The organism is Zestomonas carbonaria (genome assembly GCF_904061905.1).
GTDB classification, from domain to species: domain Bacteria; phylum Pseudomonadota; class Gammaproteobacteria; order Pseudomonadales; family Pseudomonadaceae; genus Aquipseudomonas; species Aquipseudomonas carbonaria.
Genome location: NZ_CAJFCI010000084.1, coordinates 1 through 56063, shown reverse-complemented (window position 1 = coordinate 56063; position 56063 = coordinate 1). Strand labels below are relative to the sequence as shown.

Here is a 56063-nt window from a genome sequence, read left to right as displayed (position 1 = left end):
ATCTACTCGCAGGTGGGGATGGTCACCCTGATCGGCCTGATCACCAAGCACGGCATCCTCATCGTCGAGTTCGCCAACCGCCTGCTGCGCGAGGGCAGGGAGCTGCACGAAGCGGTGCTGGAAGCCTCGGTGCAGCGCCTGCGGCCGATCCTGATGACCACCGGGGCGATGGTCCTCGGCTCGCTGCCGCTGGCCCTGGCCAGCGGCGCCGGCGCGGAAAGCCGCCAGCAGATCGGCCTGGTGATCGTTGGCGGCCTGCTGGTCGGCACCTTCTTCACCCTGTTCGTGGTGCCGACGCTGTACCAGTTGCTACGCCGCTGGCAGCCGATCCGCGCGGAAGAGCCGGCGCTGGCCTGACGGCAACCCTCTCCCCCAGCCCCTCTCCCATGAATGGGAGAGGGGAGCCGAGCGTGCGTGCTTGGTAGCCCGGATGAGAACCAGGAAGCAGAGCTGCCGGAGCCCCGGATTGCATCCGGGCTACGTGCACGGACAACCCCCTCTCCCTCCGGGAGAGGGTTGGGGTGAGGGGCTGAGCCGTCCGGCAGACGATGACCCTCTCTCCCAGCCCCTCTCCCATGAATGGGAGAGGGGAGCCGAGCGTGCGTGCTTGGTAGCCCGGATGAGAACCGGGAGGCGGGGTTGCCGGAGCCTTGGACTGCATCCGGGCTACGAGCACGGACAACCCCCTCTCCCTCCGGGAGAGGGCTGGGGTGAGGGGCTGAGCCGTCCGGCAGACGATGACCCTCTTCCCAACTCTCTCAGGGGGCTTTGAAGTTGTTTCCCTGCACTCCGAACTGTCAGCCACAGTCACCCCTCTCCCATGAATGGGAGAGGGGAGTCGATCGTGCCCGCCCGGTAGCCCGGATTGCATCCGGGCTACCGGGGAAACTCCATCACGAACCGCGTCCAGCCCTCCGCCGACTCACAACGAATCTCCCCACCATGAGCCCGCACGATGGAGCGGGTGATAGCCAGCCCCAGCCCTGCATGTTCGCCACGACCTTCGCGGCGGGCCGGGTCGATGCGGAAGAAACGGTCGAACAGGCGCGGCAGCAGCTCGGCGGGGATCGCCGGGCCGCTGTTGGCCACTTCCAGGCGCACACCCTGTGCATCTTCGGCGACTGCCACGCGAACCTCGCCGCCCGGTGGGGAGAAGCGCAGGGCATTGTCCAGCAGGTTGCTCAGGGCGCGCCGCAGCATGCCGCGATCCGCCGCCAGATGGCCCTGGCCGGTGCGCACCAGGCGTACGTCCTGATCCTCGGCCAGCGGCTGGAAGAACTCCAGCAGCGCGTCCAGCTCGTCCTGCAATGCCAACCGCTCGCGGTTCGGGGCCAGCAGTCCGTGTTCGGACTTGGCCAGGAACAGCATGTCGTTGACCATCTGCGCCAGCCGCTGCAGCTCTTCCAGATTGGCGTGCAGCGTCTCGCGGTAGGCCTCGGCGTCGCGGGGCTGGGCGAGGGTCACCTGGGTCTGGGTCAGCAGGTTGGACAGCGGCGTACGCAGCTCGTGGGCGATGTCGGCGGAGAACGCGGAAAGCCGCGTGAAGCCGTCCTCCAGGCGTTCCAGCATGGCGTTGAAGGCGCGGATCGGTTCGGCCAGCTCGGCCGGCGCGCCGGTTTCGTCCAGGCGCCGGGTCAGCGACCGGGCGGAAATGCCGCTCGCCACCTCGGCCATGCGATGCAGCGGGCGCAGGCCGCTGCGTGCCGCCCAGGCGCCGAGCAGCGCGGTGGCCAGGGCGCTGAGGCCGACGGTCAGCCAGATCAGCCGCTGCATGCGTTGCAGGAAGTGCTGGTGGTGGGTGATGTCGAGCAGCAGGCGCAGGCGCGGCGAGTCGGTCTGGCCTTCGCGCAGCGGCGCTTCGAGCACCCGGTAGTCGGTATCGCCGGAATGCCAGGCATGCAGGTCGCCGTGGGCGCCGGGCGATTCGGCCGGTGCATCGTCGCTGGCGAACCACAGGTCTCCGTCGGCGCCGAGTATCTGCAAGGCCTGGTCGGGATGGCGGCGCAGTTCGGCTTCCAGCGCCGCGCGTCGTTCGGCCAGCCCGGCAGGGGTGTCGAGGCCGGCGAGCAGGTTGCGCAGCACGTCCAGCCGGCCGGCCAGCAATTGCTGGTCCAGCTCGACGAAATGCGCCTCGCTGGCGCGGTCGAACAGCACCCCGGCGAGCAGCGACACGGTGGCGGTACAGGCGGCGAACAGCAGGGCCAGGCGGCCGGCCAGCGACAGGCGTCGGCTCATCCGGCGCGTTCCTCCAGCACGTAGCCCATGCCGCGCACGGTATGGATCAGCGGGACGGCGAAGCCCTCGTCGACCTTGGCGCGCAGGCGGCGGATGGCGACCTCGATGACGTTGGTGTCGCTGTCGAAGTTCATGTCCCACACCTGCGAGGCGATCAGCGACTTGGGCAGCACCTCGCCCTGGCGCCGCAGCAGCAGCTCCAGCAGGGCGAATTCCTTGGCGGTCAGGTCGATGCGCCGGCCGCCGCGCTCGGCCCGCCGACGCAGCAGGTCGAGGCACAGGTCGGCCGCCTGCAACTGGGTGACCGGCGCGCCGCCGCTGCCACGCCGCAGCAGGGTGCGCACGCGGGCCAGCAGCTCGGAGAAGGCGAAGGGCTTGACCAGGTAGTCGTCGGCGCCCAGCTCCAGGCCGTGCACGCGGTCCTCCACGGCGTCGCGGGCGGTGAGGAACAGCACCGGCACGCCGAGGCCGGCCTCGCGCAGGCTGTGCAGGATCTGCCAGCCGTCGCGGCCGGGCAGCATCACGTCGAGGATGATCAGGTCGTGGTCGCCGCTCAGGACCAGGTGCTGGCCTTCGATGCCGTCACGGGCCAGCTCGACGGCGAAGCCGGCCTCGCTGAGGCCCTGTCGCAGGTACTGGCCGGTCTTGGGTTCGTCTTCGACGATCAGCAGTTTCATTGGATTCCGTTCGCATTCTGTAGGAGCCAGCTTGCTGGCGATCGGTGTTTCGGGAGAGCGATGGGTGTCTCCTGGCGCCCGAACATATACCGCGTTTGGCTTCCGGAGCGCACTTTCCTGACAGGTTTGTAATCTTCCGGTCAGCCTGACGCCAGCCGCACCCGGCCAGGATAGTCATATCGACCACCGACCGGAGTTCCTCTTATGTCGCTGCGCCTCCTGCCACTGCTGGCCGCCGTTTTCGCCGCTTCCGCGTTCGCCGATGCGGGTCACTACAACTTCGGCCATCCGGCCAAGCCCGCCGAGGCGACCCGCACCGTCGAGATCACCCTGGGCGAGATGTACTACGAGCCGGCCAGCGTGCAGGTCAAGGCCGGCGAAACCGTGCGCTTCGTGCTGAAGAACGAGGGCAGCCTGTTGCACGAATTCAGCCTCGGAGACGCCGCCGCGCATGCCGAGCACCAGAAGCAGATGCTGATGATGCAGCAGATGGGCATGCTCACCCCGACCGAAATGAAGCGCGACATGCCCATGGACCATGGCCATATGATGGATCACGGCCAGATGGGCCACGGCATGGACAGCGCCGAACACGCGGCGATGATGAAGCACGAGCACGCCAACAGCGTGCTGGTCGAGCCGGGCAAGAGCGCCGAGCTGACCTGGACCTTCACCCAGGCCACCGGCCTGGAGTTCGCCTGCAACATTCCCGGCCACTACCAGGCGGGCATGGTCGGTAACATCGAGATCGGCCAATGAGGCGTGTTTGTCTGGCTGCCGGACTGCTGGCCGGCAGCCTGGCCGTGCAGGCCGGTAGCTACGACCTGGTGATCGACGAAGGTGAGCTGCACCTGAGCGACGGCAGCCGCCCGGCGCTCACCGTCAACGGCCAGACGCCAGCGCCGGAGCTGCGCTTCAAGGAAGGCGAGGAGGTGGTGCTCAACGTCACCAACCGCCTGGATCGCGATACCTCCCTGCACTGGCACGGCATCATCCTGCCCTATACCCAGGATGGCGTGCCGGGGATCAGCTTCCCCGGCATCAAGCCGGGCGAGACCTTCACCTACCGCTTCCGCATCGAGCAGGCCGGCACCTACTGGTACCACGCCCACAGCGGCTTCCAGGAGCAGGAAGGGCTGTACGGCCCGCTGGTCATCGAACCCAGGGGCCGCGAGCCATACCGCTACGACCGCGAGTACACCCTGGTGCTGTTCGACTGGCAGGACGAAAAGCCCGAGCGCACCCTGGGCAACCTGAAAAAACAGGCCGACTACTACAACGACCAGCAGCAGACGCTCGGCGACTTCCTGCGCGATGCCGGGCGCGACGGCTTCTGGGCCACGGTCAAGGACCGCTGGGCCTGGGGCGGCATGCGCATGGCCAAGACCGATATCGCCGACGTCACGGGCTTCCGCTTCCTGGTCAACGGCAAGGACGTCGAGCAGAACTGGACGGCGCTGTTCGAGCCCGGCGAGCGCATCCGCCTGCGCATCATCAACGGCTCAGGAATGAGCTACTTCGACCTGCGCATCCCCGGCCTGCCGCTGACCGTGGTGCAGGCCGACGGCAACGACGTGCAGCCGGTGACCGTCGACCAGTTGCGCATCGCCGTGGCCGAGACCTATGACGTGATCGTCCAGCCCAGGGAGGACAAGGCCTACACCCTGTTCGCCGAGTCCATGGACCGGCGCGGCTATGCCCGCGCCACCCTGGCGCCGCGCGAGGGCATGGAGGCCGAGGTGCCGGCGCTGCGCGAGCCGCGCCTGCTGGCCATGGCCGACATGGGCATGGCCCATGAAGGGATGGGTCACGGCGACATGGACCACGCCGCGATGGACCACGACATGCCGGCTGGAAATCCCGACTACGCGCCCGGCAGCGGCATCGCTCCTGAACCGGTGGACGACGGCCGGGTGCTGGTCTACGGCGACCTCAAGGCGATGCGACCGTTCGCCGACTACCGCGCGCCGGACCGCACCATCGAGTTGAAGCTGACCGGCAACATGGAGCGCTACTACTGGTCGTTCGACGACGTGAAATATTCCGAGGCCGAGCCGATCCGCCTGAAATACGGCGAGCGGGTGCGCATCCGCTTCGTCAACCAGACCATGATGAACCACCCCATGCACCTCCACGGCATGTGGATGCAGCTCGACAAGGGCAATGGCCGCTTCAACCCGCTCAAGCACGTAGTCAACGTCGCGCCGGGGCAGACCCTCGACGTCGACGTGCCGGTAGATGCCATGGGCGAATGGGCCTTCCACTGCCACCTGATCTACCACATGGCCACCGGCATGTTCCGCAAGGTGGTCGTCGAGGCGCCGGACGGCGGCACCCAGCCGTTCTATCCAGGACAACGGGAGGAGGGCGGCCATGCGCATCACTGACCTGACCGCCGCCGCCATGCTGGTCAGCCTGCCGGCGCTGGCCATGGACATGGACGACATGCCGGTCGGCTATTTCGCCTTCGACCACCTCGAACAGCGCTTCGCCGGCGACGACCAGCGCCTGGCCTGGGAAGCCGAGGGCTGGTACGGCACCGACTTCCACAAACTGGTGCTGAACAGCACCGGCGAGCGCGATGCCGGCGGGCCGACCGAATCCAGCGAGACCCGGTTGCTCTACCGCCGCGAGCTCAGCGAGTTCTTCGACTGGCAGGCGGGCATCCGCTACGACGACCAGCCGGGGCCGTCGCGCAGCCATGCGGTGCTTGGCCTCAAGGGGCTGGCGCCGCAGTGGATCGAACTGGACGCCAACCTGTTCCTCAGCGAACGGGGCGACCCTTCGCTGCGCCTGGAGGTCGAATACGAGCTGCTGCTGACCCAGCGCTGGGTGCTGGAACCCAAGCTGGAATACGACCTGGCGCTGGGCGACGACCGCGACCTGGACATCGGCGCCGGCGGTAGCACCCTGGAGACCGGCCTGCGCCTGCACTATCGCGTCACCCCGGCCTTTTCGCCCTATGTCGGCTATACGTGGGAGAAGACCTACGGGCGCAGCGGCGGCCTGTTGCGCGCGGCCGGCGAGGACGATGAGGAGAGCGCCTGGGTGGTGGGGCTGCGCTTCTGGCTATAGAGACTTTGTAGGGGCGCCGCGCGCACCGATCCGCCGGGCGACACCTCTCGTTCCCGGCGGAACGCCGTACACGGCCCCGGGTAAACGGTGCGCGCGGCGCCCCCTACGGCTGGGGAACGACCATGGGGGCACACAATGCACGCGGCGCGGCGCATTTGGCGGCGAATCTGTATACACTTGCCGCGTTTTCGCCAGGTCTACCACCATGCAGCATCCCGCCGAACATTCGCCGCTGGGCAAGTCCAGCGAATACATCGCCACCTACAGCCCCGAATTGCTGTTCCCGATCTCGCGGACCAGCAAATGGGCGGAGCTGGGTCTCACCGCGCAGACCTTGCCGTACAAGGGCGTCGACTACTGGAACTGCTACGAGCTGTCCTGGCTGCTGCCGTCCGGAAAGCCGGTGGTGGCCATCGGTGAATTCGCGATTCCCGCCGATTCGCCGAACATCATCGAATCCAAGTCGTTCAAGCTCTACCTCAACTCGCTGAACCAGAGCGTCTTCGACAGCCATGCCGCGCTCGAAGAGGTGCTGGCCAGGGACCTGTCCACCGCCGCCGGGGCGCCGGTCGCGGTGCGGGTGCGCACTCTGGAGGAGGTGGAGGCCGAAGGTGTCGCGCCGTTGCCGGGCATCTGCATCGATGGCCTGGACATCCAGGTCTCCAGCTATGCCCATCCGCAGCCGGAGCTGCTGCGCTGTTCAGCCGGTGCGGCCGAGGAGGCGCTGTATAGCCATCTGCTGAAGTCCAACTGCCCGGTCACCGGCCAGCCGGACTGGGGCAGCGTGGTGGTCGAGTATCGCGGCGCGCGGACGCTGGATCACGCCAGCTTCCTGGCCTATCTGGTGAGCTTCCGCCAGCACGCGGATTTCCACGAACAGTGCGTCGAGCGCATCTTCCTCGACCTGCGGAAGCTGCTCGAACCCGAGCACCTGACGGTCTGCGCCCGCTACGTGCGGCGCGGCGGGCTGGACATCAATCCCTACCGCAGCACCGCACCGATAAGCCCGGACAACCGCCGGCTGGTACGCCAATAAAAAAGTAGCGGCAAGCTGCAAGCCATAAGCTTCAAGTAGAAGCTGAAAAGTGCCACGGAGTTTGCCGCCACACTGATTCGCTTGCAGCTCAGATTCCCATATTCGCCAGGCTCTGCACGATATTGCGCAGGGTGGCGGCAAGGGTCGGGTGATCGACCTCGAAGCGCTCCACCGCCAGGTTGACGCCATCCACCAGGCCGGTGTCGGGCGTGGCCGCTTCCAGATCGAGCTGCAGTTCGATCTGCTTGATCAGGTCCTGCAGATGCTCCTGTTCCTCGGCGGAAAGCGGGGTGCCCGCTTCGAGCTGTTCGCGCAGTTCGTTGAGTTGCTGTTGCAGTTCGCGGGCAGGCATGTGCTTCTCCCTCCATGTATAGGCAAGGCATTGACCCCGTCGCCTGGCGAAAGGTCCGTGCCTGCCTAAAGGTTACTGCATGCCAGGGGCCTTTGCCCGGTCCCGGCCGGTGGGATGGATTGATCTGTATCAGGGTTTTGCGCGTTTACCCTTCGGCGAACAGGGCGCGGACCGAATCCGGCACCGAAACGCTGCGATTGCTCGGGTAGTCGACCCAGACCAGTTTGCAGTGGCCCTCGCCGTACAGGGTGCCGGGGTCCTCGACGATGCTCATGCGGTGCTCGACCACCAGGCTGCTGCGGCCGATCGCGCCGGCGTACAGCTCCACGATCACCGTGGCGGGGTGCTCCACCGCCCGCAGGTAGGTGTGCTGGTTCTGCAGGACCAGCGGGCCGACGTCGCGGAACTCCAGGCCGAGGCTGTCGAACCAGCGTATCCGGGCTTCTTCCATGTACTGGAAATAGATGATGTTGTTGACGTGCTGGCGGCTATCCATGTCGCCCCAGCGCACCGGAATACGGGTAGTGAAGAGCAGATGTTTCTCCGGCATGAAAGGACTCCGCTAGGCTGCCTATTGATGGGGTCGAGGCTTTATACTGCGCGGCCTGATGGCGGCTCAGCGTTGTGGAGGCGTCACACTACTTATTCTCATGGAGAGACTGCAATGCGTTTGCTCGCTGCGAACTGGACTGACAGCCTGGGGCGGGTGCTCGCCTGTCTCGGCCTGGCGTTGTTGCCGATGGCTGCCGGAGCCGCCACCGAGGAAGACCCCTGGGAGGGCTTCAACCGGGCGATCTTCCGTTTCAACGACACCCTCGACACCTATGCCCTGAAGCCCCTGGCGCAGGGCTACCAGAAGGTGACCCCGCAGTTCCTCGAGGACGGCGTGCACAACATGTTCAACAACGTGGGCGACGTCGGCAACCTGGCCAACAACCTGCTGCAGGGCAAGTTCCACGACGCCGGGGTCGATACCGGCCGGCTGATCTTCAACACCACCTTCGGCCTGCTCGGCTTCTTCGACGTCGGCACCAGGATGGGGCTGGACCGCAACGACGAGGACTTCGGCCAGACCCTCGGCGCCTGGGGGGTCGGTAGCGGGCCTTATCTGGTGCTGCCGTTCTTCGGGCCGAGCACCCTGCGCGATGCGCCGGCGAAGATCCCGGACAGCTTCCTCGAGCCCTATCCGTATATCGACCACGTGCCGACCCGCAACGTGATCCGTGGCGTCGATGTGATCGACACCCGCGCCGACCTGCTGTCGGCCGAGAAGATGGTCACCGGCGACAAGTACGTGTTCATCCGCAACGTGTACCTGCAGAACCGCGAGTTCAAGGTCAAGGATGGCGAGGTCGAGGACGACTTCTAGCGCTGGTTCGTTTTCCGGGTCCCCGCGTTCGCGGGGATGACTATCGGATTCGTGTCGCTCCTGCGAACAGGGGGATGAAGATCGAGTCGTGTCATCCCCGCGAACGCGGGGACCCAGTAAACCCGGCAAATAACGCGGGAACCCACCCAATAGCGCAGGGGCGGCTCAGTCCATCGCCACGATGACCAGCCCCAGCGACTGCCGGCCGTCTTCCAGGGCGGCGAGGCGCACCACCTTGGCTTCGACGTCGAGACCCTTGAGCTCGTCGTGTGGGGAGGGGATCACCACTCGCACGTGGTCGCCGATGTTCAGCGCGCAGGATGCTTCCAGTTGCATGCCGCTGCTCGACAGGTCCAGGCAGACCGCCGGGATTTCCCTGCCGGCGTGCAGCAGGGTGACGGGGACTTCCAGGCGCATGCGGATGAAATCGCGCTTTTCGCTGTAGTCACGGTCCATGCGCCAGTCCTCTTTTATATAGGCTCGTGCGGCTCTTATAACCTTCGATTATTCCAAGTGTAAAGGCGCCTCCGCGGCAATCGGTCCGCGCTTGAATCGGGCTCCGGATGGGAGTACCGTCTGCGCCTTGATGTGAACCGAGTACACGCGTTCAGGGGCGCTTCCCCGACGCTTCCGCCAATTTTCCTGGCGCCGTTTGCCTGGTATCCCATGCACAATCCCAGTGCCACGCTGCTGATAATCGATGACGACGACGTAGTCCGCGCAAGTCTCGCGGCCTACCTGGAAGACAGCGGCTTCAGCGTCCTGCAGGCCGCCAATGGCCTCCAGGGACTGGAGGTCTTCGAACGGGAGAAGCCCGATCTGGTCGTGTGCGACCTGCGCATGCCGCAGGTGGATGGCCTGGAGCTGATCCGCCGGATCAATTCCCTGGAGGTCGAGGTCCCGGTGATCGTGGTGTCCGGGGCCGGGGTGATGGGCGACGTGGTCGAGGCCCTGCGCCTGGGCGCCGCCGACTACCTGATCAAGCCCCTGGAAGACCTGGCGGTCCTCGAGCACTCGGTGCGCCGCGCCCTGGACCGTTCCCACCTGCGCCTGGAAAACCGCCGCTACCGCGAGAAGCTGGAAACCGCCAACCGCGAACTGGAGGCCAGCCTGCACCTGTTGCAGGAGGACCAGAACGCCGGGCGCCAGGTGCAGATGAACATGCTGCCGGTCACCCCCTGGGAGGCCGACGACCTGCGCTTCGCCCACCAGATCATTCCTTCGCTGTACCTGTCCGGCGACTTCGTCGACTACTTCCGACTCGACGACCATCGCGTGGCCTTCTACCTGGCCGACGTGTCGGGGCATGGGGCTTCCTCGGCGTTCGTCACCGTGCTGCTCAAGTTCATGACCACCCGGCTGCTCTACGAGTCGCGGCGGGGCGGGCGGTTGCCGGAATTCAAGCCGTCGGACGTGCTCGCCCATATCAACCGCGGGCTGATCAACTGCAAGCTGGGCAAGCACGTGACCATGCTCGGCGGCGTGATCGACCAGGTCGCCGGCACGCTGACCTACAGCATCGGCGGGCACCTGCCGCTGCCGGTGCTGTACCGCGACGGCAAGGCAAGCTACCTGGAAGGCAAGGGCCTGCCGGTGGGGTTGTTCGATGAAGCGACCTATACCGACCTGGTCATGGATATGCCGGAGTCCTTCAGCATTACCCTCTTGTCTGATGGCATTCTGGACCTTTTGCCCGGCGATACACTCAAAGACAAAGAGACGGCTCTACCTGAGCTGGTGAGCAAGGCGGGGGGCACTCTTGATGGTCTACGCCAGGTGTTCGGACTGGGCAGTCTCGGCGAAATGCCGGACGACATTGCCCTGTTGGTGTTGAGCAGAAACCTTGCATGAGCGAGCGCATGAGAGGCGTGCATGAGTACCGGTAGAATTCAATTCGCCGAGCAGGACGGCACCTTCGTCCTCAAGTTTGTCGGTGAAGTGCGTCTGACTCTCTGTTCGGCGCTGGATGCCACCATCGAAAAGATCTTCACTTCGCTGAATTTCAACGCGATCATCATCGATCTCACTGAAACCCGCAGCATCGACAGCACCACCCTCGGCCTGCTGGCCAAGCTGTCCATTCTCTCGCGGCAGAAGATCGGCCTGCTGCCGACCCTGATGACCACCAACGAGGACATCACCCGGTTGCTGGAGTCGATGGGCTTCGATCAGGTGTTCAACATCGTCGACCGGCCGATTCCCTGCCCGGAATGCCTGGACGACCTGCCGTCCCAGGACCAGTCCGAGGATGTGGTGAGGGCCAAGGTGCTGGAGGCGCACAAGATCCTCATGGGCCTGAACGAGTCCAACCGCGAAGCCTTCCACGACCTGGTCAACGCCCTCGAACGGGGCTGATCCGTTCTTCCAAACGAAAACGCGCGCCCGATGGCGCGCGTTTTCGTTTGTCCGTGTGGCGTTTTCTGGGCTCCCGCGTGCGCGGGAGCGACGAGGTGGCCCGTAGGATGGGTTGAGCGAAGCGATACCCATCGGACTTCGCTCCCAGGCTGTGCGCTCCGCTCCCCAAGGGGGCAGCCAGACACTGTTCTTGCCCCCCGATAAAGGTGCGCACGGCGCACCCTACGCCTTGGCCAGCAGGGCCTCCAGCTTCTCCTGGTCGCGTGCGAACAGGCGGATGCCTTCGGCGAGCTTCTCGGTGGCCATGGCGTCTTCGTTCAGGCTCCAGCGGAAACCCGCTTCGTCGAGCGCCAGGCGTGCTTCGCCGGCCTTGCCGGGGGCCAGTTTGCGTTCCAGGGGACTCGCATCGTCGGCCAGTTGCTGCAGTAGCTCGGGGCTGATGGTCAGGCGGTCGCAGCCGGCCAGTTGCTCGATCTGGCCGAGGTTGCGGAAGCTCGCGCCCATCACCACGGTTGGGTAGCCATTGGCCTTGTAGTAGTCGTAGATGCGCGTCACCGACTTCACGCCGGGGTCTTCGGCGCCGGCGAAATCGCGGCCCTCGGCCTTCTTGTACCAGTCGTAGATGCGGCCGACGAAGGGCGAGATGAGGAACACCCCGGCGTCGGCGCAGGCGGCGGCCTGGGCGAAGGAGAACAGCAGGGTCAGGTTGGTCTGGATGCCGGCCTTTTCCAGTTGCTCGGCGGCGCGGATGCCTTCCCAGGTGGCGGCGATCTTGATCAGCACCCGTTCGCGGCCGATGCCGGCCTGTTCGTAGAGGCCGATCAGGCGTTCGGCGCGTTGCAGGGTGGCCTGGGTATCGAACGACAGGCGCGCATCGACTTCGGTGGAGATGCGTCCGGGAATGACCTTGAGGATTTCCTGGCCGACGGCCACGCCGAAGCGGTCGCAGGCCAGGCCGAGATCGCCATTGCTGCCGGCCACGGCATCCTGCAGGAGCTGCGCGTAGCGCGGCAGGGCGGCGGCCTTGAGCAGCAGCGAAGGGTTGGTGGTGGCGTCGACCGGCTTGAGGCGGGCGATGGCGTCGATGTCGCCGGTGTCGGCGACCACGGTGGTGATGGCTTTCAGTTGGTCCAGCTTGGAGGTCATGGCGGTGGCCTTGTCGTGGCGAATGGTTCGACCTTACCCGAGCCGCGTCGGCGTCTCAACGGGCGTCGGTGACCGCCATCTGACCGCACAGGTGCTGCAACTGTTCGCACAGGCTGCGTCCGGCGCTGCCGAGTTCGGCGCGGGCGTAGAGCGCCAGTTCCAGGCCGCCGATCGGCGGGAAACCATCATCGGCCGTCAACACCCGGTGCGTGGCCTGCCGGCAGCGTTCCGGCAGCAGGCTGACGCCCATGCCGGAGGCGACCGCCGCCGCGAGGCTGGCCAGGCTGGCGCTGCAATAGCTGATCCGCCAGCGCCGGCCGGTGCCTTCCAGAGCATGGATCATTTCCTGGCGGTACAGGGCGCCGAGCGGGAACACCACCAGCGGCAACGGCTCGCGTCCGGCACTGGGCTGCGTCGCGCTGTCCAGCCAGTGCAGCGGTTCCGGCCAGCGCGCCAGGCAGTCGCTGTCGGCGCCCCATTGCTTGACCAGCAACAGGTCCAGCTCGCCGTTGCGGTACTGGCGCAGCAGTTCGTGGCTGAGACCGCTGGACACCTCCAGGCGCAGGCGCGGGCGCTGCGCGCTGAAGGCGGCGAGCAGCGGCATCATGCGTTCGCCGGCGAAGTCCTCGGGCATGCCCAGGCGCAGGGCGCCCTCGCTGTGCTCCGTGTCCAGGGCCTGCCGGGCTTCCTCGCCCAGTTGCAGGATGCGCCGGGCATAGCCGAGCAGCCGTTCGCCTTCCTCGGTGGGCAGGACCTGGCGCTGGTTGCGATCGAGCAGGCGGCATCCCAGGGCCTGTTCCAGTCGCAGGACCTGCTGGCTGACGGTGGACTGGGTGAGGTGCAGGTGCTCGGCGGCGCGGGTGAAGTTGCCGACATCCACCACCATGACGAAGCTGCGCAACAGGACTGGATCGAGCATTCGGATTCCCACTGGTTTGCATTCCATCATTTAATTTCACCATACAAATCCGTCTCGACATACTTCCGGCAAGTCGGGACAAGAGCCGGAGGCCCCATGCAACACGAAGATTTCATGCGCGAAGCCGTCGCCCTGGCCCGCGCCAATGTCGAGGCGGGAGGCCGGCCGTTCGGCGCGGTGCTGGTCCGCGATGGGCAGGTCATCGCCCGCGCGGCGAACGAAATCCACCTCGACCAGGACCCCACCGGCCACGCCGAGCTTCTGGCCATCCGCCGGGCCAGCAGGGCGCTCGGCAGCCCGCGCCTGGACGGCTGCGTGATCTACGCCAGCGGCCATCCTTGCCCGATGTGCCTGGCGGCCATGCACCTGTGCGGGGTGAGTGCGGTCTATTTCGCCTATTCCAACGAGGACGGCGAGGCTTTCGGCCTGTCGACCGCGCCGGTCTACGCGCAGATGGCGCTCCCGCCCCGGGAGCAGGCGCTGCCGATGAGGCCGCTGCGGCCGCGGGGCGAAGAGGGCCTGTACGACCTCTGGCGGCAGCGCCGGGCATGAGTCTCGAACTGTCCCGCAACCACGCGGAGGAGCAAGCCCGGGCCGGTTGGCTGGGGCTGCTGGTGATCGTCGCGCTGGGTATCAACCTGCGGCCGATCCTGACGTCGATCGGCCCGCTGCTGGCGGAGATTCGCGAGGCCACCGGCCTGGGCTTCCAGGGCGCTTCGCTGCTCACCGTGTTGCCGGTGCTGTGCATGGGGCTGTTCGCCCTGGCGCTGCCCTGGATCGGCCCGAGGCTGGGCGAAGGGCGGGGGATGGCCTTCGGCTTGCTGGCCATCGCCGCCGCCTGCCTGTGGCGCCTGTTGCTGGACAGCGGCGTAGCGCTGGTGCTCAGCGCGGTGTTGGCCGGCAGCGGGGTGGCGATCATCCAGGCGCTGGTGCCGGGGGTGATCAAGCGCTGGTTCCCGCACAAGGTCCCGGCGGCGATGGGCTTGTACTCGGCGGCGCTGATGGCCGGTGGTGGCTGCGCGGCGGTGCTGGCGCCGATGGTCGCCGAGCATTCCGGGCACTGGCAGGATGGTCTCGGCATCTGGCTGCTGCCGGCGCTGCTCGGCTTGTCGCTGTGGGGCCTGGCCCGGCCTCGGGAGGCGGGTGCGCTGGCCCGCGCGCAGTCGGGCGGGCATTTCTTCGCCAGCCGGCGGGCCTGGCTGCTGGCGGTGTATTTCGGCCTGATCAACGGTGGCTACACGAGCATGGTCGCCTGGCTGCCGGTGTCCTACCGCCAGCTCGGCTGGAGCGCCCAGGCGAGCGGCGAGCTGATCGGCCTGATGACCATCTTCCAGGTGCTCGCCGCGCTGAGCATGCCGATGCTCATCCGACGCTCCGCGGACCGCCGGCCCTGGCTCTGCCTGGTCCTGCTGATCCAGCTCGCGGGTTTCGCCGGACTGCTGCTGGCACCGCTGCACCTGCCGGGGCTGTGGGTGGCGCTGATCGGCTATGGCCTGGGCGCCTGCTTCGCCCTGAGCCTGACGCTGACCCTCGACCACCTTTCCGACCCCGGCGCGGCGGGCCGCCTGGCGGCCTTCGTGCAGGGGATCGGCTTCATCATCACCGGGATCATCCCTTACCTGACCGGCTGGCTGCGCGATGTCACCGGCGATTTCCAGGTGTCCTGGGTGTTGCTGGCGGTGTTCGTGGTCGCGATGCTGGGCGTGACCCTGCGCTTCGCGCCAAGCGGCTACGCCAGGGCGATGGAAAGCTAGGGCGCACCGTTTGCCTGGCGATGTGTGCGGCGTTCCGCCGGGAATGATGGATGTCGCTCCAGGGGGGACTCATCGACTCCCGGGGCGATGGGTTTCACCCATCCTACGAAGCTTATCGGTGCGCGCGGAGCACGTAGGATGGGTGCAACCCATCGATTGCGTGTCGAATCGCGGGCATAAAAAAGCCCGTGGCGGGAGCACAATGACCACGGGCAAGGCGGAGCGGATAGGGTCAGGCCGAGGGCTGGGCGCTCCAGCCACCGCCGAGGGCCTTGTAGATGGCGACGATGCCGCGATACAGCTCGACTTCGGCCTGCGCCTGGGCGTCCTCGGCGGCCAGGCGTTCGCGTTCGGCGTCGAGCAGGACGAGGAAGTCCACCGTGCCTTCGCGGTAGCGGATCGCCGCCTGTTCGGCCGCGGCACGGCTGGCCTCGCTCTGGCGCAGCAGCGAGAGCAGCCGTTGCTGGCGCTTGCCGTAGTCGCTGAAGGCATTCTCCGATTCTTCCAGGGCCAGCAGCACCTGCTGTTCGTACTCGGCCAGCACGCCGTCGGCTTCTGCTTCGGCGCCGCGCAGGCGGGCGCGCACGCTGCCCAGGTCGAACGCCGCCCAGGTGATGCTCGGCGCCACGCCCCAGGCGCGCGCGGCGGAGGAGCCCAGTTGCGAGCCGCGCCCGGCGGTGAAGCCGAGGAAGCCGGAGAGGCTGACGCGCGGGAACAGGTCGGCGGTGGCTACTCCGACGTTGGCGGTTGCCGACGCCAGCCGGCGTTCGGCCGCGCGGATGTCCGGGCGACGGCGCAGCAGTTCGCCGGGATCGCCGATCGGCAGGGCCTTGGCGATGGCCGGCAGCGGGCGCGGGGCGAGATCGGCGTCGAGCTGTTCCGGACGCTGGCCGAGCAGGGTGGCGATGCGGTTGCGGGCGCGCACTTCCTCGGCCTGCAGTTGCGGCAGGCTGGCTTCGGTGGCCGCCAGGCGTGCCTCGGCGCGCAGCACGTCGAGTTCGCTGCCGACCCCGGCGTCGCGCAGGCGTTCGGTGAGGTCGCGGGACTCGCTCTGGTTCTCCAGGTTGCTGCGGGCGATGCCTTCGCGCAGTTGTGCGCCGCGCAGGCTGCCGTAGGCGTCCACCAGTTCGGCGATCAGGCTGACCTGCAACTGCTGCAACTCGGCCTCGGCGGCACCGATGTCGGCGTCGCTGGCTTCGATCTGCCGCTGGATGCGACCGAACAGGTCGAGCTCCCAGGCCATGTCGAGGCCGAGGTCGTAGCGCTCGCTGTTGACCCGGCTCTCGGTGAGGCCGGGCTGCTGGCCCTTGCCGATCTCGGCGCTGACCCCGCTGGTGACCACGGGCAACTGGTCGTTGGCCACGTCGTCGCGGATCGCCCTGGCGGCGCGCAGGCGGGCGAAGGCCACGCGCAGTTCGCGGTTGCCCTGCAGGGCCTGGTCGACCAGGCGGTTCAGGGTCGGATCGTCGAACTGCTGCCACCACAGGGCTTCGAAGCGCGCGCGGTCGTACTTGCCGTCGTCGGCGCTGGCCACGCGGGCCTGCCCGGTCTCGGGCGCCCGGTAGTCCGGGCCGACGGCGCAGGCGCTGATGGCCAGGGCCAGTGCGCCGATGGTGAGGGCGCGCAGCGCCCGGGTCGGCATTCCCACGCGGGAGCGCGGGAACGATCCAGTCATGGCACTCATGCGTGTACCTCGGTCGATTGGGCCTTGCGGGCTTCGCGGTTCGCCACGAAGCCACGGAGCAGTACGTAGAACACTGGGGTCAGCAGCAGGCCGAAGAAGGTCACCCCGATCATCCCGCTGAACACCGCGACGCCCATGGCATGGCGCATTTCCGCACCGGCGCCGGAAGAGAGGACCAGCGGCACCACGCCCATGATGAAGGCGATGGATGTCATCAGGATCGGCCGCAAGCGCAGGCGGCAGGCTTCCAGCACGGCGTCCCAGGCGTTCAGGCCTTCCTCTTCCTTGTCCTTGGCGAACTCGACGATGAGGATGGCGTTCTTGCACGCCAGGCCCACCAGTACGATCAGGCCGATCTGGGTGAAGATGTTGTTGTCGCTGCCGGCGAGGATCACCCCGGCGATGGCCGACAGCAGGGTCATCGGCACGATCAGGATCACCGCCAGCGGCAGGCTCCAGCTCTCGTACAGCGCGGACAGCACCAGGAAGGCGAGCAGCACGCAGAGCGGGAAGATGTAGATCGCGGAGTTGCCGGCGAGGATCTGCTGGTAGGTCAGCTCGGTCCATTCGTAGCTCATGCCGTTGGGCAGTTCTTCCTTCAGCAGCCGCTCCATCGCCGCCTCGGCCTGGCCGGAGCTGTAGCCCGGCGCCGCGGCGCCGTTGATCTCGGCGGTGATGAAGCCGTTGTAGTGCATCACCCGGTCGGGGCCGGCGCTGTCGCTGACCTTGATGAAGGTCGACAGCGGGACCATCTCGCCACGGTTGTTGCGCACCTTGAGCTGGCCGATCTGCTCCGGGTCGAGACGAAACTGCTGCTCGGCCTGGACGTTGACCTGGTAGGTGCGGCCGAAGCGGTTGAAGTCGTTCGCGTACAGCGAGCCGAGGTAGACCTGCAGGGTGTCGAAGATGTCGCTGATCGCCACGCCGTGGGTCTTGGCCTTCTCGCGGTCGATGTCGGCGTCGATCTGCGGCACGTTGACCTGGTAGCTGGTGAACAGCCCGGCCAGCTCGGGCACGTCCTGGCTCTTGGCGATGATGTTCTGCACTTCCTCGTACAGCGCCTCGTAACCCAGCCCGCCACGGTCCTGGACCTGCACGCGGAAGCCGCCGATGGTACCCAGGCCCATGACCGGGGGCGGCGGGAAGATCGCAATGTAGGCGTCCTGGATGTCGGCGAACTGCGCGTTGAGGTCGGCGGCGATGGCGTTGGCGCTCATCGACGCGTCCTTGCGCTGGTCGAAGGGCTTCAGCGGGGTGAACACGATGCCGCTGTTCGGGCTGTTGGTGAAGCCGTTGATCGACAGGCCGGGGAAGGCCACGGTGTTCTCCACGCCCGGGTGCTTGGCGGCGATTTCCGACATGCGCTTGATGACGTCCTCGGTACGGTCGAGGGTTGCGGCATCGGGCAACTGGGCGAAGGCCACCAGGTACTGCTTGTCCTGCTGCGGCACGAAGCCGGTCGGCGTGGTCGACAGGCCCATCCAGGTCAGGCCGAGCAGGCCGCCGTAGATGACCAGGGCGATGCCGCTCTTGCGCAGCACCTGGCGCACGGTGCCGACGTAGCGGTTGCCGGCGCGCTCGAACATGCGGTTGAAGGGGCCGAACAGCCAGCCGCCGAACAGTTTGTCGAGCAGCAGCGAGAAGCGGTCCTTGGGCGCGTCATGGCTCTTGAGCAGCAGCGCGGCGAGAGCCGGCGACAGGGTCAGCGAGTTGAACGCGGAGATCACCGTGGAAATGGCGACGGTCAACGCGAACTGCTGGTAGAACTGCCCGCTGAGACCGGAGATGAAGGCGGTCGGCACGAACACCGCGCAGAGCACCAGGGCGATGGCGATGATCGGCCCGGTGACTTCCCTCATCGCCTGGCGGGCGGCCTCCACCGGTGGCTGGCCGAGGGCGATGTGGCGCTCGACGTTCTCCACCACGACGATGGCGTCGTCCACCACGATGCCGATGGCCAGCACTAGGCCGAACAGCGACAGCGCGTTGAGCGAGAAGCCGAACAGGTGCATGACCGCGAAGGTGCCGATCAGCGACACCGGCACGGCGGCCAGCGGGATGATCGAGGCGCGCCAGGTCTGCAGGAACAGGATCACCACCAGCACCACCAGCACGATGGCTTCGAGCAGGGTGTGCACCACCGCCTCGATGGAGCCGCGCACGAAGATGGTCGGGTCGTAGACGATCTCGTAGTCCACGCCCTGCGGGAACTCCTGCTTCAGCTCGGCCATCTTCTCCCGCACCAGGTTGGAGATTTCGATGGCGTTGGAGCCGGGGCGCTGGAAGATCGGGATGGCCACCGCCGGCTGGTTGTTGAGCAGCGAGCGCAGCGCGTACTGGTTGGAGCCCAGTTCGATGCGGGCGATGTCCTTCAGACGGGTGATCTCGCCGTCTTCGCCGGCGCGGATGATGATGTTCTCGAACTCTTCCTCGTTGACCAGGCGGCCCTGGGTGTTGATCGACAACTGGAAGCTGGTGTCGCCCGGCGCCGGTGGCGCGCCCAGGGCACCAGCGGCGACCTGGCGGTTCTGTTCGCGAATGGCGTTGACCACGTCGGTGGCGGTGAGGTTGCGCGAGGCCACCTTGTTCGGGTCGAGCCACACGCGCAGCGAGTAGTCGCCCATGCCGAACAGTTGCACGTCGCCGACGCCGTCCAGCCGCGCCAGCTCGTCCTTGACGTTGAGCACGGCGTAGTTGGACAGGTAGAGCATGTCGTAACGGTTATCCGGCGAGGTCAGGTGCACGACCATGGTCAGGTCGGGCGAAGCCTTGTCGACGGTGATGCCCAGGCGCGTCACTTCCTCCGGCAGCTTGGGCTCGGTGCGGGTGACGCGGTTCTGCACCTGCACCTGGGCGTTGTCCAGGTCGGTGCCGAGGGCGAAGGTGATGGTCAGGGTCATCTTGCCGTCGGCGGTGGACTGCGACGACATGTAGAGCATGCCCTCCACGCCGACGATGGCCTGCTCCAGCGGCGAGGCGACGGTTTCGCCGATCACCTTGGGGTTGGCGCCGGGGAAGTTGGCGCGCACCACCACGGTTGGCGGCACCACTTCCGGGTATTCGCTGATCGGCAACTGGAACAGCGAGATGGCTCCGCCGATCAGGACCAGCAGCGACAACACCGCAGCGAAGATCGGCCGCTGGATGAAGTATTGGGAGAAGTTCATCGTCTGAATCCTTTTTCAAGGCGTAAAAGCTGCTTGTTCATTGGGTTCCCGCGTTCGCGGGAATGACAATGTTCGTGGGTGTCATCCCCGCGAACGCGGGGACCCAGAAAACGCTTCACTGGACTCCCGCGTTCGCGGGAGCGACGGCCAGGCTATCCGCGCGGGCCCTTGTCGGCGGCCTGCTGGGCCACCCGTGGCGGCGGGTTGCTGGCGCTCACCGCTTCGCGTTTCTGCGCCAGGCTGGCAAGGGTCTTGGCGTCGGCCATCGGCACGTCCTCGGGGGTCACCTGCATGCCGGGGCGGGCGCGTTGCAGACCGTTGACCACGATCTTCTCGCCCTCGGCCAGGCCGCTGCGGACGATGCGCAGGCCTTCCAGCCTCGGGCCCAGCTCGATGGCGCGGTAGGCCACGGTGCCGTCGTCGGCGAGGGTCAGCACGAACTTCTTGCCGAGGTCGGTGCCGACCGCCGAGTCCTTGATCAGCGCGGCGTTGTAGGTGGCGCTGCCGACCAGCCGCAGACGGGCGTAGAGGCCAGGAGTGAAGCGGCCGTCGCTGTTGTCGAACACGGCGCGGCCGCGGATGGTGCCGGTGCGCGGATCGACCTGGTTGTCGACGAAGTCCATGCGGCCCTGGTGCGGGAAGCCTTCTTCGTTGGACAGGCCGAGGTAGACCGGGGTGGCGTCGCCACGGCTGCCGTTGCGCGACAGTTCCGAGTACTTGAGGAACACGCGCTCGTCGGCGTCGAAGTAGGCGTACACCTTGTCGGTGGAGACCAGGCTGGTCAGGCGGGTTTCGCCGGCGTTGACCAGGTTGCCGGTGGTCACGTCGGCGCGGCTGACGCGGCCGTCGATCGGCGCGGTGACGCGGGTGAAGCTGAGGTTCAGGCGGGCGTTGTCCAGTTCCGCCTGGGTCGCCGCGACTTCCGCGCGGGCTTGCAGGGCGGCGCTGGTGCGGGCGTCGGCGAGCTCGGCGGAGATCGCGTTGCTGGCCCGCAGGCGATCGCCACGGCGGGCTTCGCTTTCGGTGCGGGTGAGGTTGGCGCGGGCCTGTTGCAGTTGGGCTTCCAGACGCTTGACCTCGGCCTCGAACGGGCGCGGGTCGATCTGGAACAGCAGGTCGCCTTTCTTCACCAGCGCGCCTTCGGTGAAGGCGACCTGGTCGATGTAGCCGGAAACCCGTGGGCGGACCACCACCGACTCCGGAGCCTCCAGGCGCCCGGTGAGTTCGTCCCATTCGTTGATCGGTTGCTGGATCACCTCGGCGACGCTGACTTTCGGCGCCGGGGCCGCCGCGCTGTCCGCGTCCGGTGCGCGGCCGCAAGCGGCGAGCACCAGTAGCGAAAGCGCGGCGAGGGGGAAGCGCAAGGCCTTGATTGACTGTTCCATGTGGGACTCCGCCAGACGGTTTTTCGAATGGGCGAAGTCTGCGGTGCGGGTTTGCCGAGAACGAATCGAACAGGGCGAAGTTGATTATCGATATGAATGATGGAAGGAGGGGTTTTATCGATAGAGGCGAATGGAAGAGCCGATAAAAGCGCTGGAGGCTGGACGAAAAAGCCAGAGACGTAGGATGGGTGACAACCCATCACAACCGGCGTGGGGCGATGGGTTGTCACCCATCCTACAGGCTGTCCGGGTCGGAGAAGAACATCTGGATCCGCGAGCGCAGCCAGCGTTCGGCGGGGTCGTTGTCGTGGGCGCCGCGCCAGGCCATGTGCAGCTCGAAGGACGGCGTATCCAGCGGCAGCTCCTCGGCGCGCAGGCCGCCGGCGGCGGTGAGGGCGGCGGCGGTGTAGTCCGGCACGGTGGCGACGATGTCGGTGCCGGACAGCAGGCTGCCCAGGCCGTTGAACTGCGGCACGGCGAGCACCACCTTGCGTTCGCGGCCGTGCTTGGCCAGTTCCTCGTCGATGAAGCCGCCGAGGTCGCCGGCGAAGGACACCAGCGCATGGGGCCGCGCGCAGTAGTCGTCGAGGCTCAGCGCGCCGGGGATCGAATCGGCGCGCAGCAGCCTGGGCTTGCTGCGGCGCAGCACCTTGCGCTTGGCGTTGGCCGGCAATTCCTCGGTATAGGTGACGCCCACGGAGATCTCCCCGGAGGCCAGCAGCGCCGGGGTCAGCAGGTAGTTGATCCGGCGCACCACCAGCACCACGCCCGGCGCTTCGGCGCGGATGCGCTTGAGCAGGGCCGGCAGCAGGGCGAACTCGACGTCGTCGGACAGGCCGATGCGGAATACCGCGTTGCTGGTCGCCGGGTCGAAGTCGGCGGCGCGGCTGATGGCGGTGGAGATCGAGTCCAGCGCCGGCGAAAGCAGGGCGAAGATTTCCTGGGCGCGCGCCGAGGGCTCCATGCTGCGTCCGGTGCGCACGAACAGCGGGTCGTCGAACAGGGTGCGCAGGCGGGCGAGGGCGGCGCTGATCGCCGGCTGGCCGAGGAACAGCTTTTCCGCCGCGCGGGTGACGCTGCGCTCGTGCATCAGCGTTTCGAAGACGATCAGCAGGTTGAGATCGACGCGGCGCAGATCGTTACGGTTCATGGACATTCCCTGGCTATCAGGCGAATTAAACTGACGGCGACCACCGTCGCCGTCAAGTCGGTGGAGGTTCCGGACACGACAAAAATGGAGGTTCGTCCGGCTTTCCAGCCTCCAGCGCTTTCGATCGAGCTTCTACGGCATCATCCCCGTTCATGTGTACTATCGATGACAACGGGTAGTCTAAAGACCAAAGCCCCGATAAAGTCCGTGGCCATTAGAGATCACAGGCGAGGTTCGTGATGTCCCGCATGATTCGCTTTCACCAATTTGGTCCTGCCGAAGTCCTCAAGGTCGAACAGGTCGATGTCCCTCAGCCCGGCCCGGGCGAGGTACTGGTGCGCGCCGAAGCCATTGGCGTGAGCTGGATAGACGTGCTCTGGCGGCAGAATCTTTCCACCTGCCAGACCCACCTGCCCGCCGGTCTCGGCTATGAAGTGGCCGGCGAAGTGCTGGCGGTCGGCTCCGATGTGACCGGCCTGGCGGTCGGCGACAAGGTCGCCAGCTTCATCGCCCACAGCATCAACGACTACCCCGCCTATGGTGAGCAGGTGCTGCTGCCGCAGGGTTCGCTGACCCGTTACCCCGAGCAGCTCGATGCCCGGCAGGCCGCGGTGCACTACACGGCCCTGCTGACCGCCTGGTTCGCCTACGTCGACCTGGCCCGTGCGCAACCCGGCGAGAGCGTGCTGCTCACCGACGCCGCGCACTGCAACGGCCCGGCCATGCTGCAGCTCGGCAAGGCGCTCGGCCTGAAGGTGATCGCCGCCACCAAGGACGCCGAAGACCGCGACGACCTGGTCGCCCTCGGCGCCGACAAGGTGATCGTCACCGAGGAGGAAGACCTGGTCGGGCGTATCGCCAAGATCACCGACGGACGGGGCGTGGACATCATCCTCGACGGCCTCGGTGGCCCGCAGATGTGCCTGCTCGGCGACGTGCTCGCCCCGCGCGGCCGGCTGGTGCTCTATGCGCTGCAGGGCGGCAACAACACGCCGTTCCCGGCCTGCGCGGCGTTCCAGAAGAACATCCAGTTCTTCGTCCACTGCCTGGGCAACTTCACCGGCAAGCCGGACCTGGGCATTCCCCAGGACCGCGAGGCCCTGGAGCGCGCGCTGAACGCGATCAACCAACTGACCCGCGACGGCCTGCTGAAGACCGAGATCGGCAAGGTCTTCCCGCTGGACAAGGTGGTCGAGGCGCACCGCTACATGGAAGGCTGCCCGAAGGACGGGCGAGTGGTGCTGGTACCGTGATGGATCGGTCGGCCCGATGATGGGTCGGACCGACCGGCACCCTACGAGAGCTGCCGTAGGATGGGTGCAACCCATCGATTCCGGCGGTGATGGGTTACACCCATCCTACGAAAACGGCGCGGTGTCACCGACGGTGGAAAGGTAGGGTGCGCCGGCGCACCCTACGAGAGCTGCCGTAGGATGGGTGCAACCCATCGATTCCAGTGGTGATGGGTTACCCCCATCCTACCGGCCCTGCAACAGCTCGATCGCCTGGTCGAGCAGCGCCAGCGGTTCCTTGGTCTTGTGGATGTCCACCGACAGCAACTGGCGGAAGCGCCGCGCGCCGGGGAAGCCCTGGGCCAGGCCGAGCACGTGGCGGGTGACGTGGTGCATGGCGCCACCTTCGGCCAGGTGCCTTTCTATATAAGGACGCAACGCCAGCAGCGCCTCGCTGCGGCCGACCTGCGGCGTGTCGCGGTCGAACAGCTCGCGATCCACCTGCGCCAGCAGGTAGGGGTTGTGGTAGGCCTCGCGGCCGAGCATCACACCGTCGAAGGTGCGCAGGTGCTCCCGGCATTCCTCGATAGTCTTGATCCCGCCGTTCAGCACGATCTCCAGATCGGGGAAATCGTGCTTGAGCTGCGCCGCCACGTCGTAGCGCAGCGGCGGAATCTCGCGGTTCTCCTTCGGCGACAGGCCCTCTAGGATGGCGATCCGCGCATGCACGGTGAAACTCCGGCAACCCGCTTCGCGCACCTGGCCGACGAAGTCGCACAGCTCGGCATAGCTGTCGCGGCCGTTGATGCCGATGCGGTGCTTGACCGTCACCGGGATCGCCACCGCGTCCAGCATTGCCTTCACGCACTCGGCCACCAGCGCCGGATGGCCCATCAGGCAGGCGCCGATCATGTTGTTCTGCACCCGGTCGCTGGGGCAGCCGACGTTCAGGTTCACCTCGTCGTACCCGGCCTGTTCGGCCAGCCTCGCACAGGCCGCCAGCTCCTCGGGACTGCTGCCGCCCAGTTGCAGGGCCAGCGGATGCTCGCTGTCGTCGTGGCGCAGGAAGCGCGCGGCGTCGCCGTGCAGCAGGGCGCCGGTGGTGACCATCTCGGTGTAGAGCAGCGTTTCCCTGGACAGCAGGCGCAGGAAGAAACGGCAATGCCGGTCTGTCCAGTCCATCATCGGTGCCACGGAAAAGCGGCGGGACAGGGCGGGGCGGGCGGTGGTGTGTTCTGGGGGCATCGGCGTGGTTCTATGGACAGCGGTGCAACGGCGCGCTGGCGGCGCAAAGGGCGCCTAGTCTAGCAAGAAAGGCCGTGCGGAGTGCTCCCGGCCGGCTGGTCGAGGCCGTTCGCGTCCATGGAGGGCGGTTTTGATGCTTTTTGAGATTGAATGATGTGCGCCACGCGTACCATTGGCCGCTCGTGTCCACTGGTCTTCGGTGGGCGAAAACAGGATTCTTTTCCGCGAAAAGCCAAAGCCGCCATGCGACAGCACAACCGCATCGTTTTCCGCTCGATCTTCCGTATCCGCGTGAGGGATCGCCGCAACGACCAGTTGGTCGGTTACGTGGGCGATCTGTCCGAGCATGGCCTGAAGCTGCTCGGCGATACGCTGGTCGAGGTCGGCAGCCAGTTGCAGTTGAGCCTGCGCATGCGCGACAGGGAAGGACAGATGCGCCAGGCGGACGTCGACGTGGTTTGCCTGTGGTCACGGGAAAATACCCAGACCGGTCATTTCGAAGCGGGGCTGAGGCTGGAGCGGCCGTCGGTGCCGTTCAGCGACCTGGTGCGCGACCTGCGCGCCAAGCGCGAGGCGCGGGAAGAAAGCTCTTCTTGAGGGGACGCGCCGGGGAGTGGGGCACCCGTCCTGGGCGGGTTCGATCCCTTCAGTTAATTTCCGACTTCAGTAATCGGAAAAGCTGCCGACTATAGCCAGCGAGTAACGTCTGGCTTCAAGAAAAACAAACTCCCAGCGTCCCGAAAATCAAATAGCGATAGTTTGCTGGAGAATTTTTATGCGCGAATGGTTTGGCAACCTGAAGATGTCGAAGAAGCTGAGCCTGGGATTCGGACTGATTCTGGTACTGACCTGCCTCCTTGCGATCCTCAGTTGGAAAAGCATCGGCCTGCTGGTACAGCGCAGCAACTGGATGACCGGGATCACCCAGCTCAACGACTCCCTGACCAAGCTGCGCATCGTCAGGTTGCAGTACATGGTGGCGCAGGGTGACGAGCGCATCGCGGAAAACACCCAGGTAGCCCTGGATGCCTACCGGAAGCTGCACCAGGAGGCCCTGGCCAGCTACAAGAACCCGATCAACGTGCGGATGCTGGAGCAGCAGGCCGAGCAGATCGCGTTGTACCAGACCTCCCTGAACAACATGCGCGCCGGCTACAAGGCCGCGCTCGCGGCCCGCGAGCGGATGACGGCGGAGGCCGACCGCACGGTGGCGATCCTCATCGAGCTGGAGGACGCGGTGAAGGCCCTGCCGGACTACGACGAGCGTCGTTTCGACCAGTACCAGGCCGTCGCCCGGACCCTGGATGGCGTGCGTGAAACGCGCCATGCGACCCTCGCCTACGTGTCCACCGATGTCACCGACGGCCGTGGCGCCGAAGTCGCCAAGCCGGCGCTCGAGCGCTTCGCGGTGAGCGACCGCGAGGTGGCGGAGCTGGCCAGCTTCCTGTCGCCGGGGTACGGGGACCGCCTGGCCGCCCTGGGCGAGGCGCTGAAGGCCTACGAGGCGGCCTTCGGCGAGCGCCGCAAGGCCGACGACGCCATCGCTCTCGCCCGCAAGGAAATGACCGAGCAGGGCCAGAAGATCGTCAAGCTCAGCGAGGACCTGTACAACTTCCAGTTGGAACGCCGCGACATCGAGAGCGCCGAGGCCAGGACCTGGCAACTGGTCGGTACGCTGCTGGCCCTGCTGCTGGGCGTCATCGCCGCCTGGCTGATCACCCGGCAGATCACCCGTCCGTTGCAGGACACCCTGGCGATCGTCGAGCGGGTGGCTGCCGGCGACCTCACCCATGTCGGGGTGGTCGACCGTAGCGACGAGATCGGCGCCTTGCAGAAGGGCGTGCAACGCATGACCGCGACCTTGCAGGAGCTGATCGGCGGCATTCGCGACAGCGTCGCGCAGATCGCCAGCGCCGCCGAGGAGCTGTCCGCGGTCACCGAGCAGACCAGTGCCGGCGTCAACAGCCAGAAGGACGAGACCGACCAGGTCGCCACGGCCATGCACGAGATGTCCGCTACCGTCCATGAAGTCGCCCGCAATGCGGAACAGGCCGCGCAGGCGGCCTCGCGGGCGGACGACGAAGCCTCCCAGGGCGACAAGGTGGTCGGCGAGGCCATCGCGCACATCGAGCACGTGGCCGCGGAAGTACAGCGTTCGGCCGAGGCCATGACCCTGCTGCAACAGGAAAGCGACAGGATCGGCAGCGTCATGGACGTGATCAAGTCCGTGGCCGACCAGACCAACCTGCTGGCCCTCAACGCGGCCATCGAGGCGGCCCGCGCCGGCGAGGCGGGACGCGGCTTCGCGGTGGTCGCCGACGAAGTGCGCAGCCTGGCGCAGCGCACGCAGCAGTCGACGGAAGAGATCGAGGCGCTGATCGTCGGCCTGCAACAGGGCACGCAGCAGGTCGCGGAGATCATGAACAACAGCCGCAGCCTGACCGAGAACAGCGTGACCCTGAGCCGCAGGGCAGGGGAGGCGCTGGGCAACATCACCCAGACCGTCGGCAACATCCAGTCGATGAACCACCAGATCGCCGCGGCGGCCGAGCAGCAGAGCTCCGTTGCCGAGGAGATCAGCCGCAGCGTCCAGAACGTCCGCGACGTCGCCGAGCAGACCGCCGCGGCCAGCGAAGAGACTGCCGCCTCCAGCATCGAGCTGGCGCGCCTGGGGCAGCATCTGCAGACGCTGGTGAGTCATTTCAGGGTTTGATGGTTGTAGGGGGCGTTGTGTCTTGCAACCCTCTCCCCCGGCCCCTCTCCCATGAATGGGAGAGGGGTGACTGTGGATGAAAGCCTGGAGTATCGGCAAACGCAGGAGTGCTCTCTCCTATCTATGGGGGCACGCCTAGTGGAGAGGGCTGGGGAGAGGGTGCCTGCGGTACAATCCCGCTTTTCCCCCGGAGAACCCCCATGACATTCGGCGTCGGCGACGCTTCCTACCAGGCCGTAGGCGGAATCGAAGGCATCCGCCGCCTGGTCGACGACTTCTACCGGATCATGGACGAATCCCCCGAGGCGGCCGACCTGCGTCGCCTGCACCCGGAAAGCCTCGACCAGTCCCGCGACAAGCTGGCCTGCTTCCTCAGCGGTTGGCTGGGTGGCCCGCGCCTGTTCAGCGAGAAATACGGCCCCATCGCGATCCCCAGTTTCCATGCCCAATGGCCGGTCGACGAATCCCTCAGCGCGGCCTGGCTCGGTTGCATGGAGCAGGCTATCGCCCGGCAGGACTATTCGCCGGAGTTCGCCGAATACCTGCTGGCGCAACTGCGGGTGCCGGCGCAGCGGATCGTGCAGGCGAGTCGCAACCGCCACGGTGGCGCCTGAATTCCCCGTGTACTGAATGTGAGTCGCCCGCTTCAAAGCTTTAAAAGTGTTGCTTTATAGGCTACAAATGTTGCTTTTAAAGCAACGATTGGAAGGTCGCCATGTCATTGGCCTCTCTACTGTTCACGGATTACCGCCGCAAGGTACTGGGCCTGCTGCTTCTGCATCCGGAGTCCCGTTATCACCTGCGTGAGATCGCGCGGCTCACCGGCACCCAGCCGGGTACGCTGACCCGGGAGCTGAGCAGGCTGGCCGAGGCCGGGTTGCTGGTAAAGGAACGAGTCGGCAACCAGTTGTTGTACGCGGCCAACCGAAACTGTCCGATCTTCCCGGAACTGGCCAGCATCCTGCGCAAGACCAGCGGTCTGGCCGAGGTCCTGGCCGAGGCGCTGTTGCCGATGGCGGAGCGCATCGACGCGGCATTCGTGTTCGGCTCCATGGCCAGCGGTACGGCCCGGGCCGAAAGCGATATCGACCTGATGGTGATAGGTGATGCCGGCTTTGCCGAAGTGGTTGGCGCCTTGTATCCATTGCAGGAGAGGCTGGGACGGGAGATCAACCCAAAGGTCTATGGGCGTGGCGAGTGGCGGAAGCTGTTGGAGGAAAAAGGCGCGTTCGCCCGGGATATCCTGGGTAAGCCGCGCCTGTTCGTGGTGGGCAATGAGGACGATCTGCAACTGTCAGGAGGACAGGGATGACATTGGAAAATCTGTTGGGCAAGACCTTGGAGGCCGTGGCAACGGACGCGGCCAATATCCAGCGGTTGCTGGATGCGGCACGGCGAAGCCTGGCCGATGCCCGTCTGCCGGGAATCAGCAGCGAAGGGCGTTTCGACATGGCTTACAAAGCCATCATGCAGGTGGCCAATGCGGCGTTGCAGGCCAATGGCTACCGCACACTGACCAGCAAGCCTGGCCACCACCAGACCATGATCCAGTCGCTGCCGCGCACCATCGGCCTGGACATGCCGACGATGGTGCTGCTCGACTCACTGCGTAAGCAGCGCAATGTCATCGACTATTCCGGTGACCAGGTCAGCGACTCCATGGCCGCCGAGGCGGTTGGGCAGGCGCAGAGGTTGCTGGAGCAGGTCACGGACTGGTTGCGGGAAAACAGAGCGGATCTGCTGCCGTGATTTTATCTGGAGCCGGGGGCCGAGAGGCCCCCATCGGGACTAGAAAAACGTCCCCACCAACAATTGCAGGTAGGTATTGGTGCTGTCCCCACCCAACTGCAAGCCACTCCGTTCGGCGCTGCGGTCGGGCTGGTAGAAGCCGATCAGCGGGCTGATCAGCAGGTGGTCGTTGACCATCCATTCCACGTAGAAGTCCAGTTCGCGGCCGCCGAGGTTGCCGCGGTCGGTGTCCAGGGTGTCGAAGTCGAAGTACAGCGCGCCCAGGGCCAGGTTTTCCCGTGGCGTGGCCTTGAGGCCGATGTGGTGGACCTTGCTGTTGCTGTTGAAGGGGCCGGAGTAGTTGGCCGCCACCTCGCCCTGGAACCAGGTGCCGTAGCCGCGGCTGAAGCCGTAGAACAGCGGGTCGAAGGCTTCCGAGAAGCGGCTGTAGCGGTAGGTGGCGGTCGGTGCCCAGGCCACGTCGGCGAAGGTCCAGGAGCCTTCCAGGTACCAGGCGTTCTCGCGGCCGCTGTCCTTGTCCTGGGTGACGTATTCGCCGGCCAGGTTGAGGTTTTCCACGCCGAGGCTGCCGCTGCCGCGCAGGCTGACGGTGTCCATGCCGTCGCGCTCCTCCAGGCCCATGATCTCGGCGAAGCGCTGGTTGACGTCCAGGCCGCGAATCCAGGTGAGGCCCAGGGTGCCGGGCTCGGCCACGTGTTCGAGGGTGGCGATGGCCAGTTCGGTCTCGGCTTGCGCGCGGTTGTCCGATTTCAGCCAGATGAGGTCGCCGCGCCAGCCTTCGCTGCCGCCCAGGCGCAGCGCGGCGGTCTGGTCGAAGGCCTTGCGCGCGGCCAGGTAGTAGGCGCCGCCACGGTCGAAGTCGGCGCCGAGGTCGACGTCGCCGAAGTTCACCGGGTCGCCCTGGACCAGGAAGCCGTCGCCCACGACGATCATCTGCCGGCCGCCGGAGATGTCCACGCCGTCCTCGCCCAGCCAGGGGAACAGGCCGCCCGAACGCCAGCCGAGGTAGGCGTCTTCCACGTCGGTGCGGCGTTCGCTGCCTTCGGTGATCCCGGCGGCGTCGCCGTCGCCCCAGGTGCCCGAGCTGACCAGGTTGAAGGCGCCGTAGAGGGTGCCGTTGCCGCCCAGGCCCTGGCTGCCGCTCAGGCCGTACTTGATGTAGCCCTCGCGCCAACTGGAGCTGCCCTTGTCGCGGTTGCCCATCAGGGCGTAGTTCTCGCCGCTGCGGATTGCCGCGAAGAGGGCTTCGAGGTCGGCGTTGAGGATGGTCTCGCCTTCGTTGTACAGCTCATGGGCCTGGGCCGGCGCGCCTTCCAGGGCGCAGCCGATGGCCAGGGCGAGGAGGAGGGGGGGACAGAATCGATCACGGACACTGTGTTTCATGGGCTTGCTCCTGGTTGTTTTTCTTATTGATGGGCGGACAGCCGACCGCTGCCGTCCGCCCGGACCTGCAGCCTCAGAGGCTGATCAGCACCGACTTCAGCTCGGTGTAGTGCTCGATGGCCGCCGCGCCCATCTCGCGGCCGACGCCGGACAGCTTGTAGCCGCCGAATGGCAGGCACGGGTCCAGGGCGCTGTGGCAGTTGACCCAGACCGAACCGGACTTGATGCGCGGGATCAGCCGGTGCACCGCCGAGAGGTCGTTGGACCAGATGCTGGCGCCCAGGCCGTAGGGGTTGTCGTTGGCCAGGCGCACGGCTTCGTCGAGGTCGTCGAAGGGCATGGCCACCAGCACCGGGCCGAAGATTTCCTCCTGCACCAGGCGGTGCTTCTGGTCGACGTCGACGATCACCGTCGGCTTGACGAAGTAGCCGGGGCCGAAGCTTTCGCCGCCGCAGGCGACGGTGGCGCCGAGCTGGCGGCCGAGGTCGATGTAGCCGGTGACCCGCTCCTGCTGCCTGGCGGAGATCAGCGGGCCCATGTCCACGCTCGGGTCGAGGCCGTTGCCCAGTTTCATGCCGTTGGCGATGCCGGCGATGTCGGCGACCACGTTGTCGAAGTGCTTGCGGTGCACGTAGAGGCGCGAGCCGGCGCAGCAGACCTGGCCCTGGTTGAAGAAGATCGCCTGGGCGGCGCCGGCGGCGGCCTGTTGCAGGTCGGCGTCGGCCAGCACGATGGTCGGCGACTTGCCGCCCAGCTCCAGGGTGACGCGGGTCATGTTGTCCATGGCCGCCCTGCCGATCTGCTTGCCCACCTCGGTGGAGCCGGTGAAGGTCAGCTTGTCCACGCCGGGGTGGGCGGTCAGGGCGGTGCCGGCTTGCAGGCCGGTGCCGGTGACCACGTTGAACACGCCGGCCGGGTAGCCGGCTTCGAGTACCAGCTCGGCCAGCTTGAGGGCGCTCAGCGGGGTTTCGTCGGCGGGCTTGAGCACCACGCTGCAACCGGTGGCCAGGGCCGGGCCGAGCTTCCAGCAGGCCAGCAGCAGGGGGAAGTTCCAGGCGACGATGGCGCCGACCACGCCGACCGCCTCGCGGCGCACGTAGGCGTGGAACTGGCCGTCCGGCATCAGCGGCAGCGAGGGCTCCACCGTCAGCCCTTCGACCTTGGTGGCCCAGCCGGCCATGTAGCGCAGGAAGTCGATGGCCAGTTGCACGTCCATCGCCTGCGCCACGGCCGCGCTCTTGCCGTTGTTCAGGCATTCCAGTTCGGCCAGTTGCCGGGCGTCGCGCTCCATCAGGTCGGCCAGGCGCCACAGCAGGTTCTGCCGCTCGCGCGGGCGCATGCGGCTCCAGGGTGAGTCGTCGAAGGCCTGGCGGGCCGCCTGCACGGCGAGCTCGACATCCTCCTTGGCCGCCGCCGGCACTTCGCCGAGGACTTCGCCGGTGGCTGGGTTGCGGATGCTCATGGTGTTGCCGCTGGCGGCATCCAGCCACTGATCGCCGATCAGCATGCGATGCCGGCGGGCGATGAAGTCGCGGGTCTGGGTCAGGATGGGCAGTGCAGCGAGCATGGTTTCAGCCTCTTGTATGGGTGGCGGGAAGCTCTGGGGCAACCGCCATGCCAAACGCCAAGGTGTCCATAACGCCATGAAAGAAAAGGGTTTTTGTCGATCCTGTGAATTTCCCGCAGGCATCCGCTGTTGCACTTTGAGACGGGCTGAGACAGCGGCTGGACAGTGGTTTACGGGCTGTCTCAGGATGGGACGGTCGTCGCGAAATGGGACGCCGGGAGGGCTTCCCGGCATGCCGGGGAAAGCGGCCAAGGGGTTGTCGGCAAAGGCCTTTCGGGGCACTGGCACATAATCTGTAGCGCTCCGTCCAAAAACGTTGCGGAGATCCGACCTTGATAAGGACATGGCTGTTCGATGGCGAGTCGACCCGGGGGCAGGCGATTGCCGGCCTCGTGCTGTCCTGTGGGCTGCTGTGGTTCCTGCCGCAGGCGGGCAATGCGCTGTTGTGGCTTTTCTGCGTCCTGATCCTGCTGGGCGCGCTGCGACCCGCCGCCAGGCTGTCGCTCTGGCGCCTTGCGCTGGGCGGCCTGTATGGCGCGTGCTTGGCGCTCGTGCTGCACCTGGTGGCGGATCATTTCCAGTTGCGCTACGTCTGGCTCTACAGCAGTTCCGCGCTGCCTCTTTATCTCAAGGTGTCCAACCTGTGGGGCGGGGACGAGGGGACGGTGCTGCTGCTGGCCACCTTCTGCCTGGCGACCGCCATGGGCGGGGCTTCGTTGCCGGGCTGGGCGGGACGTGGCGGCGCCCTGGTCGCCGCCTGGTACGTGGCCACCGCCGCCTGGCTCGGCCCCTTCGCGGCGACGCCGGCCGACTGGCTGCAGGCCCAGGACAGCCAGGGCATGAACGCTCACCTGCAGACCTTCTGGATGGCCCTGCACGCGCCGCTGATCCTCGCCGCCTATGCCTGGACCCTGGCGCCCGCCGGCGCGGCGATCGGCGCGCTGGGCAAGGCCTCTCCGAACTACGGCGCCATCGCCCTGGTCCAGTCCCGGCGTTCCTGGCTGGTGCTCACCGCCGGCATCGGCGCCGGCATGGCCTGGGCCCTGGAGGATTTCACCTTCGGCCAGCTCTGGCACTGGGATCCGGTGCAGACCTCCGCCTTCGCCGTCTGGGCGCTGCTCGGCGCGGTGCTGCACGGGGCGCGGCGCTGGCGGGAAGGCCAGCGGCTGTTGCCCGCGCTCAGCCTGATGGCTGCCGCGCTGGTCTGCGTGGCCATGTCGGTGACCCGCAGTGAGGTGCTGGCCAGCTCCCATCGCTACATCGGCACCACGTCCTGGATGAGCCACCTGGCGCTGGCCGCCGTGCTGCTCGGGCTGGGCCTGTGGCAGGCCGGCAAGGCGCTGGGCCGGCGGACCGGCAACATCCTTCGCGGCGGCACCGAGCGCACGCTCGACCTGGCGGTCTACCTGTTCGCCGGCGCCGCGCTGCTGGCCATGGGCGCGCTGCTCAGGGCCCATCTCCACGAGTGGCTGAATGTCGAGAAGACGCCCGAGCTGAAGCCGTTCTTCGAGCTGGCGATGGCCTGGTCCGGGCCTGGCGAACTCGGCGGGTTGTACGAGGCGTTCGCGCAGTGGGATGTGGATGGCTACGTGCTGGGCAAGTGGCTGCTGCCGATCCTCGCGGCGTTCGGGCTGGTGGGCGGCTACACCTTCCTGCGCAGGCTGCTCAGGCAGCGGGTGGTGGTGGCCGTCACGCTCGCGGTGTCGATCCTGGCCGGGCTGGTGGCCTGGCGCGGCGGCTGGCTGACCCGCCAGTACAGCGGCGATGGCGTGCTGTCGCAGAACATCGTCGCCGTCCTGCCCTGGCTGGATGCCGCGCTGCTCGGCGCGGCCTTCCTGCTGGTCGCGTGCCTGGCCTGGGGCGCGGTGAGCGTCTGGCGCACGCGGCGGTTGGGCACCCTGCGGCACACGGGCAGCCTGGCGCTCATCCATGGCGGCGCGGTCGTCGCGCTGGTGGGCGGGCTGGCCGCCACGGCCCTGAACGCCTATCTGCCGATCACGCTGCCGCCTTCCACGGACGATGAGGCGTGGCATTCGGTTTCCGAGCAGTTGCAACTGCGCATCCGGCCCCTGGACAGCGAAGCGGATTTCTCCGGCTACCGGGCCATCGCCCAGGTGGAGCTGCGGGTCGATGGGGAGCTGCTGGCCGGGCAGGCGCTCTTCCAGGACGACCGCCGGTTGCCGCCGGCGTACCAGGGGCCGATGCGCCAGCTCTGCGAGATCCTCGACTACCGCTACGCCCGCCATGTGGGCGATCCCGGCTACATGCTGCATCCGTTCATCGTCCGTGGCTGGTCCCAGGACCTGCAGGTCTGGGTGCCGGCCTCGCCGCGATTGATGGTCGCCGCGGAGGAGGGCGGCGAAGCGGCCGGCGACGAGCAGAGCCTGGTGGTCATCCGCCGCTATCCGTTCGTGTCCCTGCTGTGGATCGGCCTGCTGGCGATGCTGGCCGGCTCGTTGGCGCTACCTGGCCGGGGGAGATAGGGCTATACCCATCGTTACCGGAAGGCCTTTGTCTCAGAGTTAAACAGCTATCGCGAAATTAGACGCGTGGAGGCTCCTCCGAGACTGGTCGAAGTACCGTGAAATTCGTCCAAGTGTTTGTAGGAAAAGGATTTTCATGTTTGTGGCACACAATGTGCCCCGCCTTGAGACGAGATCCTTGCCTGCGACAAGGATGCGGATACCAATAAAAAATACCGTGGAGGCCTGACCTTGAAAGCGACACGATTCTGGCGTTACCTGAGTGCCGGAGCCTTGGCCATGACGACCTTTAGCGTGCTGCAGCCGGCCCTGGCGGAGGATGGCGAGGCGATCCTCAACGCGAAGTGCAAGGTGTGTCATTTGCCGGATGCCGGCGGCGCCCTGAGCCGCATCAGCCAGCAGCGCAAGACTCCGGAAGGCTGGCTGATGAGTATCGCGCGGATGCAGATCATGCATGGCCTGCAGATCGACGACGACGACCGCCGCACGCTGGTCAAGTACCTCTCCGACAAGCAGGGGCTGGCGCCGGCCGAGACGGACGGCATGCGCTACGCGATGGAGCGCCGCCTGAACACCGTCGAGCAGTTCGACGACCAGCTCGCGCAGATGTGCGCGCGCTGCCACTCCGGCGCCCGTGTCGCCTTGCAGCGGCGGTCCGCCAAGGAGTGGGAACACCTGGTCCACTTCCACCTCGGCCAGTGGCCGTCCCTCGAATACCAGTCCATGGCGCGCGACCGCGACTGGCTGGAGATCGCCCTGAAGGATGTGGTGCCGGACCTGGCCAGCCGCTATCCGCTGGACGACCCGGCCTGGGCCGAGTGGCAGAAGGCGTGGCCCGAGGTCTCCGCGCTGGCGGGGCAGTGGAGCTTCAGCGGCCACATGCCGGCCCGTGGCGACGTGAACGGCGTGATGAGCGTCAAGGGCAGCTCCGGCGACACCTTCCAGATCGCCCTCGAAGGCCGCTATGCCGACGGCAAGCCGCTCACGGGCAAGGGCACGGCGATCCTCTACAGCGGCCACGAATGGCGCGCCACCCTGGATATCGATGGCGTCTCCATGCGCCAGGTGTTCAGCGTGGTGAACAACGAAATGAGCGGGCGCATGTTCGAGACCGAGCATGACGAGCGCGGCCTCGACTTCGTCGCCGCCAAGGCGGGCGAGGCCCGGCTGCTGGCGGTGCAGCCCGGCTACCTGAGGGCCGGCGGCGAGGCCGAGCTGAGCCTGGTGGGCAACGGTCTTGCCGGCAAGCCGGACTTCGGCGCGGGCGTGCAGGTACTGGAGGTTCTGGAACAGACCCCCGAGCGAGTGCGGGTCAAGGTCAGGGCCGCCGCCGATGCCGCCCCGGGCAACCGCGCGGTCGCCTTCGGCCAGCTCGAGGGCGCCAACCTGGCGGTCTACAAGGAAATCGGCGAGATCAAGGTGGTGCCCGAGTTCTCCATCGCCCGGGTCGGCGAGAACGGCGGGGCGACGCCCAAGGTGCAGGGCCGTTTCGAGGCCGAGGCCTGGGGCACCGACGCCGCCGGCAAGTCCTACCGGATCGGCTTCCTGCCGGCGACCTGGTCGGTCGAGCCCTTCGACGAGCGCGCCGCCGAGGACGAGGACGTGAAGTTCGCCGGGACCATGCGCAAGGACGGCGTGTTCGTGCCGGGCGACGCCGGGCCGAACCCCGCGCGGCGGATGTCCACCAACAACGCCGGCAACCTCAAGGTGATCGCCGCCGTCGAGGACGGCGGGCAGTCCCTCAAGGGCGAAGGTCAACTGATCGTCACCGTACAACGCTGGAACAACCCGCCGCTGCCATAGGGCGCCGCGGCCCGCGCGGACAGGTTCCGCGCGGATTCGAACGATTGGGATGAATTCCGGGAGGTCGCCATGGGCGCAATCTTGAATGTGGTCGAACGCAACCTGCATGAAGTGCGGGTGGATGCCGACCGTCTGCTGTTCCATATTCCGAGCAGCTCGCTGTTCGCCGCCGACGAACTGACCGGCGGCATCATCGATGCCCTGCGCGAGCAGGGCTGTTCCTCGGAAGAACTGTCGCAACGCCTGGCCGGCCGCTTCGCCGGCCCGGCGGTCAACGAAACCCTGCGCGAGCTGATCGCCCTGGAGGTGGTCAGCGACGGCTCGCCGCTGACGCCGGAAATCGGCCTCAAGCGGGTCGAGCACACGGCGCTGAACACCGTGGTGCTGAACGTCAACACCGGCTGCAACCTGAGCTGCACCTACTGCTACAAGGAAGACCTCGACAAGCCTTCCGCCGGCAAGAAGATGGGTGCGGACACCGCCGAGGCGTCGGTGGAGATGCTGCTCAAGGAATCGCCGGACGAGACCCGCTACACCGTGGTGTTCTTCGGCGGCGAGCCGCTGTCCAACCGGCCGCTGATCGAGCACATGGTCGACTACTGCGAGCGGCGTTTCGCCGAGGCCGGCAAGCAGGTGGAGTTCGTCATGACCACCAACGCCACGCTGCTCACCGAAGAGATCATCGACTACCTCAACGCCCATCGCTTCGGCCTGTCGGTGAGCATCGACGGCCCCAAGACCGTGCACGATCGCAACCGCATCACCGTGGGCGGGCAGGGCACCTACGACGTGGTGCGGCGCAAGGTCGACATGCTGCTGTCGCGCTACGACAGCCGCCCGGTCGGCGCGCGGGTGACCCTGACTCGTGGCATCACCGATGTCGAGACCATCTGGAACCACCTGTTCAACGAGCTGGGCTTCGCCGAAGTCGGCTTCGCGCCGGTCACCTCCGGCGACATCAGCGACTTCAACCTCAGCGGCGAGGAACTGATCGAGGTGTTCGCCAACATGAAGGCGCTCGGCCGCCGCTACCTGGAGGCGGCGCTGGCGCATCGCAACATCGGCTTCTCCAACCTGCACCAGTTGATCACCGACATCCACGAAGGCCACAAGAAGGCCCTGCCGTGCGGCGCCGGGCTGAAGATGCTGGCGGTCGACCACAAGGGCGAGCTGAACCTCTGCCACCGCTTCACCGGCTCCAGCCTGCCGACCTTCGGCAACGTGCACAGCGGCGTGAAGCAGGCGGAGCTGAACGACTTCCTCTCGCAGCGCCTGGACCGCGAAGGCACCGGCTGCGATAGCTGCCGCATCCGCAACCTCTGCTCGGGCGGCTGCTACCACGAGAGCTACGCGCGGTACGGCGACCCGACTCACCCGACCTATCACTACTGCGAGCTGATGCGCGACTGGGTGGACTTCGGCATCGAGGTCTACAGCCGCATCATGGCCGCCAACCCGGCCTTCATCAGCAGCTACATCTCTCCGCGGAAGGCGCACTGACATGAAGCATCTCAAGCCGATCAATAACAAAGCCCAGAAATTGCAGCAGGCCGCCGACGAAGACCGTATCGAGGAGGTGCTGGCCATGAGCACCGTGGCCGGCTGTACCGCCACCACCGACCCGGGCTGGGAAGTGGACGCCTTCGGCGGCGTCACCTCGCTGTGCCAGCCGATGGAAGCCGACCTCTACGGCTGCGCCGACCCCTGCTGGTGGCCGGCCCAGGTGCCCGACCTGATGAGCACCTACCCGGACTGGAACAAGGACGCGCTCAGCTCGAACGATAGCTGGCGCAACCTCAACAGCGTTTTCCCGAAAGACAAGTAAGGGTCAGACAGGAGAGGAATTCCCATGGCATCGAAGAACTCCATCGCGCTGGCCTCGGGCCTGGCGCTGCTGGCCGGCGGCTGGGCATTGCCGACGCTGGCCGACACCGCCGGCAAGGCGTTGCAGAAAGACCATGAGTACATGGCGATCACCAACTATCCGAACAACCTGCATGTCATCGACCTGAAGGACGACAGCGTCTACAAGACCTGCCAGATGCCCGACCGCTTCGGCCCCGGCACCCTGTTCATCAGCCCCGACAAGACCCGCGCCTACGTGCTCAACAACGGCTACCGGGACATCTACGGCGTCGAGCTGGACACCTGCAAGACGGTGTTCCGCGCTCGCCTGGCGCAGAAGGCGGGGGAGGACGCGCGCTCGATGTTCGCCTTCACCGTCAGCGCCGACGGCAAGGAGATCTACGCGGTGGCCAACCCGATGCAGCGCGGCATCGACCACTACGTGGTCGGCGAGCCGCGTTTGCAGGTCTACAGCACCGACGCCGGCCTGGACGCCAAGCCGATCCGCAGCTTCCCGGCGCCGCGCCAGAGCTACGTGATGCAGGCGGCGGACGACGGCTCGCTGTACATGGCCGGGCCGGACATCTACAAGATCGACGTGCAGACCGGCGAGCGCAGCGTGGCGATTCCCAGCCGCAACTGGAACCGTCCGCTCTACAGCCCGCCGGACGTGCTGTACTTCTGGCCGCACCAGCAGTCCACCCGTGACTTCACCCTGCTCTACACCGCCGCGCGCTTCGCCGACGAGAAGCAGGACATGGACAGCGCCGAATACCTCTTCGGCTACTTCAACATCAACCTGGCCACCGGCAAGACCGAGACCCGCGACTTCGGCCCGCTGACCGAGCTGTACTTCACCGGCATGCGCTCGCCGAAGGACCCCAACCTGATGTACGGCGTGCTCAACCGGCTGGCCAAGTACGACGTGGCGCAGCAGAAGCTGATCAAGGCCCAGGAGCTGGAGCACACCTACTACTGCATCGCCTTCAACCACGCCGGGGACAAGCTCTACCTGGCCGGCACCTTCAACGACATCAGCATCCATGACGTCGATTCGCTGGAGAAGATCGGCAGCATCAAGCTGCCGGGCGGCGACATGGCCGCGGCCACCACCCAGGTGTTCGTGCGCTAGGGGCGAAGGGCCCATGGCCGTGAACCGCCAGGTCGCGGCCATGGGTGTTATTACGGTGTTTACTGGATCCCCGCGTTCGCGGGGATCCAGAAAAGGGACCAGACACCGGCTCGAATAAGACGGAAGGCCGTATTAGACCAACGGGTCACTGGACAAGCGATACGTGCTTGTTTAGCTTTCCGTTAACGTAAACGGCATGTTGGCCGTAAAAGACACAACCTCCGCGCGACACGGCCGGAGGCGAACATTCAGAGCCATCCCATTACAAGCACAAGAAGGGAAAGCCAATGAACAACCGCAGCTACACCCGCGGCCCGCAGGACAAGCAACTGCTGGCCATGACCATAGGCGATGCCTTCGACGCCACCGTGGCGCGCTTCGCCGAACGAGAGGCGCTGGTGGTGCGGCACCAGCAACTGCGCTATAGCTGGCAGCAGTTGGCCGAGCAGGTGGACAACTGTGCGCGGGCCTTGCTGGCCCTCGGCATCGAGCCCGGCGACCGGCTGGGCATCTGGGCGCCGAACTGCGCCGAATGGTGCATCGCCCAGTTCGCCAGCGCCAAGATCGGCGCCATCCTGGTCAACATCAACCCGGCCTACCGCCTCAGCGAGCTGGAATACGCGCTCAAGCAGTCCGGTTGCGGTTGGGTGATCTGCGCGGGCGCCTTCAAGACCTCCGACTACCACGCCATGCTGCTGGAACTGCTGCCCGAACTGGCGAGCAGCCAGCCCGGCGCCCTGGCCAGCGAGCTCCTGCCGCAGTTGCGCGGGGTGGTCAGCCTGTGTTCCGCGCCGCCCAAGGGCTTCCTGGCCTGGCAGGACTTGCAGGGCAGGGCCGCCGGGACGAGCCCCGAGGCACTGGCCGAGCGCCAGGCCGGCCTGCAGTTCGACGACCCGATCAATATCCAGTACACCTCCGGCACCACCGGTTTCCCCAAGGGCGCGACCCTCAGCCACTACAACATCCTCAACAACGGCTACATGGTCGGCGAGAGCCTGGGCCTCACCGAGCACGACCGGCTGGTGATCCCGGTGCCGCTGTACCACTGCTTCGGCATGGTGATGGGCAACCTCGGCTGCCTGACCCACGGCTCGACCATGATCTACCCGGGCGACGCCTTCGACCCGCTGACGACCTTGCAGGCCGTGGCTGAAGAGAAAGCCACCGCGCTCTACGGCGTGCCGACCATGTTCATCGCCGAGCTGGATCACCCGCAGCGGGCGGAGTTCGACCTGTCCAGCCTGCGCACCGGGATCATGGCCGGCGCCACCTGCCCGATCGAAGTGATGAAGCGGGTGATCGGCGAGATGCACATGAGCGAGGTGCAGATCGCCTACGGCATGACCGAGACCAGCCCGGTATCGATGCAGACCGGCCCGGACGACGACCTGGAGCTGCGCGTGACCAGCGTCGGGCGCACCCAGCCGCAACTGGAAACCAAGATCGTCGACGAGCAGGGCAGGGTCGTGCCGCGCGGCCAGATCGGCGAACTCTGCACCCGTGGCTACAGCGTCATGCTGGGCTACTGGAACAACCCCGCGGCCACGGCGGAAGCCATCGACCCGGCGCGCTGGATGCACACCGGCGACCTGGCACAGATGGATGAAAACGGCTACGTGCGCATCGTCGGGCGCAGCAAGGACATGATCATCCGGGGCGGCGAGAACATCTATCCGCGCGAGCTGGAAGAGTTCTTCTTCACCCACCCGGCCATCGCCGACGTCCAGGTGATCGGCATCCCGGACAGCAGGTACGGCGAGGAGATCGTCGCCTGGATCAAGTTCCACCCCGGCCACCATGCCAGCGAGGAGGAACTGCGCGCCTGGTGCAAGGCCCGCATCGCCCACTTCAAGGTGCCGCGCCACTACCGCTTCGTCGACAGCTTCCCGATGACGGTGACCGGCAAGATCCAGAAGTTCCGCATGCGCGAGATCAGTATCGAGGAGCTGGCGGCGGGGCAGGGCAATGCCGCAGCCAACGGTTGATCCCGTAGGGGCGGCCCATGGCCGCGATCTGCGCTGTTCTCTGGGGCCCCGCGAAGGCGGGGACCCAAAAACACCATGACCACCTCACACCCCGAAAAAGGCACCATCTCCATCCGCCTGGTCAACGAAGCCCTGCTGGAACTCCGCCAGCGCGGCGGCGACCCCGGCGAGCTGCTGGAACAGGCCGGCATCGACGCGAAGCTGCTGGGCGCGCCACGCGCGCGGGTTTCCTCGCAGGCCTACGCACGGCTGTGGCTGCGGCTCGCCGCGCACATGGACGACGAATTCTTCGGCATGAACGGCCGGCGCCTGAAGTCGGGCAGCTTCGCCTTCATGGCCCGCGCGGCGCTCAAGGAGCCCAGCCTGGGCGCGGCGCTGGAAGGCGTGCTGCGCTTCCTCAACCTGGTGTTCGACGACCTGCGGCTGAGCCTGGAGCGCAGCGGCGGGATGGCGGCCATCGTCCTCGACGAGCCGGCCGGGCCGAAGCTGCGCGCGTTCGGCCATTTCACCCTGTGGATGATCGTCCACGGCCTGTGCTGCTGGCTGGCCGGGCGGCGCCTCCCGATCCTGGCGGTCGAGCTGCGCTGCGGCAAGCCCGACTACATCGAGGACTACCGGGTGATGTTCAGCGACAACCTGCATTTCGCCCGGCCATGCAGCCGCCTGCTGCTCAACGCCGACTGCCTCGACCTGCCGGTGCTGCGCAGCGGGCGGGACCTCAAGCGCTTCCTCGCCGGCGCCCCGGCCAACATCCTGGTGCGCTACCGCGACCCGCAGAGCCTGGCGGCGCGCATCAAGGCCTACCTGCGCAGCCTCAAGGCCGAGCGCTGGCCGGACCTGGAGGCGCTGTCCGGGCACTTCTACATGGCGCCCTCGACCCTGCGCCGCAAACTGGCGCTGGAAGGGCAGTCCTACCAGGGCCTCAAGGGCCAGGTGCGCCGCGACCTCTGCCTGGCCCGCCTGGACGCCGGCGAGGTCAACTTCGCCGAACTGGCCTTCGAGCTCGGCTTCGCCGACAGCAGCTCGTTCTACAAGGCTTTCCGGAAATGGACCGGCTCCACGCCGGGACAGTACCGCGCGCTGCTCCATCCGGAGACCCCTTGAGCGGTGGGCGGATGGCCACTGTCCAAAACGCTCGCCCAGCTTGACGCCTTTCGCCATTGCCGCTCCCCGGGCGTGGCGCGAACATCCCGCTCACTCCGTACAAAAACAAACCGGGAGCCAACGTCATGCGCGATTACCCAACCGCTGCCCGCGAGTTCGACCACGGCCGTGCGATCCAGGCCAGCCTGGCCGGTTCGCTGGAGGCCCTCAATGCCTGCGTCGAATGCTGTGACCGCCATGCCCAGGCGGAGCGCGTCGCCCTGTATTGGGAGGGTAGCGACGGCCGCAGCGCGACCTGGACCTTCAGCCAGCTCAAGGACGAGGCCGCGCGTTTCGCCAACTTCCTGCACAGTCGTGGCGTGCGCCCCGGCGACTGCGTATCCGGCCTGCTGCCGCGCACCCCGGAACTGCTGATCACCATTCTCGGCACCTGGCGCCTCGGCGCGGTGTACCAGCCGCTGTTCACCGCCTTCGGTCCCAAGGCCATCGAACACCGGGTGAAGATCGCCGGCTCCCGGCTGCTCGTCACCGACGCGGCCAACCGCGCCAAGCTCGATGAGGTGGAGCAGGCACCGCCGGTGCTGTGCATCGGCGCGGCGGGCGGCGACCTGGATTTCTGGACCGAGCTGGAGCGCCAGCCGGCCGCGTTCGAGCCGGTCATGCGCAGCGGCGAGGATCCCTTCCTGCTGATGTTCACCTCCGGCACCACCGGCCTGCCCAAGCCGCTGGAAGTGCCGCTCAAGGCCATTCCTGCGTTCGTCGGCTACCTGCGCGACGCCGTCGGCCTGCGCCCCGAGGACTCTTTCTGGAACCTGGCCGATCCCGGCTGGGCCTACGGCCTCTACTACGCGGTGACCGGTCCCCTGGCCATGGGCCACGCGACCACCTTCTACGAAGGCGCGTTCAGCGTGGAGAGCACCTGCCGGATCATCCGCAAATACGCCATCACCAACCTGGCTGGCTCGCCCACCGCCTACCGGCTGTTGCTGGCCGCCAAGGACGAGGCGACGCCCTTGCTCAAGGGCCGCCTGCGCGCGGTGAGCAGCGCTGGCGAACCACTCACCCCGGAGGTGATCCGCTGGTTCGCCGAGGGCCTGGGCACGACCATCCACGATCACTACGGGCAGACCGAGCTGGGCATGGTGCTGTGCAACCACCACGACCTGGCGCATCCGGTGCGCCTGGGCGCGGCCGGCTTTGCGGTGCCCGGTCACCGCGTGGTGGTGCTGGACGAGGCCCAGCGCGAACTGCCACCCGGCCAGCCGGGCATCCTCGCGGTGGACATGGCGCGCTCGCCGCTGTTCTGGTTCCCCGGCTACCGGGGCATGGCGACGAAATCCTTCGTCGGCGGCTACTACCTGAGCGGGGATACCGTGGAGCTGAACGAGGACGGCAGCATCAGCTTCGTCGGCCGTTCCGACGACGTGATCACCACCTCCGGCTACCGGGTCGGCCCCTTCGACGTGGAGAGCGCGCTGATCGAGCACCCGGCGGTGATCGAAGCGGCGGTGATCGGCAAGCCCGACCCGGACCGCACCGAGCTGGTCAAGGCCTTCGTGGTGCTGCATGCACGCTACCAGCCCGGCGCCGAACTGGCCGACGAGTTGCAGCAGTACGTGCGCAAGCGCCTGTCCGCCCATGCCTATCCGCGCGAGATCGAGTTCGTCGCGGAGCTACCGAAAACCCCCAGCGGCAAGATCCAGCGTTTCCTCCTGCGCAACCAGGAGATCGCCAAGGCACAGGCCGCAACTGCCGCTCACTGAGCCAAGGAGTACAGCGTGCGAATCGAAGATCGAGTGTTTCTGGTAACCGGCGGCGGCTCCGGCCTGGGCCTGGCCGCCGCCCGCGAACTGGTCGGGCAGGGCGGCAAGGTGCTGATCGCCGACGTCAACGCCGAGGCCGGCGCGGCGCGGGCCGCCGAACTGGGCGACCGCGCGCGTTTCGTGACCACCGACATCACCCGCGAGGACGATGGCCGGCGGGCGGTCGAGACCGCCGTCGAAGCCTTCGGCGGCCTGCACGGGCTGGTCAACTGCGCCGGCGTGGCGCCGGCGGAGAAGGTCCTCGGCCGCAACGGCCCGCACGCGCTGGACAGCTTCCGGCGGGCAATCGACATCAACCTGGTCGGCAGCTTCAACATGCTGCGCCTGGCGGTCGAGGCCATGGCCCGGGGCGAACCGAACGAGGAGGGCGAGCGCGGGGTGATCGTCAACACCGCGTCGGTGGCGGCCTTCGACGGGCAGATCGGCCAGGCCGCCTACTCGGCCTCCAAGGCCGGCGTGGTCGGCATGACCCTGCCGATCGCCCGCGAACTGGCACGCAGCGGCATCCGCGTGATGTGCATCGCCCCCGGCATCTTCGAGACGCCGATGATGGCCGGCATGCCCCAGGAAGTACGCGATTCGCTCGGCGCCAGCGTGCCGTTCCCCCCGCGCCTCGGTCGCCCGGCCGAGTTCGCGGCGCTGGTCCGGCATATCGTCGAGAATCCTATGCTCAATGGAGAGGTCATCCGCCTCGACGGCGCCATCCGCATGGCGGCGAAGTAGATGGACACACGTAGCCCGGATGCAATCCGGGAGCTTCGCTGAGCCCGTTCCCGGATTGCATCCGGGCTACGTTCTGGACGGCCACGCCGAACGAGTCCCCTCTCCCTTTGGAGCGGGGCGCGCAGCCAGGGCCAGGGAGAGGGGCGGGCTTTCAGGATGACACTGGAGGTGCCGGCCGCAACCCTCTCCCCCAGCCCCTCTCCCATGAATGGGAGAGGGGAGTAGTTCGAAGTGGCTTCAGAGCCCCCGGATTGCATCCGGGCTACGATCTGGACAGCCACGCAGAACGAGTCCCCTCTCCCTTTGGAGCGGGGCGCGCAGCCAGGGCTAGGGAGAGGGGCGGATTGTCAGGATGACACTGGAGGTGCCGGCCGCAACCCTCTCCCCCAACCCCTCTCCCATGAATAGAGGGGAGTAGTCAGTAGCATGGCTCTGGCCCCGCAGAGCCCCAAACGATCCATGAGGAACAGCAAAATGAACACCCAGACCGATCCAATCGTCATCGTCGGCGCCGCCCGAACCCCAATGGGCGGTTTTCTTGGCGACCTGTCCGGCCTGAGCGCCGCCGAGCTGGGCGCGGCGGCGATCCGTGCCGCCGTCGACCGCGCCGGGCTGGCGGCCGATGCCGTCGACGAGGCGATCATGGGCTGCGTGCTGCAGGCCGGCCAGGGCCAGGCTCCGGCGCGCCAGGCGGCAATCGGCGCCGGGCTGCCGCAGTCCGTGGTGTGCTCCACGCTCAACAAGATGTGCGGCTCGGGCATGAAGGCGGTGATGGTCGCCCATGACCAGTTGCTCGCCGGCAGCGCCTCGGTGGTGGTGGCCGGCGGTATGGAGAGCATGTCCAACGCACCCTACCTGCTGGATCGCGCCCGTGGCGGCTATCGCATGGGCCACGGCCGGGTGCTCGACCACATGTTCCTCGACGGCCTCGAGGACGCCTACGACAAGGGCCGCCTGATGGGCACCTTCGCCGAGGATTGCGCGCAATCCTACGGTTTCAGCCGCGAGCAGCAGGACGCCTTCGCCATCGCCTCGCTGACCCGCGCGCAGAAGGCCATGAGCGAGGGGCGCTTCGACGCCGAGATCGTCGCGGTCGAGACGCGCGTCGGCAAGGAGCTGCGCCGCATCGCCAGCGACGAGCAGCCGCCGAAGGCGCGCCTGGACAAGATCCCGACCCTGAAACCGGCGTTCCGCGAAGGCGGCACGGTCACCGCCGCCAACGCCAGCTCGATCTCCGACGGCGCCGCCGCGCTGCTGCTGATGCGTCAGTCCGAAGCGCAAAGGCGCGGCCTGAAGCCGCTGGCGCGGATCGCCGGGCATGCGTCCTTCGCCCACGCGCCAAACCTGTTCACCACCGCGCCGGTGGGGGCCGTCCAGCGCCTGCTGGCGAACACCGGCTGGAGCCTGGGCGACGTGGACCTGTTCGAGATCAACGAGGCCTTTGCGGTGGTGCCGATGGTGGCCATGCGCGACCTCGACATTCCCCACGACAGGCTCAACGTGCACGGCGGCGCCTGCGCCCTCGGCCACCCGATCGGCGCTTCCGGCGCGCGGGTGCTGGTGACCCTGCTCGCAGCGCTGCAACAGTACGGCCTCAAGCGCGGCGTCGCCTCGCTGTGCATCGGCGGCGGCGAGGCCACGGCGATGGCCATCGAGCTCCTGTAGGAGCCAGCTTGCTGGCGATCCTGACGAAGTAGAAATGAGAGACTGAAAATGATTCCTTCCGAAGAAGAACTGCAGATCCGCGACATGGCCCGCCAGTTCGCCCAGGAGCGGTTGAAGCCTTTCGCCGCCGACTGGGACCGCGAGCACCGTTTCCCCGCCGAGGCGCTGGGCGAGATGGCCGAGCTGGGCTTTCTCGGCATGCTGGTGCCGGAACAGTGGGGCGGCGCGCAGACCGGCCACCTGGCCTACGCCATGGCCCTGGAGGAAATCGCCGCCGGCGACGGCGCCTGCTCGACCATCATGAGCGTGCACAACTCGGTGGGCTGCATGCCGATCCTCAAGTTCGGCAGCGACGAGCAGAAAGAACGCTTCCTGCGCCCGCTGGCCCAGGGCAGCATGCTCGGCGCCTTCGCCCTGACCGAGCCACAGGCCGGCTCCGATGCCAGCGACCTGCGCACCCGTGCGCGGCGCGATGGCGACCATTACGTGCTGACCGGCAGCAAGCAGTTCATCACCTCCGGCAGCCACGCCGGGGTGGTGATCGTCTTCGCCGTCACCGACCCGGCGGCCGGCAAGAAGGGCATCAGCGCCTTCATCGTGCTCACCGACACGCCCGGCTACCAGGTGGTGCGGGTGGAGGACAAGCTCGGCCAGCACGCCTCGGACACCTGCCAGATCCAGCTCGACGAGGTGCGCATCCCGGCGTCCTGCCGGCTCGGCGCGGAAGGCGAGGGCTACCGCATCGCCCTGGCCAACCTGGAAGGCGGGCGCATCGGCATCGCCTCGCAGGCGGTGGGCATGGCCCGCGCGGCGTTCGAGGCGGCGCGCGACTACGCCCACGAGCGCAAGACCTTCGGCAAGCCGATCATCGAGTACCAGGCGGTGGCCTTCCGCCTGGCCGACATGGCCACCCGGATCGCCGTGGCGCGGCAGATGGTGCATCACGCCGCCAGCCTGCGCGAAGCCGGGCTGCCGTGCCTGACCGAGGCCTCGATGGCCAAGCTGTTCGCCTCGGAGATGGCCGAGCAGGTCTGCTCGGCGGCCATCCAGACCCTCGGCGGCTACGGCTACCTCAAGGACTTCCCGGTGGAGCGCATCTATCGCGACGTGCGCGTGTGCCAGATCTACGAAGGCACCAGCGACGTGCAGCGCATGGTGATCGCCCGCAGCCTGTAGTCTCCCCCTTCCGCCGCGCGGGCGCCGGCCCGCCCAGCGAGTCCTGGCTCCCCGTCGGCACGGGGAGGGCGGTTTTTATTCGCGGGCGGCGTCCGCTTCGACGGCCGCCACGCGGGGCGGGTTGATGCCCATCGATACGTAGATGCTGGTGAAGGCGTCGATGCCCATGTTGGCCGGCTTCACCCAGTCGATCGGCACGTAGAGCAGGCCGCCGCCGACCGGGATCGGCGCGGTGGGCACCAGCACCGCGAAGTAGGAGCGGCCATCGATCTCCACCGGCTCGGGGTTGGGCAGCAGCGCCAGCACCGCCACACCCTTGCCGCCGAAGAAGCACCACACCGGGCTCATCGCCTCGATATCGGCGCCTTCCTTCTTGTCGAGCAGGGCGACGAAGCGCTCGGCGAGGTTGTACAGCTTGTTGAACACCGGGATGCGCCGCAGGGTGACGTCCGTCATCCGCGCCAGCGGCCGCTTCAGGCCCAGTTGCACGGCGAGGCCCAGGGCGTAGATGGCGGCCAGCAGCACCAGGGTGCCGAGCAGGTAGGAGAGGGACGGGCTGCTGGAGAACGGCTGGCCGAGCGCGGCGAACAGCCGGCCGATGACGGTCGAGGGGCCGACCAGGCTGTTGAGCAGGCCGAACAGCCAGGCCAGCAGGATCAGCGTCAGGGTCAGCGGCAACAGCACCAGCAGCCCGGCGAACCAGGTGGTCAGAACGGATTGGAAGCTTTTCTTCAGCATGGATACGTCCTGGTTTCCGATCGTGAGCGGGTTTCTGCAGTGTTTACTGGGATCCCCGCGTACGCGGGGATGATGGTCGAGTCTTGCCTCGTCATTCCCGCGCATGCGGGAATCCAGAAGAAGAGGCTGCCGCTCCTGCAAGGTCCGCTAGCTGGGGAAGCGGAGTGTACCGTTGTCGATGAATATTCCGTGGTCGCGTTTTTAACGTCGTGTTGCGACGGTGTGGCAGCCCGTCAGGCCACCTGCTTGATCTCGAATATATTGACGATTCGTTGCAGCTTGCCGTCCCACACGTAGCGCAGATGCACGCCCTGGGTCGGCAGGCTGGCGGCCGGGGGACGGAACAGCGCGGCGCACTCGCCGGGGGCGTGTCGAACGCTGCGATAGAGCAGCCCCCAGGCGCGCGCCTTGCGCTTTTCGGCGGCGAAGCGCTGGGCCGCCGGGTAGCTGGCCGGATCGGGATCGTGCAGGTGTTCGTGTCCCTCGCGGATATCCAGCAGCGGCTGGACCAGCCGGCACACGTAGGTGCGCATGGTCAGCTCCAGGCTCGGCTCGGCGGTGGCGCGCAGGAAGCGCTCCTTGTGGTAGCGGGTCTCGGAGATGGCGGTCTGCAGGCTGTCGCCGCAGTAGTAGACGCCGTATTGGCCGTCGGTGAAGCGGCTGGCGTAGCCGATATGGGTGAAGGCGGCCATCAGCGGCGAAGAGCCCGGCCCGCAGACGCGGTCCTCGGGTGCAACCAGCGAGAGCAGGCCGGCCTCCTCGCGCAGGCGGTCGTTGGTCAGCCCCTCGATCAGGTAGGCCTGCTCCAGGTCGGCGGGGTCGAGCACGTCCTCGAACACCGAGATCGGCGGAAAGGCGCTGGAGACGATGCGGTAGGCCCGGTTCCACTCCGGGACGATCTCCCGGCTCAACCGCGCACCCCATCGAGGTAGCGGCGCACGGCGGCGAGGTCGACCACGCTGCCGGCGAGCATCAGCTCCAGCGCGCTGTGGCCGTTGAAGGGCGCCTCGCTGTTGGGCTTGCGCACCCACTCGTAGGTGGACGGCTTGTCGCCGAACAGGATGCGCAGCGACTTGTGGATGCCCATCAGGTAGGAGACCCGTTCCAGGGTGTCGCGCGGCAGGCGGATTTCCGGCAACTGGCGGTACTTGTACAGGGTGCTGCGGCCGATGGAGCCGAGCAGCACCATCTGTTCCTCGACCGAACAGTGCCACTTGTCCATCAGGTTGAAAAAGAACTTCAGCGCAACCTGCCCGGCCTTCGGGGAGTCGAGGTCGGCGGTCAGGTCGGCTTTGCGGGCGGCGATGGCCATGGCAAATCCTCCATATATGGACTTTAGGTGGATATTAGTCCTGATATGGAATTGCTGCAACCGGGAGGGTAGCCGAGGAAGAGCGCTGGAGGTTGGAGGGCTGGACGAAAGAGCGGTTCGGAGTGGGTGGTAGGGGCGAGGGGCGTTGGTTCTCTGCTGGCGGAGCTTTTTGCGTTGCCGGTGATCGCGAGCAGAGCTCGCTCTTGCATGTTTATTGAAGCCGTGTTCATTGGGTCCCCGCATTCGCGGGGATGACGGGGGCGAAATCCCAACGCCAAACCGTCATTCCCCTACGCGGGCCGCCGCTAACGCGGGAATCCAATAAAAAGCAACAGCCACGGGTCTTCCCCGGATTTCATCCGGGCTACTCGTTCGCTTTCGTAGGAGCCAACTTGCTGGCGATGCTTTTGCGTTGCCGGTGATCGCGCGCATGGCGCGCTCCTACAGGTTGGCACCGATGTTGACCTGTAGGAGCGGTCCATGGCCGCGAAAAGGTTTGACGCAGAAGGTGCATGGCCGGAACGCTGTCCAGCCTCCAGCCTCCAGCCTCCAGCCTCCAGCCTCCAGCCTCCAGCCTCCAGCCTCCAGCCTTCAAACGCCCCGCTCTTCCTTCTGCGCGATCGATTGCGACAGTTCGATGAGCTGTTCGCGCATCCAGCGGTTGGCCGGGTCCTGGTCGGTGCTCTCGTGCCAGTAGAGGTGGGTTTCCAGCGGCGGCACGTCGTTGACCGGCAATGCCACAGCGTGCAGGTCGTGGCGGCGGGCGAGGCGTTCCGGCACGGTCATCGCCATGTCGGTGTCGCTCAGCACCATGGTGGCCATCAGGTAGTGCTGGGAGCGCAGGGCGATCTTGCGCTGGATGCCCATCTTGCCCAGTGCCAGGTCGACGTAGCCGAGGCCGCTGCGCCGGCTGGAGATGTGGATGTGGGTCAGCGACAGGTATTCGTCCAGGGTCAGCTTGTCCTTGGCCAGCGGGTGGCCCTTGCGCATGACGCACACGTAGCGGTCGTCCAGCAGCTTGACGTGGCGCACCTGCGGATCGGTGTTGAGCGGTGCGTCGACGGCGAAGTCCAGGCGGCCGGCGGCCAGTTCCTTGGTAGTCTCGCGGCGCTTGGCCAGGAAGCTCTCGATCTGCACGTTCGGCGCCTGGCGGCGCAGGCGCTGGAACAGTGGCGGCAGGAGGATCTCCTCGCTGAGGTCGGTCATGCTGATGCGGAAGGTCTTGTTGGCCTGCACCGGGTTGAAGATGCGGCTTTCCTGCACCGACACGCGCAGCAACTGCAGGGCGTTGCGCACCGGGCCGATGATGTTCTGTGCCATCGGCGTCGGCACCATGCCCTGGGCGGTGCGCACGAACAGCGGGTCGTTGAAGGTTTCGCGCAGGCGGGCGAGGGCGTTGGAGACGGCGGGCTGGGTGATGCCGACGATCTGCCCGGCACGGGTCAGGTTGGCTTCGGTGTAGATGGCATCGAAGACGATGAACAGGTTGAGATCGACCTTGTTGAGATTCATGCCGGCATGCTCCAGTCGTTGGCCCAGGTAGGCTCGCATATTATTTATGAATGTTTATACACGACGAGAATAGGTTCGATAAATCCCTATCGCTGTTCTAGCATCAGCTCACTCTCATCAACATCCCGTCAGAACAGAAAAGGTGCCTTCATGGATTTCGCCTACTCACCCAAGGTTCAAGAGCTGCGTGAACGCGTCACCGCGTTCATGGACGCGTACGTCTATCCGGCCGAAGCGGTATTCGAGCAACAGGTGGCTGAAGGCGACCGCTGGCAACCCACCGCGATCATCGAAGAGCTGAAGGACAAGGCCAAGGCCGAAGGCCTGTGGAACCTGTTCCTGCCGGAGTCGGAATACGGCGCCGGCCTGACCAACATGGAATACGCACCGCTGGCCGAGATCATGGGTCGCTCGCTGATCGGTTCCGAGCCGTTCAACTGCTCGGCGCCGGATACCGGCAACATGGAAACCCTGGTGCGCTACGGCAGCGAAGCGCAGAAGAAGCAGTGGCTGGAGCCGCTGCTGAGCGGCGAGATCCGTTCGGCCTTCGCGATGACCGAGCCGGGCGTGGCCTCGTCCGACGCCACCAACATGGAAGCCCGCGCGGTGCGCGAGGGCGACGAGTGGGTCATCAACGGCCGCAAGTGGTGGACTTCCGGCGCCTGCGATCCGCGCTGCAAGGTCATGATCTTCATGGGCCTGACCAACCCGGATGGCCCGCGCCACCAGCAGCACTCGATGATCCTGGTACCGAGCGACGCCCCCGGCGTGACCATCCTCCGTCCGCTGCCGGTGTTCGGCTACGACGATGCCCCGCACGGTCACGCCGAAGTGATCTTCGAGAACGTCCGCGTGCCTTATGAGAACGTGCTGCTCGGCGAGGGCCGTGGCTTCGAGATCGCCCAGGGCCGCCTCGGCCCAGGCCGCATCCACCACTGCATGCGTTCCATCGGCATGGCCGAGCGCGCCCTGGAGCTGATGTGCAAGCGCGGTGCCAGCCGTATCGCCTTCGGCAAGCCGCTGGCGCGCCTGGGTGGCAACATCGACCACATCGCCAACTCGCGCATCGAGATCAACCAGGCTCGCCTGCTGACCCTCAACGCGGCCTACATGATGGACACCGTGGGCAACAAGATCGCCCAGAGCGAGATCGCGCAGATCAAGGTGGTGGCACCGAACGTCGCACTGAGCGTGATCGACCGGGCGATCCAGATCCACGGCGGCGCCGGTGTTTCCAACGACACTCCGCTGGCCTACTTCTACGCCATGCAGCGCACCCTGCGCCTGGCCGACGGCCCGGACGAAGTGCACCGCATGGCTATCGGCAAGTACGAGATCGGCAAGTACGTGCCGAAGGAAATGCTGCGCAGCCAGAAGTAAGGCTGTCCTGCGACCATGACGGAAAAGCCGCCTGTCTTCGGACAGGCGGCTTTTTCGTTTCAGTGCGGGTATGCAATCTCGTCCTCTCCTGAGTATCCGTGCGTTCTATCGAGCCCTGTACCTTCCCGCCACGCCATTCCGCCCCCTCTCCCATTGGGAGAGGGTTGGGGTGAGGGGCCGAAGTGTCGTTGCAAGACATGCCTGGTGCACTTCCGCTCTTGATAACACCCTAGGATTGCGCCAGGTCGTTGATGAGCTGCGCCAGGACCCGCACGGGCTCGCTCAGGCCCGGACTCGCCCGGTGAACGAGCCCGACGTCGCGGTGGAAGGTATGCGGCCCCAGGTCGATGGCGCGCACGCTGGCGGGCCAGCGCCGGTAGGTTGCCGTCTGCGGTACCAGCGCCACGCCGACGCCATTGGCGACCAGCCTGATGATCGCCTCCAGTTCGTCGACTTCGCTCACTTCCCGCAAGGTGAAGTGCATGTCCCGCAGGAAGCGATCCACCTGGCGGCCGCCGAAGGATGCGCGGTCGTAGCGTATGAACGGCTGGCTGGAGAGCAGTTCGGCCCAGTCGTCCCCCGGTACGTCGCGCGGGACGATCAGCCGGAACGGCTCGCGCGCCAGGGTCGTCCAGCCCAGGTCGCTGTGCAGCGAGAAGGGCGGGCGGATGACGGCCGCCATGTCGATCTCGCCGGCGTCGACCAGGTTGACCAGCTCCATCGACAGGCCGGGGATGACACGGGTACGGCATCCGGGGCATTGCCGGTGGAACTTCGCCAGCGCGTCCGGGAGCAGGGCGCGCTGGATCGAGGCGATGGCGCCGACGGTCACCAGCGCGGTGGCGGGAAGCCCGACGGGTGTGGAGCCCAGGTTGCCGTAGAGGCGGATCAGTTCCTGGGCCTGAAGGAGAATCTGCTGCCCCGTCTTGTTGAGCCTGGCCGAACGTCCCTTGCGGTCGAACAGCGTGACGCCGAGCTCGCTTTCCAGTCGCTGCATCTGGGCGCTCACGGCCGCCTGGGTCAGTCCGATCCTGTCACCGGCGGCGGCGAAGGTGCCTTCCTGCGCAACGGCGACGAGGGTCTTCAGCTCGCGAATCATTCACAAATCCTGTTTGTGTTTCTGTCAAAGATATATTGATTTTATTTTTGTCCGGCCGTTCCTACGATTGCCGAAACGCGAAAAGGAGCATTTCGCCCCGGAAATCACGAAGAACGACGGAGCCCCTGATGAGTCTTTCCCCCTTTCACCTGGCAATCCCCGTATACGACCTGGCTGCCGCGCGGCGCTTCTATGGCGAAGTGTTCGGCCTGGAAGAGGGCCGCTCCAGCACGCAATGGGTCGACTTCAACTTCTACGGCCATCAACTGGTGATTCACGAACATCCCAGGACGGCATCCCAGGAAAGCGCCCATACCAACCCGGTGGATGGCCATGACGTGCCGGTCCCGCATTTCGGTGTCGTGCTCGAATGGAGCGAATGGGAAGCCCTCGCCGAACGCCTGGAGTCGCTTGGCACCCGGTTCGTGATCGAGCCCCACATCCGCTTCAAGGGACAGGTCGGCGAACAGGCCACCATGTTCCTGCTCGATCCCTGCGGAAACGCCCTGGAGTTCAAGGCTTTCAAGGATATTGACCAGCTCTTCGCGAAGTGACGAGAACGGCCTGCTGCTTGCTGCGCGGGGATGACGGTCCGTGGGATGGGTGAAACCCATCAAATCCCAGCGCGATGCCTGACCAGCCCGTACCCCGGATGCAATCCGGGAATGGCACTGCCGATTTCCCCGGATTGCATCCGGGCTACGCGGGGTGGTGCGAACTCAGCGCGACTCCTCCTGCCCGGCCGTATCGCGGGTCTTCAGCAACGACAGCAGCACGCCGCCGGCCAGCAGGCTGAAGGTCACCGCCAGCGAGATCAGCGGATGGATCTTGCCGATGATGCCGTGCAGGAAGATCTTCCCGCCGATGAAGATCAGCACCAGCGCCAGCGCGTACTTCAGGTAGACGAAGCGGTGGATCAGCGCGGCCAGGGCGAAGTACAGCGCGCGCAGGCCGAGGATGGCGAAGATGTTCGAGGTGTAGACGATGTACGGGTCCTGGGTGATGGCGAACACTGCCGGCACGCTGTCCACGGCGAACACCAGGTCGGCCAGCTCGATCAGCACCAGGGCGAGGAACAGCGGGGTGGCGTACAGCAGCACCTTGCCGCTGGCGTCCGGCAGGCGCACGAAGAAGTGGCCGCCGTGCAGTTCGTCGGTCATCCGGATGTGCTTGCGCAGGAAGCGCAGCACCGGGTTCTTCGACAGGTCCGGGTGGGACTCTTCCTTGACGAACAGCATCTTCACCCCGGTGAACAGCAGGAAGGCGCCGAACAGGTAGAGAATCCACTCGAACTCCTGCACCAGCGCCGTGCCAAGGCCGATCATGATGGCGCGCAGGAAGATCACCCCGAGGATGCCCCAGAACAGCACGCGGTGCTGGTAGCGGCGGGGGATGCCGAAGAAGCCGAGGATCATCGCCATGACGAACACGTTGTCCATCGACAGCGATTGTTCGACCAGGAAGCCGGTGTAGAACTCCAGCGCGCTGTGCGCGCCCAGCTCGTACCAGACCCAGCCTCCGAACATGACGCCGACGGTGAAATAGCCGCTGTACAGCAGCAGGCTTTCACGCATTTCGATTTCATGCTGGTCGCGGTGCAGGACGCCGAGGTCGAGCACCAGCAGGGCGATGATGATGATCAGGAAGACCAGCCACAGCCAGGTGGCCTTGCCGAGGAAATCGGCGGTGAAGAACGCGAGTAGAGCTTCCATAGCCCCTCCTTTGAATGTCGCGAGTTGACGAATCAACAGTGACTCCGACATCACGGCGAGCAGGCTCGCCGCCAGAGGGGCCCGGCGTCACTCCCATCAGGCTAGGAGGATCGACGATGACCTGGCAAGAGTGAATTGCAAGAAAATGCGGCGGCCCGGCCCGGGACTGGTTCGAGAAACGCCTCGTGCCAGCCGAGGGGGAGTGGCGGTCGGTGGGGGAGTTGCCAGGGGAGGCTGGATGCCTGGCGTGATCTGCGAGCCGTCGTCGAGTCCGCCCCTCACCCCAGCCCTCTCCCGGAGGGAGAGGGGGCAGGAATCGTGCGGCGGGAAAGCACGGAGTTCGGGGTACGCACGGATACTCCCCTCTCCCTCCGGAGC

Annotated in this window: 49 protein-coding genes (1 of these 49 running past the window's edge); 29 read left to right on the top strand and 20 right to left on the bottom strand. The window is 66.6% G+C overall.

Annotation, left to right across the window (positions count from 1 at the left end; all coding sequences use genetic code 11):
- Window positions 1–357: the final stretch of an efflux RND transporter permease subunit gene (locus PSEWESI4_RS23205; RefSeq protein WP_187673606.1), read on the top strand. The gene continues 2706 nt to the left of window position 1, outside the view; the window shows 357 of its 3063 coding nt (coding positions 2707–3063); the start codon falls outside the window, past its left edge; it ends in the stop codon at window positions 355–357.
- A gap of 519 nt (window positions 358–876) precedes the next feature.
- On the opposite strand, the gene PSEWESI4_RS23200 is transcribed toward PSEWESI4_RS23205, so the two are convergent.
- Both PSEWESI4_RS23200 and PSEWESI4_RS23195 read right to left on the bottom strand, forming a co-directional pair.
- Window positions 877–2235 carry a heavy metal sensor histidine kinase gene (locus PSEWESI4_RS23200; RefSeq protein WP_187673605.1) on the bottom strand — a complete coding sequence of 453 codons (1359 nt, stop codon included), beginning with the start codon at window positions 2233–2235 and terminating at the stop codon, window positions 877–879.
- Entirely contained in the window at window positions 2232–2912 is a 681-nt protein-coding gene (locus tag PSEWESI4_RS23195) for a heavy metal response regulator transcription factor (RefSeq protein ID WP_187673604.1), read from the bottom strand. Before PSEWESI4_RS23195 ends, PSEWESI4_RS23200 begins: the two co-directional genes overlap by 4 nt.
- Before the next feature lie 204 nt (window positions 2913–3116).
- On the opposite strand from PSEWESI4_RS23195, the gene PSEWESI4_RS23190 reads away from it, so the two are divergent.
- The 4 genes from PSEWESI4_RS23190 (at window position 3117) to queF (ending at window position 7023) form a co-directional block, all read left to right on the top strand.
- On the top strand, window positions 3117–3671 hold the full coding sequence (locus tag PSEWESI4_RS23190) for a cupredoxin domain-containing protein (protein ID WP_187673603.1): 555 nt from the start codon (window positions 3117–3119) through the stop codon (window positions 3669–3671).
- Window positions 3668–5299, top strand: a complete 1632-nt coding sequence (locus PSEWESI4_RS23185) for a copper resistance system multicopper oxidase (protein ID WP_187673602.1) — start codon at window positions 3668–3670, stop codon at window positions 5297–5299. Before PSEWESI4_RS23190 ends, PSEWESI4_RS23185 begins: the two co-directional genes overlap by 4 nt.
- A complete protein-coding gene (locus PSEWESI4_RS23180) occupies window positions 5286–5987 on the top strand; it encodes a copper resistance protein B (RefSeq protein ID WP_187673601.1) in 702 nt (233 codons plus the stop codon). Before PSEWESI4_RS23185 ends, PSEWESI4_RS23180 begins: the two co-directional genes overlap by 14 nt.
- Before the next feature lie 205 nt (window positions 5988–6192).
- Window positions 6193–7023, top strand: a complete 831-nt coding sequence (queF, locus tag PSEWESI4_RS23175) for an NADPH-dependent 7-cyano-7-deazaguanine reductase QueF (protein ID WP_187673600.1) — start codon at window positions 6193–6195, stop codon at window positions 7021–7023.
- A gap of 88 nt (window positions 7024–7111) precedes the next feature.
- On the opposite strand, the gene PSEWESI4_RS23170 is transcribed toward queF, so the two are convergent.
- On the bottom strand, window positions 7112–7375 hold the full coding sequence (locus PSEWESI4_RS23170) for a DUF4404 family protein (protein ID WP_187673599.1): 264 nt from the start codon (window positions 7373–7375) through the stop codon (window positions 7112–7114).
- Between the two features lie 145 nt (window positions 7376–7520).
- Complete coding sequence (locus PSEWESI4_RS23165; protein ID WP_187673598.1) at window positions 7521–7925, bottom strand: acyl-CoA thioesterase; 405 nt, start codon at window positions 7923–7925, stop codon at window positions 7521–7523.
- Window positions 7926–8039: 114 nt separating this feature from the next.
- Between PSEWESI4_RS23165 and PSEWESI4_RS23160 the strand changes: the two genes are divergently transcribed.
- Window positions 8040–8744, top strand: a complete 705-nt coding sequence (locus tag PSEWESI4_RS23160) for an MlaA family lipoprotein (RefSeq protein ID WP_187673597.1) — start codon at window positions 8040–8042, stop codon at window positions 8742–8744.
- 165 nt (window positions 8745–8909) lie between these two features.
- Here PSEWESI4_RS23160 and PSEWESI4_RS23155 read toward each other — a convergent pair whose 3' ends face one another.
- Window positions 8910–9200: a PilZ domain-containing protein gene (locus PSEWESI4_RS23155; RefSeq protein ID WP_187673596.1), complete on the bottom strand. Its 291-nt coding sequence runs from the start codon at window positions 9198–9200 to the stop codon at window positions 8910–8912.
- A 210-nt stretch (window positions 9201–9410) separates the two neighbouring features.
- On the opposite strand from PSEWESI4_RS23155, the gene rssB reads away from it, so the two are divergent.
- Both rssB and rssC read left to right on the top strand, forming a co-directional pair.
- Window positions 9411–10595, top strand: coding sequence for a two-component system response regulator RssB (gene rssB / locus PSEWESI4_RS23150; RefSeq protein WP_187673595.1), 1185 nt, complete (start codon window positions 9411–9413; stop codon window positions 10593–10595).
- A 21-nt stretch (window positions 10596–10616) separates the two neighbouring features.
- Window positions 10617–11099 carry an anti-sigma factor antagonist RssC gene (gene rssC / locus PSEWESI4_RS23145; protein ID WP_187673594.1) on the top strand — a complete coding sequence of 161 codons (483 nt, stop codon included), beginning with the start codon at window positions 10617–10619 and terminating at the stop codon, window positions 11097–11099.
- Between the two features lie 222 nt (window positions 11100–11321).
- On the opposite strand, the gene tal is transcribed toward rssC, so the two are convergent.
- Together tal and PSEWESI4_RS23135 are read right to left on the bottom strand one after the other, a co-directional pair.
- Window positions 11322–12245, bottom strand: a complete 924-nt coding sequence (tal, locus tag PSEWESI4_RS23140) for a transaldolase (protein ID WP_187673593.1) — start codon at window positions 12243–12245, stop codon at window positions 11322–11324.
- 55 nt (window positions 12246–12300) lie between these two features.
- A complete protein-coding gene (locus PSEWESI4_RS23135) occupies window positions 12301–13164 on the bottom strand; it encodes a LysR family transcriptional regulator (protein ID WP_187673592.1) in 864 nt (287 codons plus the stop codon).
- Window positions 13165–13260: 96 nt separating this feature from the next.
- On the opposite strand from PSEWESI4_RS23135, the gene PSEWESI4_RS23130 reads away from it, so the two are divergent.
- Entirely contained in the window at window positions 13261–13716 is a 456-nt protein-coding gene (locus PSEWESI4_RS23130) for a nucleoside deaminase (protein ID WP_187673591.1), read from the top strand.
- A complete protein-coding gene (locus PSEWESI4_RS23125) occupies window positions 13713–14918 on the top strand; it encodes a CynX/NimT family MFS transporter (protein WP_187673590.1) in 1206 nt (401 codons plus the stop codon). The genes PSEWESI4_RS23130 and PSEWESI4_RS23125 overlap by 4 nt, the downstream gene beginning before the upstream one ends.
- Before the next feature lie 232 nt (window positions 14919–15150).
- On the opposite strand, the gene PSEWESI4_RS23120 is transcribed toward PSEWESI4_RS23125, so the two are convergent.
- The 4 genes from PSEWESI4_RS23120 to PSEWESI4_RS23105 all read right to left on the bottom strand — a co-directional run bounded on the left by PSEWESI4_RS23120 (window position 15151) and on the right by PSEWESI4_RS23105 (window position 22304).
- Window positions 15151–16560: an efflux transporter outer membrane subunit gene (locus tag PSEWESI4_RS23120; RefSeq protein WP_187673634.1), complete on the bottom strand. Its 1410-nt coding sequence runs from the start codon at window positions 16558–16560 to the stop codon at window positions 15151–15153.
- A 38-nt stretch (window positions 16561–16598) separates the two neighbouring features.
- Window positions 16599–19769 carry an efflux RND transporter permease subunit gene (locus tag PSEWESI4_RS23115; protein WP_187673589.1) on the bottom strand — a complete coding sequence of 1057 codons (3171 nt, stop codon included), beginning with the start codon at window positions 19767–19769 and terminating at the stop codon, window positions 16599–16601.
- Between the two features lie 152 nt (window positions 19770–19921).
- The gene (gene mexE / locus PSEWESI4_RS23110; protein WP_187673588.1) at window positions 19922–21154 is read right to left on the bottom strand and encodes a multidrug efflux RND transporter periplasmic adaptor subunit MexE; all 1233 of its coding nucleotides are present in this window, start codon (window positions 21152–21154) and stop codon (window positions 19922–19924) included.
- A 235-nt stretch (window positions 21155–21389) separates the two neighbouring features.
- The gene (locus tag PSEWESI4_RS23105; RefSeq protein ID WP_235979001.1) at window positions 21390–22304 is read right to left on the bottom strand and encodes a LysR family transcriptional regulator; all 915 of its coding nucleotides are present in this window, start codon (window positions 22302–22304) and stop codon (window positions 21390–21392) included.
- Window positions 22305–22543: 239 nt separating this feature from the next.
- Here PSEWESI4_RS23105 and PSEWESI4_RS23100 point away from each other — a divergent pair, with 239 nt between their 5' ends.
- Window positions 22544–23557 (top strand): zinc-dependent alcohol dehydrogenase family protein, encoded by a 1014-nt coding sequence (locus tag PSEWESI4_RS23100; protein WP_187673587.1) that lies wholly within the window; start codon window positions 22544–22546, stop codon window positions 23555–23557.
- Between the two features lie 225 nt (window positions 23558–23782).
- Here PSEWESI4_RS23100 and dusA read toward each other — a convergent pair whose 3' ends face one another.
- Window positions 23783–24781 (bottom strand): tRNA dihydrouridine(20/20a) synthase DusA, encoded by a 999-nt coding sequence (dusA, locus tag PSEWESI4_RS23095; RefSeq protein WP_187673586.1) that lies wholly within the window; start codon window positions 24779–24781, stop codon window positions 23783–23785.
- A 243-nt stretch (window positions 24782–25024) separates the two neighbouring features.
- Between dusA and PSEWESI4_RS23090 the strand changes: the two genes are divergently transcribed.
- From PSEWESI4_RS23090 to PSEWESI4_RS23070, 5 genes are all read left to right on the top strand, one after another.
- Window positions 25025–25378 (top strand): PilZ domain-containing protein, encoded by a 354-nt coding sequence (locus PSEWESI4_RS23090; RefSeq protein WP_187673585.1) that lies wholly within the window; start codon window positions 25025–25027, stop codon window positions 25376–25378.
- A 178-nt stretch (window positions 25379–25556) separates the two neighbouring features.
- On the top strand, window positions 25557–27494 hold the full coding sequence (locus PSEWESI4_RS25590) for a HAMP domain-containing methyl-accepting chemotaxis protein (RefSeq protein WP_187673584.1): 1938 nt from the start codon (window positions 25557–25559) through the stop codon (window positions 27492–27494).
- Between the two features lie 200 nt (window positions 27495–27694).
- A complete protein-coding gene (locus PSEWESI4_RS23080; RefSeq protein ID WP_187673583.1) occupies window positions 27695–28108 on the top strand; it encodes a group II truncated hemoglobin in 414 nt (137 codons plus the stop codon).
- 101 nt (window positions 28109–28209) lie between these two features.
- On the top strand, window positions 28210–28806 hold the full coding sequence (locus tag PSEWESI4_RS23075; RefSeq protein ID WP_187673582.1) for a nucleotidyltransferase domain-containing protein: 597 nt from the start codon (window positions 28210–28212) through the stop codon (window positions 28804–28806).
- A complete protein-coding gene (locus PSEWESI4_RS23070) occupies window positions 28803–29243 on the top strand; it encodes a DNA-binding protein (RefSeq protein ID WP_187673581.1) in 441 nt (146 codons plus the stop codon). The genes PSEWESI4_RS23075 and PSEWESI4_RS23070 overlap by 4 nt, the downstream gene beginning before the upstream one ends.
- Window positions 29244–29282: 39 nt before the next feature.
- Here PSEWESI4_RS23070 and PSEWESI4_RS23065 read toward each other — a convergent pair whose 3' ends face one another.
- Both PSEWESI4_RS23065 and PSEWESI4_RS23060 read right to left on the bottom strand, forming a co-directional pair.
- Complete coding sequence (locus PSEWESI4_RS23065; protein WP_235979000.1) at window positions 29283–30626, bottom strand: alginate export family protein; 1344 nt, start codon at window positions 30624–30626, stop codon at window positions 29283–29285.
- A 73-nt stretch (window positions 30627–30699) separates the two neighbouring features.
- A complete protein-coding gene (locus PSEWESI4_RS23060) occupies window positions 30700–32193 on the bottom strand; it encodes an aldehyde dehydrogenase family protein (RefSeq protein ID WP_187673580.1) in 1494 nt (497 codons plus the stop codon).
- A gap of 332 nt (window positions 32194–32525) precedes the next feature.
- On the opposite strand from PSEWESI4_RS23060, the gene ccsA reads away from it, so the two are divergent.
- From ccsA to PSEWESI4_RS23005, 11 genes are all read left to right on the top strand, one after another.
- Window positions 32526–34676 (top strand): cytochrome c biogenesis protein CcsA, encoded by a 2151-nt coding sequence (gene ccsA, locus PSEWESI4_RS23055; protein WP_235978999.1) that lies wholly within the window; start codon window positions 32526–32528, stop codon window positions 34674–34676.
- Between the two features lie 231 nt (window positions 34677–34907).
- Complete coding sequence (peaA, locus tag PSEWESI4_RS23050; protein WP_187673579.1) at window positions 34908–36479, top strand: quinohemoprotein amine dehydrogenase subunit alpha; 1572 nt, start codon at window positions 34908–34910, stop codon at window positions 36477–36479.
- Window positions 36480–36548: 69 nt separating this feature from the next.
- The gene (gene peaB / locus PSEWESI4_RS23045) at window positions 36549–37979 is read left to right on the top strand and encodes a quinohemoprotein amine dehydrogenase maturation protein (protein WP_187673578.1); all 1431 of its coding nucleotides are present in this window, start codon (window positions 36549–36551) and stop codon (window positions 37977–37979) included.
- 1 nt (window position 37980) lies between these two features.
- Entirely contained in the window at window positions 37981–38304 is a 324-nt protein-coding gene (gene qhpC, locus PSEWESI4_RS23040; protein ID WP_187673577.1) for a quinohemoprotein amine dehydrogenase subunit gamma, read from the top strand.
- Window positions 38305–38328: 24 nt separating this feature from the next.
- Entirely contained in the window at window positions 38329–39456 is a 1128-nt protein-coding gene (peaD, locus tag PSEWESI4_RS23035) for a quinohemoprotein amine dehydrogenase subunit beta (protein WP_187673576.1), read from the top strand.
- A gap of 287 nt (window positions 39457–39743) precedes the next feature.
- Entirely contained in the window at window positions 39744–41441 is a 1698-nt protein-coding gene (locus tag PSEWESI4_RS23030; protein ID WP_187673575.1) for an AMP-binding protein, read from the top strand.
- 75 nt (window positions 41442–41516) lie between these two features.
- The gene (locus PSEWESI4_RS23025) at window positions 41517–42545 is read left to right on the top strand and encodes an AraC family transcriptional regulator (RefSeq protein ID WP_187673574.1); all 1029 of its coding nucleotides are present in this window, start codon (window positions 41517–41519) and stop codon (window positions 42543–42545) included.
- A 125-nt stretch (window positions 42546–42670) separates the two neighbouring features.
- A complete protein-coding gene (locus PSEWESI4_RS23020; protein WP_187673573.1) occupies window positions 42671–44308 on the top strand; it encodes an acyl-CoA synthetase in 1638 nt (545 codons plus the stop codon).
- 15 nt (window positions 44309–44323) lie between these two features.
- Window positions 44324–45091, top strand: coding sequence for a 3-hydroxyacyl-CoA dehydrogenase (locus tag PSEWESI4_RS23015; protein WP_187673572.1), 768 nt, complete (start codon window positions 44324–44326; stop codon window positions 45089–45091).
- A gap of 474 nt (window positions 45092–45565) precedes the next feature.
- A complete protein-coding gene (locus PSEWESI4_RS23010) occupies window positions 45566–46756 on the top strand; it encodes an acetyl-CoA C-acyltransferase (protein ID WP_187673571.1) in 1191 nt (396 codons plus the stop codon).
- A gap of 48 nt (window positions 46757–46804) precedes the next feature.
- Window positions 46805–47932 (top strand): acyl-CoA dehydrogenase, encoded by a 1128-nt coding sequence (locus PSEWESI4_RS23005; RefSeq protein WP_187673570.1) that lies wholly within the window; start codon window positions 46805–46807, stop codon window positions 47930–47932.
- Window positions 47933–48007: 75 nt separating this feature from the next.
- On the opposite strand, the gene PSEWESI4_RS23000 is transcribed toward PSEWESI4_RS23005, so the two are convergent.
- The 4 genes from PSEWESI4_RS23000 to PSEWESI4_RS22985 form a co-directional block, all read right to left on the bottom strand.
- Window positions 48008–48670 carry a DUF502 domain-containing protein gene (locus tag PSEWESI4_RS23000; protein ID WP_187673569.1) on the bottom strand — a complete coding sequence of 221 codons (663 nt, stop codon included), beginning with the start codon at window positions 48668–48670 and terminating at the stop codon, window positions 48008–48010.
- A 233-nt stretch (window positions 48671–48903) separates the two neighbouring features.
- Complete coding sequence (locus PSEWESI4_RS22995; protein WP_187673568.1) at window positions 48904–49581, bottom strand: RES family NAD+ phosphorylase; 678 nt, start codon at window positions 49579–49581, stop codon at window positions 48904–48906.
- Complete coding sequence (locus tag PSEWESI4_RS22990; RefSeq protein WP_187673567.1) at window positions 49578–49982, bottom strand: MbcA/ParS/Xre antitoxin family protein; 405 nt, start codon at window positions 49980–49982, stop codon at window positions 49578–49580. The genes PSEWESI4_RS22995 and PSEWESI4_RS22990 overlap by 4 nt, the downstream gene beginning before the upstream one ends.
- Before the next feature lie 591 nt (window positions 49983–50573).
- Window positions 50574–51494, bottom strand: a complete 921-nt coding sequence (locus tag PSEWESI4_RS22985; protein WP_187673566.1) for a LysR family transcriptional regulator — start codon at window positions 51492–51494, stop codon at window positions 50574–50576.
- 150 nt (window positions 51495–51644) lie between these two features.
- Here PSEWESI4_RS22985 and PSEWESI4_RS22980 point away from each other — a divergent pair, with 150 nt between their 5' ends.
- Entirely contained in the window at window positions 51645–52874 is a 1230-nt protein-coding gene (locus tag PSEWESI4_RS22980; RefSeq protein WP_187673565.1) for an acyl-CoA dehydrogenase, read from the top strand.
- Window positions 52875–53103: 229 nt separating this feature from the next.
- Here the strand turns inward: PSEWESI4_RS22980 and PSEWESI4_RS22975 are convergent, their stop codons facing one another.
- Window positions 53104–53973 carry a LysR family transcriptional regulator gene (locus tag PSEWESI4_RS22975; RefSeq protein ID WP_187673564.1) on the bottom strand — a complete coding sequence of 290 codons (870 nt, stop codon included), beginning with the start codon at window positions 53971–53973 and terminating at the stop codon, window positions 53104–53106.
- Between the two features lie 128 nt (window positions 53974–54101).
- On the opposite strand from PSEWESI4_RS22975, the gene PSEWESI4_RS22970 reads away from it, so the two are divergent.
- The gene (locus PSEWESI4_RS22970; RefSeq protein WP_187673563.1) at window positions 54102–54527 is read left to right on the top strand and encodes a VOC family protein; all 426 of its coding nucleotides are present in this window, start codon (window positions 54102–54104) and stop codon (window positions 54525–54527) included.
- A gap of 165 nt (window positions 54528–54692) precedes the next feature.
- On the opposite strand, the gene PSEWESI4_RS22965 is transcribed toward PSEWESI4_RS22970, so the two are convergent.
- Window positions 54693–55685, bottom strand: a complete 993-nt coding sequence (locus PSEWESI4_RS22965; protein ID WP_187673562.1) for a TerC family protein — start codon at window positions 55683–55685, stop codon at window positions 54693–54695.
- Between the last annotated feature and the right edge of the window lie 378 nt (window positions 55686–56063).

What these genes read in the sequence shown, in the direction of transcription:
- PSEWESI4_RS23020 (WP_187673573.1), top strand. Translation starts at nt 42,671, where the DNA reads ATGCGCGATTACCCAACCGCTGCCCGCGAGTTCGACCACGGCCGTGCG.
- tal (WP_187673593.1), bottom strand. Translation starts at nt 12,245, where the DNA reads ATGACCTCCAAGCTGGACCAACTGAAAGCCATCACCACCGTGGTCGCC.
- PSEWESI4_RS22990 (WP_187673567.1), bottom strand. Translation starts at nt 49,982, where the DNA reads ATGGCCATCGCCGCCCGCAAAGCCGACCTGACCGCCGACCTCGACTCC.
- qhpC (WP_187673577.1), top strand. Translation starts at nt 37,981, where the DNA reads ATGAAGCATCTCAAGCCGATCAATAACAAAGCCCAGAAATTGCAGCAG.
- PSEWESI4_RS23200 (WP_187673605.1), bottom strand. Translation starts at nt 2,235, where the DNA reads ATGAGCCGACGCCTGTCGCTGGCCGGCCGCCTGGCCCTGCTGTTCGCC.
- PSEWESI4_RS23130 (WP_187673591.1), top strand. Translation starts at nt 13,261, where the DNA reads ATGCAACACGAAGATTTCATGCGCGAAGCCGTCGCCCTGGCCCGCGCC.
- PSEWESI4_RS22965 (WP_187673562.1), bottom strand. Translation starts at nt 55,685, where the DNA reads ATGGAAGCTCTACTCGCGTTCTTCACCGCCGATTTCCTCGGCAAGGCC.
- PSEWESI4_RS23000 (WP_187673569.1), bottom strand. Translation starts at nt 48,670, where the DNA reads ATGCTGAAGAAAAGCTTCCAATCCGTTCTGACCACCTGGTTCGCCGGG.
- PSEWESI4_RS23190 (WP_187673603.1), top strand. Translation starts at nt 3,117, where the DNA reads ATGTCGCTGCGCCTCCTGCCACTGCTGGCCGCCGTTTTCGCCGCTTCC.
- PSEWESI4_RS22980 (WP_187673565.1), top strand. Translation starts at nt 51,645, where the DNA reads ATGGATTTCGCCTACTCACCCAAGGTTCAAGAGCTGCGTGAACGCGTC.
- PSEWESI4_RS23025 (WP_187673574.1), top strand. Translation starts at nt 41,517, where the DNA reads ATGACCACCTCACACCCCGAAAAAGGCACCATCTCCATCCGCCTGGTC.
- PSEWESI4_RS23100 (WP_187673587.1), top strand. Translation starts at nt 22,544, where the DNA reads ATGTCCCGCATGATTCGCTTTCACCAATTTGGTCCTGCCGAAGTCCTC.
- PSEWESI4_RS23125 (WP_187673590.1), top strand. Translation starts at nt 13,713, where the DNA reads ATGAGTCTCGAACTGTCCCGCAACCACGCGGAGGAGCAAGCCCGGGCC.
- PSEWESI4_RS23115 (WP_187673589.1), bottom strand. Translation starts at nt 19,769, where the DNA reads ATGAACTTCTCCCAATACTTCATCCAGCGGCCGATCTTCGCTGCGGTG.
- PSEWESI4_RS22970 (WP_187673563.1), top strand. Translation starts at nt 54,102, where the DNA reads ATGAGTCTTTCCCCCTTTCACCTGGCAATCCCCGTATACGACCTGGCT.
- PSEWESI4_RS23135 (WP_187673592.1), bottom strand. Translation starts at nt 13,164, where the DNA reads ATGCTCGATCCAGTCCTGTTGCGCAGCTTCGTCATGGTGGTGGATGTC.
- queF (WP_187673600.1), top strand. Translation starts at nt 6,193, where the DNA reads ATGCAGCATCCCGCCGAACATTCGCCGCTGGGCAAGTCCAGCGAATAC.
- PSEWESI4_RS23195 (WP_187673604.1), bottom strand. Translation starts at nt 2,912, where the DNA reads ATGAAACTGCTGATCGTCGAAGACGAACCCAAGACCGGCCAGTACCTG.
- PSEWESI4_RS23185 (WP_187673602.1), top strand. Translation starts at nt 3,668, where the DNA reads ATGAGGCGTGTTTGTCTGGCTGCCGGACTGCTGGCCGGCAGCCTGGCC.
- peaB (WP_187673578.1), top strand. Translation starts at nt 36,549, where the DNA reads ATGGGCGCAATCTTGAATGTGGTCGAACGCAACCTGCATGAAGTGCGG.
- PSEWESI4_RS23120 (WP_187673634.1), bottom strand. Translation starts at nt 16,560, where the DNA reads ATGCCGACCCGGGCGCTGCGCGCCCTCACCATCGGCGCACTGGCCCTG.
- dusA (WP_187673586.1), bottom strand. Translation starts at nt 24,781, where the DNA reads ATGCCCCCAGAACACACCACCGCCCGCCCCGCCCTGTCCCGCCGCTTT.
- PSEWESI4_RS25590 (WP_187673584.1), top strand. Translation starts at nt 25,557, where the DNA reads ATGCGCGAATGGTTTGGCAACCTGAAGATGTCGAAGAAGCTGAGCCTG.
- PSEWESI4_RS23060 (WP_187673580.1), bottom strand. Translation starts at nt 32,193, where the DNA reads ATGCTCGCTGCACTGCCCATCCTGACCCAGACCCGCGACTTCATCGCC.
- rssC (WP_187673594.1), top strand. Translation starts at nt 10,617, where the DNA reads ATGAGTACCGGTAGAATTCAATTCGCCGAGCAGGACGGCACCTTCGTC.
- PSEWESI4_RS23010 (WP_187673571.1), top strand. Translation starts at nt 45,566, where the DNA reads ATGAACACCCAGACCGATCCAATCGTCATCGTCGGCGCCGCCCGAACC.
- PSEWESI4_RS23005 (WP_187673570.1), top strand. Translation starts at nt 46,805, where the DNA reads ATGATTCCTTCCGAAGAAGAACTGCAGATCCGCGACATGGCCCGCCAG.
- PSEWESI4_RS23080 (WP_187673583.1), top strand. Translation starts at nt 27,695, where the DNA reads ATGACATTCGGCGTCGGCGACGCTTCCTACCAGGCCGTAGGCGGAATC.
- PSEWESI4_RS22985 (WP_187673566.1), bottom strand. Translation starts at nt 51,494, where the DNA reads ATGAATCTCAACAAGGTCGATCTCAACCTGTTCATCGTCTTCGATGCC.
- peaD (WP_187673576.1), top strand. Translation starts at nt 38,329, where the DNA reads ATGGCATCGAAGAACTCCATCGCGCTGGCCTCGGGCCTGGCGCTGCTG.
- mexE (WP_187673588.1), bottom strand. Translation starts at nt 21,154, where the DNA reads ATGGAACAGTCAATCAAGGCCTTGCGCTTCCCCCTCGCCGCGCTTTCG.
- PSEWESI4_RS23155 (WP_187673596.1), bottom strand. Translation starts at nt 9,200, where the DNA reads ATGGACCGTGACTACAGCGAAAAGCGCGATTTCATCCGCATGCGCCTG.
- PSEWESI4_RS23065 (WP_235979000.1), bottom strand. Translation starts at nt 30,626, where the DNA reads ATGAAACACAGTGTCCGTGATCGATTCTGTCCCCCCCTCCTCCTCGCC.
- PSEWESI4_RS23090 (WP_187673585.1), top strand. Translation starts at nt 25,025, where the DNA reads ATGCGACAGCACAACCGCATCGTTTTCCGCTCGATCTTCCGTATCCGC.
- PSEWESI4_RS23160 (WP_187673597.1), top strand. Translation starts at nt 8,040, where the DNA reads ATGCGTTTGCTCGCTGCGAACTGGACTGACAGCCTGGGGCGGGTGCTC.
- PSEWESI4_RS23105 (WP_235979001.1), bottom strand. Translation starts at nt 22,304, where the DNA reads ATGAACCGTAACGATCTGCGCCGCGTCGATCTCAACCTGCTGATCGTC.
- PSEWESI4_RS23030 (WP_187673575.1), top strand. Translation starts at nt 39,744, where the DNA reads ATGAACAACCGCAGCTACACCCGCGGCCCGCAGGACAAGCAACTGCTG.
- rssB (WP_187673595.1), top strand. Translation starts at nt 9,411, where the DNA reads ATGCACAATCCCAGTGCCACGCTGCTGATAATCGATGACGACGACGTA.
- PSEWESI4_RS23070 (WP_187673581.1), top strand. Translation starts at nt 28,803, where the DNA reads ATGACATTGGAAAATCTGTTGGGCAAGACCTTGGAGGCCGTGGCAACG.
- PSEWESI4_RS23075 (WP_187673582.1), top strand. Translation starts at nt 28,210, where the DNA reads ATGTCATTGGCCTCTCTACTGTTCACGGATTACCGCCGCAAGGTACTG.
- PSEWESI4_RS22975 (WP_187673564.1), bottom strand. Translation starts at nt 53,973, where the DNA reads ATGATTCGCGAGCTGAAGACCCTCGTCGCCGTTGCGCAGGAAGGCACC.
- PSEWESI4_RS23165 (WP_187673598.1), bottom strand. Translation starts at nt 7,925, where the DNA reads ATGCCGGAGAAACATCTGCTCTTCACTACCCGTATTCCGGTGCGCTGG.
- PSEWESI4_RS23170 (WP_187673599.1), bottom strand. Translation starts at nt 7,375, where the DNA reads ATGCCTGCCCGCGAACTGCAACAGCAACTCAACGAACTGCGCGAACAG.
- PSEWESI4_RS23180 (WP_187673601.1), top strand. Translation starts at nt 5,286, where the DNA reads ATGCGCATCACTGACCTGACCGCCGCCGCCATGCTGGTCAGCCTGCCG.